Raw genomic sequence first — 57,671 nt, forward strand, 5'->3', positions numbered from 1 at the left:
AGGGAGACCAGCGAATGAGGAGCTGGTCCAAAGGGGAGCATAAAGGCTATTTTGGGGACCTTCACTCCGTCTTTTTGTGCCTGATCCCATGTCTTCATCAACGCCTCGTACGATTCCACCCAGGTGAGGCTTCCGTTGGTACAGTCGAAGAAAACCACATCTACTTTCGCATCGGCGAGCATTTCCGCATGTTTTCTCAACACCCAGGGATCGGTTGTCTTATAATAACCCAATAAAGGTTGTTCCCAGTAAAAGAATCCCGGCTTTGCTTTTCCCCATGCAGGATGGTTATAATCTTTCATCGCTTCGGGATGTTTCCTGACGATCTCGGTGATATTTTTTACTGTCGTAGTGGTGTCGTCATTACCCTGGTGCCAGGTCCAGTAGAACATTGCCACATATTTATCCCTTTTATCTCCGGCATCGGAATATTCCTTTACTTTTCTCTCCAGGGCATCAGTCGCCGACCATTGGTCACTATCTACCACCTGTGCTGTGACAAACTGGCTTGAGATGAATAAGAGAGCAATAAAAATCAGATTTTTTTGTGTTGTCTGTAGTGAGTGCATAGCTTGATTTATTTTATTTGTTCTTTTATCGGGAGCCAGGTACAAACATGTTTCCCATTATTCCAGTTATCGACGGATGCATAATCAATCATCGTGATCGATTCTCCTCCTTCCACGGGGACGGAAAACTGGAGTTTGATATTGTTATTGACAGGTTCTTTCTGTATGGCTTCGATATACCCGTTTTCAATATGGAGCTTTACCGGTTCATGATAATGGCTATCCATATTCTCGTCTCTTGCCAATACAATTGGTCCATAGACTACAGCCTGGAAGTTATCACCGGCACGGTTGCTTCCACGGGGAGCATCCAGTACCCTGCATCTCATATCCAGTGTAAGGTTCACCTTGTCGGAGGCTTTCCACTTGCGGTTGATCTCCGCATAGCTGCCGGGGACGACCTCGATCTTTTCGTTGTTGACGCTCAGGTCTGTTGTTTCACTCCATTCGGGGATTCTGAATCGGATCGTGAAGATTTCATCTTTCTCCAGGTCGATGTTGAACCTGATATTGCCGGAGACAGGATAGGTTGTTTCAATGGTGATGGTACCAGATCGTTTCCCTGGCGTTTCAAATTCAAAACGACCCTTGTTATAGAGATTAATCACCGGCCCTTCATCAGAATTCATTACCGCTACGTAGGGGATATAAGCTAACCCCATAGGACCATTCAGATTACAACAGGTTACGTGCATATGATCAAAGTGCCAACCCCATCCGTGATCATTTACTTTTGTGCCGTTCAACAGATTCACATAGCTGAAACCATCCCCTGTGGGCTTCATAGCTCCGATCAACCCGTTATAGGCATATTTCTCTATATAGTCTGCAACGGAGGGATCACCGGTGAGGCGCAGGAGCTGACTGCACAGTTTCATCCAGGTGACGCCCACACAGGTCTCCATCATGCGGCTAATATCGGGGTTGGTTTGTTCCAGTGCCGTATTTCCCCACGCTTCACCCGCCACATAAGGATGATAGGGCTGGTCTGACCCTCCATTTCCAATGATGGTGATCTCTTTGGTACTGATGTTGTTGAACATATTCAGCAACATCTTTTTGTACTTGTCGTCTCCGGTCACCCGGTAATATTCCACCAGTCCTTCAAAGAGCGACATCATCTCATAAGCTTTGGGATAATGTCCGGCCATCAGGTAAGGATCCACATTGTTTAATGCGTTTTCGAAGAGATTATAATGTTTGGTGCCACCTGCTTCAATGATATAGGTGGCGAAATCGAGAAAACGCTGTTCACCTGTCCATTTGTATAGTCTCATAAATGGTTCCAGCAGTGTACTGGACTCAATATGACACGGTTCGTGGCCAATATTGGTAGCGCTCCATCCCACATCAATTATCTCAGTCTTGGGGGCGGGGCCAATGATGGAGATGATATTATCGGCTTGTTTGACCAGTGCTTCCAGCACTTTCGAATCGGGATTCACCCACTCATAATATTCCTCCAATCCCAGCATCACATACTTGCGCTCCCACAATTCACTCTCTTCCGGCTGTTTCTCAATATCGACACAACTGATACTGCCGTTTTCCCGTTGGGTAGAGAGCAAGTCTGTGACCGTTTCATCCATGATCTGCTTTAGTTCAGGATCATTCGTGTAACGGTAAAACATGCTACCGGAACGGACTGCTTTTCCCCACATCTCTCCCAATGCAAACTGAGGCCTGCCGTTTCGGAAGAAATCGACAAACCGGTCATAAGGAAGCTCTCCTTTATTCCAGTGGTTGATGGAGTTCTGGATGTATTCCTCAAAGAAACCATCCAGTTTTACGGCTCCTGCTGGCAGCGGATAGATCTTATCTTCTATAATTACCTTGTTTTTCTGTTCGTTACACGACAGAAGAATGAGGAAAATAAAACTAAAGGTAAGTCTGATGATTATCTTTTTCATTTGAATATATGTTTTACGGTGAAACAAGATGCATAATGTCATTCCAGTGAGTAATCCCTATAATTGACTTGTAGGGCTCAAAAACTTCGTCTTCCTTGTCAGTCCCGGCAGCCTGATAGGCATACCATACCGGCTTGGGTCCTCCCGGATCGGTGGTGTCGTCGGGGAATCGCCTCAACCCGATCCGTAGCCCGTATTCCACCCTGTTATCAATCCAGTTATGCCATTGGATAGCGTCGATACCATCCAGCCTTGTCAGTTTTTTCCAGGCATAGGCAAAACCGGCTGCCTGTTCTATCAGATCCTTGGTTTCGTAGGTTCTGGAGTTGGTCCCGTTTTCGGAGAGCCACAGCGTCCTCTTGACAGATCCCTTATAGCAATTTTCCGGTTTTTTGATCCAATGATCAATCACTTCCAGGTTTTTGAATGTTACCAATGCGCTATTGGGACTAAAAGTAGCTTTTCCATCCATCCACGTCTTGGGTTCGTTCAGATCCTGCGGATAGGGGTGATAAGCCACTCCCCATTGAAAATCCCCCTCAAGGTTACTGAATTGCTGTAAAGCAGTCAGCATCTCCCTGGACGAATAGAGTTCGACCGGTTCTACCCATGAATGGGTGAATGAACCCATTACCTCGCTGTGTTCATCATACTGCCGGGTGATATTATGACAGATCCTCATGGACCTGAGGTAAGTATCCAGATAGTTCAACATAGGCTTCCTACCCATATTGGTCCAGGTGAGTCCCGCATCCACTTCATTATGCATGATCCATTTGTGTATTCTACCGTACGCGTTATCCACCCGGTTATAACGGGAGGCAAGAAAATCGAGTGCGGCTGCATAACAATTCACTCCCTCATCCGTAGTCATGTTGGGCATGGTATAAATACCTTCCGATGTGAAATCGGGATGCTGTAGTATTTTCCCGATGGCAGGATCAGCACACTCCGTTGCTTTCTGCACCAAAATGATTGCCGCTACCACGATCTTTTTTGAAATGGCCAGTTTCAATGCTTCATCTATATGTTTGAGATAATCGGTGGACATGTAATAGGTTTTTCCCCCGTATGTATGGGGAACCCTATTAGCGCCGGGAGTGGTGTAGATCATTCCGGTGACGAGGATATTGACAGTGATGCTGGTAATTCCGAGTTCATCGAGATCGCCCACATATTGATTCATGAAAAATCCGCCCAACCCTTTTTTGCTTGTTAAAATACCCCGAGGCATGGATTGTTTGGGTTCAATGATATCTGCATACCGGGCGTGTGAATCGATCGATTCTTTGTTGTTGCCTTCTTTGACGATCATCCATCTGGAAAGTAAACGGTCATATTGCAGACTGTTCTTATTGATGATCCGTGGCAGGGTGATCCGGAACGACTTGCTGTCGAGCGGGATCTTATTTTTGAAAAGGGTGGTGGTAACCAGTGTGTCGTTCGGGAAAATTTCACACAGGCTATACTTTCCTTCTCCGTTGTATTCCCCGGTGACGGTAATTTCAGATGCACTTACCCTTACCTCGGTAATAGGAGAAGAAAAACGCTTTTTCAGGTACGCATCCAACGCTTTTTCGATCGCTTCGTCTTTCTTGATCCTGGCTTCTTCTTCTTCAAAAATCTTTTTTTCCGACTGATTCATAGACCTGAAATAGATATTTCGGATCTCGATATCGATTCCACTTTTTGTGCCGAAATCAACTCTGATGAAATCACTCTGTTTCCCCCACGAGAAATCTTTTCTCGCTTTTGCCAGATTCACAGAGTAATTTTTCCATGCAGATGCCTGCGACATCGCATTGCCGAAAACAGAGCGACTCTCACTGATGGAAGGGCCGAAGAAGATCTGAAACTTGTCGATACCTTCCGAACTTTTGTACTCAAATGTCAATACAACCGAATCCTGATGCAGTGCTTTCGATATACCCTCGGTCGTGATATAGGGATCTTCCCCCGTAGTTCTGATGGAATAACTGTTTTTCTCATTTTGTGATATGGTTAGTTGATTGGCTGAGTTGAGTTTGAACTTCAGATATTCGGTGGTAGCCGGTTTGACAATAATCGGAGGTTTGATCTCCGGCTCTTCTTTCTTACATGACAGGAGGATCATTGATAACATGATGATCTTTATAAAAAAAATCTTCTTGTACATAATTAGATTATATATCTGTTCCATAATTTAAAGAGTATAAGATGATTGCGTCGATATTGATAGCGCTTTCCCAGGGTCTGTAATTACATCCCATGGGAACACCATTGTGATAATACTCAACCCAGGCACCGGTTTCATCCACCACTGACATCATATCAGCTACTATTTTACCCGCCAGTTTATCCCTGCTCTTTGTTAATGCGTACAGGAAAAAACCATATTCATATCCAATGGTGATGTTTGAGTCTTCACGGGAAGAGACTTGTCCTTTCCGTAGATAATTCTCTTTAATCAGTGAAAGGTTATGTTTCAATATCTCTGTTGAAATCAATTTTGAGTCAAAGTATTCCGGGGTTAGGGCCAATGATGGAAGAAAATAGACTTTTCTTTCAATCCGGGGCAGGGTTAATCCTTCTGCAATACATTTAGGACAGAGATAATTGCCATTTTCATCTTTGCGAGTTTCGACTACACCATGCGATCCTGCACAAAAACCATGTCTAAATGCGGGCATCTCCTCAATTGTCATCCGGGAGGGGTTATTGGCCATGATCTGATTATTGGAGATGAAATTATTATGAAAAGCGGCTTTGGTACTTTCAATAACAGCCCTGTTACTTTTTATTGCTGCGGCATTCCACAACTGGTTCTCCTCAATAAAGGAGAGCAGATTACTACCTGACTCTATAAAGAGAAGTGTTGCTTCAGCGGAACCATCGTTAAGCGTACTTCGCGGTAGGATACCTCCTGCCACATAGGTCTCATCACCATTGAAGGGTAGCATTCCTTTGACAAGATTTTTTTTCTGAACCAACCATGCCCATTCCAGCATAGGAAAAATATCTCTTACGAAAGCAGTATCCTTTGTTTTCTTCAGGTAATCAAAAGCCTGAATGATCAGATATCCGGTGATTTCCACTTCGTCATTTTCGTGTTGATGAAAGATGCCGGGAACTCCAATAGCCTGTGCGTTGCGTATATATCCGAAATCTTTCCAGATGTTCCAGTAGAAGTGTAAGATTTTCCGTGCCTCTTCAAAATATCCCATGGCAAGAAATCCCCTGGAAACACCATATTGATCCCTTACATAACCTAAATGGTAGGCATGTCCGGCTATTACAGCGCCTTGTGTTGCCTGTTGCGTTTTCAATATGATGGCAACATTATCTATCTGGTCGATAATCTCTTTTCTATTGGTAAGATCATTCGGAATCAATTTTTCAAAATCATACCTTCTTTTGGTATATTCAAGCCAATAATCTTTTGTCCTGTTGAAGAGTGACGCTACAGGATTATCCATTACCAGATGGATGTTTTCTTCACATTCATGAAACGATGCTCCTCCCATAAGGAAAATTTCACTTTTACCGGGTGTGATATGGAGAGAATAGCCTCTGTTCTCTTTTTTTACCAATGTTGCATTCCCTTTGGTCAGGATATGTTGGAATTGTTCATAAGGGTAGGGATAATTTCCATAAATGTATAACCCTCTGTCATTATAGATCAGGAGAGAGGAGGATTCTTCGGTTTGGGAAGTGTGAAAATTTTCAACAATGGTAATTTTTGTATCTTCAACGATGTTAAGATCCACAGAGAATTCTGCATGACAATTCACTGTCCTCACAAAAACAGCAGCCTGGCTATCTACAAAATCGGTAAACTCAGCTATTATTTCCCCGTCTTTATAGATGTAATGTTGCCAGATAGCGGTGCCTCTCATTCTTGAACTCACTGTGGAGTCGTTGCCGGTTATCATTAATTGGAGATAGGAAGGAGAACTGTAACCTGGCCCGAAAATACTTTCAATATTGGCTCCTTGTCCGAATGCACAATAATTCCCGTTTCCCATACAGTGCCGCTGTGTGGGGGTTCTACCGGTAATGGTAGTGGGCAGGAGTAATCCTAAGAAAAAGATAATTATCCATCCGGTATCTCCGAAACAATGATTTAAAACCCGGTCAATTTTATGTAGATGAAAATTTCTCATGTACTCTTTAGTCTAATTTGGTTTATACATTTGATACATAGTCCTCTAAGACGATTGATCCTATTTTATACCGTTTATGTCCGTCATGCCCGGTATAAGGAAGTTCGTAAACAGGTGTTCCATCCGATTTCCCTACTGAGAGAAACAGGTCATAGATCCCCGGCTTGCATGTACGGAAAAAAATGCCTTTGTTATCCCGGTGTGCAGGTGCTATCACAAAAGTAGAAGTCAGTGACTGGGAGGTGATATTTCCGGGCGATGCAACTGGCAGATTTTTCAGGTTGAAAGAAGTATCGGTCAATACGGAAACAATCCCTCCCTTTTCATCCTTCAGGGTAAAACAAGGATAGCCGCCATCATAACAGGGCGCCACCCCGGCATTAGCCCACTTACTCTGGATCGTGAAAGATTCTCCTTTCCTGACTGTGGTAGGCCAGATGATTTCCGGCGCCTGCAGACGGTAACCGATGCGCCTGTTTATTCGTGCAATAATCTCCTTGTTTGCCTCATAAAAAACATCGGGCCACCAGTGAATGGAGAGAAATGATGCATGATAGTCTTCTACGGCTTTGACCAACAGTTCCTCGTCCCATGCTCCTCTATCTACCGATCCGCCATAGTGTTCATGCTCCAATACCACCGGGAGGGTAGGCCAGAAAAGTTGCGCCATCTCACTATGATACCAGTTGTTGGGACGGGGTTGTACCAGGATACTGTCGTCATGGATGGTGACGCCCTTCGAAAAAGCATAGTCGGTGATCGGGAACCGTTCACCCCGCACATTGTGTCCTACATAGTCATCTGAAATGCAAAGAGTGCTGTTTTTAAAATGACGGCGATAAAGGTCGATCATCCTTTTCTGTGTCTCGAATCCCCATGAATGACCATGTTTGGGAGTGGTCAGTTCGGTGTGGCCTTCGCCCCACATGCCGTAGTGACCGATAAAGATATAGGCAATATTTGGATTGTTGTCATATCTCTCGGCAAGTATGCGTACGAAATTCTCCACTTTTTCCAGAAAAACAGGATCATCATATTCCGGCTCAAGATAACCATCCACTTCATAATATTTCGCGCCGGCATCATATACCCATCGGGGAGTTCCCGAGCCCATCCAGTTTTCGGTAGCCGTGATGCAGAGGGCTACTTGTCCGCCGTGGTCGACCCATCGTTGCGCGGGAGTATCGAGTATTTCCCACATAAAACTGTTCTCTTCCGGCTCAATAAATGCCCAGGGGATACGTAGGAAAATAGTATTCATTCCTGGGAAATAGCGTACCGTATCGGAGGGTTCCAGCTTCGAGCCGTAGTTCTGATAAAGATTCGAGTAGAAATAGGTGACCCATCCCATGCCCGGATTGATCAATGCCTGTCCGTGGTCATCCGGTGTGGCACGATGGGTATCGGTAGGAAGAGATTTATTATGGGGGGAGACCATAGCTTTACCCGTTGTTTGAATCTTTCCGGTTTCCAGTGTTAAGCCCAACAGGTTGGAGTGAAAGCCTGTAGCTAATCCGGCTGTGGCGATACCAAAAGTCTTGAAAAATTGTCTTCGGCCTGTACTCATATTCTACCTCCTTACTTTTTCTTAAATTCAGGAATAGTGGGACGTGGTGAATTGTCCGTTACATTGATTGACCATCCCAGATTATTGATGTAGAGATGACGGAAGTCGAATGGCTGCGGAATCCATACCCTGAATAGGTTCCCTTCCTTCCAACTGTTTCCTGCGGAAGCATAATCACACATCGGGAGTTCGTGCCGTTCTCCGGCTTCATCCAGAAGCGGAACCTGGAAAGTCATCCATATCTCTTTTACCGGAGGAGTGGAGACAAGTGACACATCGATGGAATTGTCCTCGTTTTTCATAAACGAGTAGCGGTACATTGGTGGTGCTTCAACGCCATGACGAAAAGGAACCAGCCTGGAATCGAAGGCTAATACAATAGGGCCTCTCTGGATCGCTGCATCGGGTACACCGGATGGTGCATCCACGACATAGCTCTTCATATCAAAACTGATTTCAATCCGGTCTTTATCCGACCATTCTCTTTCAATTACGGCATAGGACCCTGATAGCACCTTTTTGTCAAATATCTCACCGTTGACCTTGATAACTGTTTTTTTGCTCCACGCGGGAATACGAAGATCAATGGAGAATTTTTCTTTTTTGGGAATGATTACCGTAATCACTGTCTCACCGTCCAAAGGGTATGCCGTAGTCATATCCAACATGAACGACTGTTGTCGTGGTGTTTGCAATTCAGCTTTCATCGGGGCATACAAATTAATAGCGATACCGACGGAAGACGACATAACCGCCCACGACGGGGTCAGAAGCATACCTCTGGGTCCATTGGCAACACAACAACTCATTCCTACATCCCCGAATTGCTGATGGCTGGGGACCCGTTCGCCCATTAAACCGGTGTAATAAGACCACCATTCTCCCTTGGGTGTCTGTGACGCCATCAGAGCATTGTAAAGGCTGATCTCAAGTTGATCGGCATATTTACTGTCACCACTCAGCCGCAGCATCTGGTAGAGAAATTTCATCCAGGTGACCGTTACACAGGTCTCCAATCCCTGGTACATCGGATCATGCTGGCGCATCTTGCCGTTACACCAAATCTCAGCTATCGATCCTGATCCCACGAGCATGATTTCATCGCGAATAACGGATTCGACCAACAATCGGGATGCATTAAGATAATTCCTGTTACCGGTGATACGGTACATTTCACACAATCCCTCGAAACACGACATCATCTCATATGCTTTGGGAGCACCGCTCATTTTCCACAGGGGAGTCTGATTCAATGCTTCGCGCACAAGCCTGATCCCGGTAGGTGTCAATTTGTTGGGACTATCCCAGAGTCGGATAATATATTCTCCAAAATCGAGATATTTTTGCTTTCCTGTTCTTTGATAGAGTAGGGCTATCGGTTCCAAAACCGAACTGGAGGCGAGCCCTTTCCATCCAATCCATCCTGTTTCGGCCAGGTTTACTCCACTTTCCGGACCTGCTTCCATGATCAAATGGTCTGCGACCTGTTCGGCTACATGGAGTATTGACTCATCCTTGATCTGATCGTAATAGGCGATCAATCCCAATAGTACGTATTTTCGTCCCCAAATATCCCAATCTTTCAAATGATGTTCAACAGGGTAGGTGCCGATATATCCGTCTTGCGACTGCGTCCGGATCAATTCTTTCATAGCCTTCTCGATCACATCATGATGCTCGCATGTGGGACTGTATCCGTATCCGAGCATGGCAGAAGTGAACCATTTACCCCAGAATTCACATCGGAATCCCCAATGTTCGTCATTCCTGAGTTGAAAAGGAGCCACCAGCCTTTCAATATCATGAGCCATCACCCTGTTGTTGATGCAGAGATCCATTTTTTCACCCACATAGCCCCCTATATGTAATGATCCGTAAGGTGCAGGAGCAAGCTTGTCATTGACCTTTAGCCTGTTTGTGCCAGCACTATTCTGTCCATCGACAGAGATAACCGAAACGGTATAGGCAAAGAGAAATAATAAATATTGAACTATTTTATTCATGACGCTATTCCTTTTCTGATAGTCTAAAAATTCGATATTTCGTTATTAAGCCAATTCATATGGTTGATGAAAAAGGTGCGGTCACATTCCACTTCTTTTTCGTAAGAACCCATTGGAATACCACCTACACTTACGCGGATATTCATGATATCCCATCTTCTGAAATTTAGTTGCTGTGATTTCTCCAACATTGCCGCTGTTTCGTCGATGTATCTGAGAATGTCATCAGTGATGTTGATGGTTTGCCACATCTGTTTCACTTTTGCTTTGAACTGGGGATCTTGTAAGAGCCGGTCATAATAGAATCCATTTGAATTCCATACATAATAATTTGCCGGTCTTGGTCGGGCGCCTTCATACCATCCAATGCCGATAGACCACTCAAAGTCCCATACGGGCCCCATCTTCACTTTCGAATCACCCATGTCATCCTTGGTCAGATAGACATTCGTATCCATATTGGCCAAAATATTCTGAAAAATAAACCATCGCACAAAACTGGGAACATCTATATAGCGGGCATATCCATTCATAGGATCATTGAAGGTGGATGAATTCAATACATCTTCAAATTCATTCATATACTCTTTGATATATTCCCACTGTTGGGTAGTCAGGTCTTCCTCCGGATCGGGGTTTTTAAAAGAATAACCATATCCCATGGAGGTAACAAAATAATTGGGCTCCTGCAAATAATAGCCATCCTTTTCAAAAATATATCCTTTCTTGGGGATATCTACGCGGTTACTACCTTGTTTGATGCCTTCCACCAGTTGGTAATTGCCCATATAGTCACCGTTCAGGAACACATCTACAAAACGATCCTCTACGGTGTAGGGAAAATTCATCAGCCTGCTTAACCTGAACGCGATGGCTGATCGTAATAATGTTTTGTCGCAATAGTTGGCCAGCAGCACCCAATCTTTATCCTCTTTCATCCCCAGGATACCGGCTTTTTCGTCCAACTTGAGCTTGTAGGGTTTCTTTTCGTAGGTCCAGGTAGCATTACCACGCCCCTTGATGCGTAAACTGTGTTCAGAGACTTTCTTACCCTTCTCCTTGATGACCATGGTGGCTTTTACATAATTCTCTTTTGAATCCACAGGCTTGTGTTCTTCGGTCTCTATATACACAGCCGGCAATCCTGTATCGACCAGGTCTCCGTCGAACGAGAAATTGAAGATGGCGCTGCGTCCCCTGGCGGTAACGGTAGCCTTGGTGGTGCCTCTTTTGAGATTATCTGCCGACCAGTTAATCTTGAAGCCGGTGATCGGTTTTTTTGTCCCGTCGGTATATACTTCCGATACCTCTATCCCTGTAAAGTCAGGATCCTCTCCCAGTAAAAAAGTAGTTCTATCGGGCAATTTTGTGATTTCAATATCTACAAAAATCTTCTCAACGGGGGGATCCTCTTTCTCGCAGGAGGAGAAAACGAAAATAAAGCCTAGCAGGATTGTAAGGGAGAAAAGTATCCTGTACTGCTGCACTTCTATTTTGGTTTTATTATGTAAATTGCTCATCAGATTTCTTTGTTGAATGAATCATCATCTTTATTTTTCTTTATAGACAAAATTATATCTTCCGGCGGGGGCAACATCCCCGGAGAGATAAAAGTCCATGATATCACCTGCCTCTTGAATATTATCGGCCCATTTAAATTCAAAATTAAGCTTTTTATTCGTGAGTGCAAGGGCTGATCTTGGAATAGATATTTCCATCCGTTTCCCGGATACTTTATAGGTTGCCTCACCACATTTTTCCCATTTCCATCCACCTTTATTTTTTTCGATGACGATGGTTGTCTCAGTGGGATTAATCCTGTTTAATACAAAATCGTATCCTTCCCAACCTGTTTCTCTCTCCCGGTCTGTGTCGATAAAAAGCCACATCCAGCCTGAATCTTTGCTTGATGTGATATTTGTCGCCGTTTCAATCAGGAAATAGAGATTATCTTTGTCCCGGGTCACACGTGACACTACGAAATCATTGCGTCCGGTTGTATTGGTAAATTGTATCCCGAGCCATCCCGGATGATTACGGTGCAGTGTGTTTCCGGGAGGGGTATGGTAGATGGGTTTTACTTTCTCCCACTCATCTGTTCTTCCATCGATGGTAACTGTCAGTTCGTCCGATGGGGGTTCTAACTTTCCAACTCCTTTATAGCGCCGAATATTTGCCGCCAACTGATAATAGTATGCGTCTCCGTGGCCTCCTTTCATTGGTTCGATGTCGCGGCTCTTTTCCTGACTGAATTCATCAGGAAAAGCATTATATTGTTGATTCCACATTTCATAGCGACCGGCAATCCATTCATTCCATCCTGTTACAAATACGAACTGAGGATCCAATTTCAGTGCTCTGTCCCATTGTTCCTGAAAATTATAACCATAATTGACGGCATCAATCCCGGTTATCTGTCCGGAGTGATTGGTATAACTTCTACCAAACGAATTAGGAGCATTCATAGCGGTCAACCCTCTTTCGGCAGACCAGTTTTGTGCAACACCTACCGGTACCTGTTCGTAACCGGTACTTCTTTGTGCATAGCCGTGTTGTGGATAAATCTCCAGCCATCCCCATTGATCGTCCCGTATAGGACCACTGTTATAGGTTGCCTGACCCGGACGGAATGTAAAATAATTCTTGATCTCTTCGGAGAGATTGTCCGGATATGCCATGATAAGTGGCTTGCCTTTCCACATGAAAAAGAGATCTTTATACTTGGCGGGCTTATACAGATCCCTGTAAATTTCTTCGATTGCCTCCTTACTTCCTTGTGAAGGACCAAAGGCAAGCAAAAAAGCGATTTGAGGAGCATTTATCCCGTCTTTCTTCGCTTCGGAGAATACGTCGCACAATGCCATATAAGACTCTTTCCATGTGAAGTTTCCATTGGTACAATCGAAAATAATGACATCCACGCCAGCCAACGCGAGTAATTCCGCATGTTTACGTAATACCCAACGGTCTGTATTAAGGTAATAACCATATAATGGTTCTCCCCAAAAGTAGCTGTTGGCATCTTTTGGCCAGGCCGGGTGGTTAAAATCATCGATTGCGTCGGGATGCTCACTGAGGATATGGGTTACATTATATGCAGTGCGTTTGCCGTAATTTGATTGTTGCGTATGCCAGGTCCAATAAAAAAGACCTACATATTTTCTCTCCCTTGGATTACCCGCCTCTTCCCACGAAGGTAAGGTGCGATTGAGTGCATCGGTTGCGGTTATATTGTTATAGATTACATTTTCTGTCTCAGGATCCACTCCAGGTTTGGGCTGTGGGTCAATGGGATCATCTACGGGTTTACAAGCCGATAATAACGGTATGATACCGAGTAGCATTATAATAATTTTCATCTCTGGAATATTCGTTTTTATTGGTCTCTGATCAGTAGAAAGTGACAAAAAAGTAAGGGAGGATAAGATTTCTTTCCCTCCCCCTTACTTTTATTGAACAATTAATAGGTAGTAATTTCTCCGAAGTAGGTCCAAGGATTTGAACCCCATGTGGCTTTAATTTCAACCTTCAGATAACGACCTGGTGTGGGATTTGTCGTCTTGTAATCCAACTCTTTGGTATAATCGTTCGACATTTCCTTCACTTCAAGGACCTGTGTCCAGGTTTCGTTGTCGGCACTGACGGAGAAGATCACATGCTTGGGTTCCATGCCGTGGTCGTCCTGTCTTTGCCAGATCAGGAATCCTTTGATGGCGGGCCTGTTCTTCTGCATGTCCACGATAAACCATTGCGGCATTCCATTGAGAGCAGCATTGAAAGGATCACTGTGCCAAGTGGTATTTTTATTTCCATCGAAAATAAGGCTTACCGCCCAATCGGCATTCCACTGTGAACGGTAATCAATCACTTTCCAGGTGTTCTTTTCCCAGTCGTAATCACCGGTCGGCCTTTCACCTGCCCAGGTTGATACCTCCGACACATAGGTATAGGGTGCGTTGGCCCAGTTGGATTGGATGGTCACTTTGAAATAGCGGGCAATTACTTTCTCCGGTAATTCGAGTACCTGCAACAGGGTTGAATTCGGCAATTCGGGAACATCCAGCACCTCTGTCCATTCTTTTCCATCCATACTGGTTTCGAACAGAACATGTTTAGGCACAGCGGGACCGTCCTGCCTGTTCACCCAGGTGAAACCTTCAATTAATTTATATCCGTTCATATTGACGGCAAACCATTGCGGCATTCCACTCAAATCGGTGTGCCAATAGGAGTTCCGCTCGCCATCCCATACACTTTCCACAGGGAAGATGGGTTGCCATACAGAGGAGGCATCCAGTACTTCCCACTTTTCTTCCAATGGCAGGGTTTCTACGTTCCCCTTGATAATATAATAGACCGTTTTAAACTCTTCACTGACCGGTATCTTTCCTTCTGTCGCCGATTGAATGGTTACAGGCAGGAGGTATTCATTCACGAAATTGGCCATCTGAGTTTTTATGGTCACGTTCAACTGGTCGGAGACCCTGGTGCCATCGGTGATGGTCAGGGTAGTCTTATCCAGTGTTACCGCCCCCGCCGGAAGAGCGAGGTACGATGTATTATGCTCGGTATTATAAGCCGATACCAACGAATTATCCACAGCTACTTGTGCAATAATCTCACCCTGGTTATAATTTGTTGTACCGCCATAGGAGATGGAGAGCGGGAATGTTGCGTTTTTGTCCAGATCAACCGTTTTGGTAATTGGGTTGTCTGCGGCTCCTGACAAGGAGATATACATAAACTTTTCCAATTCAATTACCTGAGGATAGGGATCGCTGCAAGAGTTGAAAACAAACATTGCCAGGTTGAAAATACAGATTCCCATTATGGCACTTAGTGTTAACGCGATTTTATTCTTCATATGATTATAACGTTTATGTCAATTAATTAATTCCATCCCGGATTTTGCCAGTCACTACCGGTATGGCTAAACATCTTGTCAATTTCTGTTTGCGGTATAGGATAAAAATAGAGTTTCTCTTTATATGAATCCCGTTCAAAACTTATACGTTGATATTTGAAGTTGTCCTCTCCTTCTTTTGTTATCCTCATTCCCGTAACATAACGTTCAGATTGTTCCATGATCTTCCATCTGCGAACATCAAAATAGCGGTGCCCTTCGTAGGCCAGTTCAACGCGACGTTCGTTCCTGTAGCGTTTCTCAAATTCTTCTTTTGATAATCCGGCCGGTAGATCAGGCATACCCACCCTGCGTCGGATCGCGTTTACCGCATCGCGTGCACTCATCGAGAGTCCATTCCCTATATTGACCGCTGTTTCCGGATTACCGGTAGACTGATAGGCAGCTTCGGCGAAATTGAGATACATTTCTGCCAGACGGAACATACGGATCTCACCGTCAGCATTGTTATCCCGTCCCGATTTCCAGTTATTGTATTTCCTCAGGTAGTAACCTGTAAAGGTTGCCCTCCGGTTGGTGGTTGAGATACCGTCAAGACCACCTACAAAACTTTCGCATGGAGCAGCAGGTACTGATTCTACACGTACATTAATCTCCATATCTTTCACCTGTACGATATTTCCGGCATCGGAACCGACGTCAAACCTGAGCCGGTGGCCCGGTTTTCCCCATTGCCACCATCCATTGTCACGATAAGAGGTGATATCGAGTTCAAAATCAGCCCATTCGTTGGTTTTGTTGAAAACCACATTCTCCGGTGTGGATTGACCTCCTGCCGCATTGGGTTGCCCGAAGAAGAACTGGGCATTGGTGATATTGTTATTGCTCTTGTATTTCATCCTGATAATGATTGAACCGCTGGCAGCATCAATATCTTTACCCAGAGCGGAGGTGTACAGGTATGGATCCCCTCCCGTTGTTTCAATCGTGTATTCATCATTTTCGCTTTTGGTTACTTTAACGTTGTTTCCCGAGAGATCGAGGCCCAGCGGGAAGTGATCGTCTCTTGCCAAACCGCCGGTAGCACCTAAGTCGCGGGTTGCTCCATTGAAGTAGATGGTGGCGTAGAAACGAGGATCACGGCCTTCATAAGGATTTTCGGGATCATACCCTGAAGTGGTGTTGATGATCGGCTGCAAGTGTTGTGGATCGGAGTAACCACTGATGGGGGCCAATCCGGTAGCCTGCATCTCGTAACAGTCCACTAATTCCTGAGTGGGACATGCTCCGGCTGTGGTTTGTCCCGGAGTGGAAGGCATACCGTGGCTTCCCCAAATATTTACTCTGTTTCCGGGATAGATGGTCTCCTTATCACGGGCGCGCTGTTCATCATGCGGGGTGATGAAATAGAGCTCGTACAGGTTTTGCGCTGAATTCTCTGTTGGTTCTTCATTCCACAATTTATAGTCATTGGCCAGCAGACTGGATAATGCGTTCCCTGTTATCTGGGCTGCGTCGTTCCAGGTATAAGTACCGTCCGAATGAAGGGGACTGACAGCATAAAGAATTGCCTGGGAACGGATTGCCTGCACGATGGCTCTGTTCATGATATAATTCTCATTCATTCTCACAGTCCAGGAGAATCCTAGGTTTGAAATCGGAGCACTCATTGCTGCATCGCAATCATCAAGGATTTGTTTGACCACTGTAGAAACCGGTGTGCGCACATCCTTACTGAAATCGTGTGTTATTTCGTAGGATTTGGTAATTAACGGTACCGCGCCATAACGTTTGATCAGCTGCAGATAGTAAAGCGCTCTCAATGCATGTGCCTGCGCCTTCCACGATGAAAGTTCCTCTTCGAGTGAAGCCAGTTGCTCGGCATTGACTCCCTCCATCCTTTCAAGGAAGATGTTGCATTTTCTGATTGCCTGATAGATACCACTCCAGGGTTGACCGTCCACATTCCGGTAAGTGGAGGCTGAAAAAGCGTCCACATACCAGAGAGATGCTAAAGACCCCTGGAAAACCATCTCCGAACTTTGTGACTCGTCAGTAAGCATTGCCAGGTTAATGTCAGGCATGATCCTTGCTCCATAGCAGGCATTGAGGTAACCTCTCACGCCGTTTCTCGTAGCAAATAACTCATCGAGTGAGGAGCGACCGTCATATTCAAGCTCTAACGCATCATTACATGAAACATTTAATATGAGCGTTATGCAGGCGATTAATATTTGAAAATATTTCTTCATTACCTTCCAATTTTAAAAATTAATACTCAATCCGACATTGTACAAGCGGTACACCGGTATTCCTTCAATACCTCCCGAGAAATGTCCTTCCGGTCCATACACATCATGTTTCAGCTTGTCCCAGGTGAAGAGATTCTGTCCACTGAAATACAATCTCATCCCTTTGAAAAGATCAAAAGTGTAACCAATCTCGAGATTCTTTAAACGGAGATAGGACTTGTCTTCAAGGAAGAAATTGCTGGGTTCGTGATTGGAATTTTTCTTTGCCGATAAGGCCGGATATTTGATTTCTTCTCCGTTGGCATAACGCTCCGCTGTCCAGGCCGACTTGTGCCATTCAGTGTAAACGCCTTCAAAAGAATACTCTGTCCGTCCCAGTGTCTGGTCAATCTTCCAGTAATCTGAAATCCCCTGGAAAAGTACGCTCATGTCGAAATTTTTATATTTGAACCCTCCGTTGAAAGCATAGAAGAAGTGGGGCAACGCTCCGTGTCCGAGAGGAGCGCGGTCTTTATCATTGATTTTCCCGTCAGCATTCAGGTCATAATACTTCAGATATCCGGGAGAAGGAGTACCGATTTCGTATACAAGACCACTGTTGTCTATCTCCTCCTGGCTATTGAAATATCCGTTTCCATTACTTTTGTCAACGATATAACCCCATTCCTGTCCTACCGGATAGCCTTCCTGTCGGATGGGATAGGCGAAATCGCCTGCCCTTTGACTCTCATCCCAGAAAATAACCTTGTTCTTATTATGTGCGAGCCATCCTCCAAGATTAATATTCAAGTCGCGTGTAACATCTTTGTTGAAGCCGAGGGAAACCTCATATCCTTTGTTTTCAAATATACCGACATTTGTTCTTGGATAGTTTCCCAACGGTACTCCCTGATATTCGGGGGTTTTGGATGTGGCGCTTGTCACACCGTTTTCTGTCCTTTCGCGATAGAGATCGAAAGAGAGGGAGAAATTATTCAGCAGGGTGAGGTCAATTCCGTAGTTCTTTTTAGTGATGATTTCCGGATCAAGAAACGGATTGGCAACCTGTCCTTCATTCACATTATGTCCTCCCAGGAACCCAAATCCACCCCCCGTCAGCGTAACGTTGTCGAGATAGACATAGCGGCCTACACCCCGGTCGTTGCCGGTTTTACCCCATGAAGCACGAAATTTGAGGAAAGTCAGCACTGGATTGTCTTTGAGGAAAGCTTCATTGGTTGGTACCCAACCTGCGGAAATCGCGGGGAATGCAGTAAACCGATTTTGACGTGAATATTGCTCCGATCCGGAATAACCCAGATCAGCCCGTACCAGATAACGATCGTCATAACCATAGCTGATACCGATACCAGAGTTGGATCGTTTATAAGGTAATCCTCCTCCCGATTTATTCAACTCCTGATAGAAACTGTATGCCATGGCATTGATATCGTGCACACCGTTGAAACGACGTTGATAGTTCAGCAAACCCTTGTAATTCAGGTTATAGTAGAAGCTGGCAGTACCCCGTTGTATCAATGGAGTATTGACTTGGGTACTGTATTTCTGGAATTCCAATGCTTCATAGTCTTGAGTACGGATCCACTGTTCATAGGTCCTGTTGGTGAACAACCCTTTCACAGCGTTGGTCTGATAGCCGTAACTACCACTGATACTCAATCCTGGCATAATGAAGTCGAGATCCAGCTTCGGCAGGAACTGTGCATAGATATTGGTTACCGTGTATTGGTCAAAACCGAGGCGGTTGATCAGTGCCCATGATGTGATGGGCTCTGTTTCGGTGACCACTACTTCGCCTCCGGTGATCTCCCCTGTCTCGGGATCCTGTACCAGTGGAGTGGTAGGGCCATACACATATGGAGGAAGGGTGAAGAAACGATACCATATCCTGTTGGCGAAACCATCCCAACTACCTCCGTGACTGACTTCCACCGAGTGGCCACCGGGAGTTCTTTCCCTCTTGATATTTCCACTCAGGTTGAGCCCGAAAGAGAAATATTTGGAGAGCTTGACATCTACGTTCGACCGGATATTGGCCCAGATAAACTGGTTATTCGGGTTATACTGGGTCAGAGCGGGATCTACTTTCCACATCCCATCCTGGTGCAACACGTTGACATTCGTATAGAAAACGGCCCTGTCGTTGCCTCCTGTCAGATTCACGTTGACCCGGCTCATCTGGGTTATGTCTTTCGCATTCATTGCTCTCCAGTTATTATTGGGAAAACGGTCCGTATTTTCACCCGAGAGAAATCCCTCGACAGCTTCCTTACTGAAATAGGGCTTACTGTTGGGATCGTCGTTGAATCCGGCCTGGTTGCGTAACTGCACAAAATCGGCGGAGTTGATAAACGGCGGGGTGGTTGTCCTTTGCTCGAAGGTGTGGTTCACCGTGACATCAATCTTGATGGGTTGTTTGATACCCCGTTTGGTGGTAATGACAATTACCCCGTTGGCGCTCTGAATACCGTATAATGCCTGAGCGGAAGCGTCTTTCAATATATTGATGGATTCCACTTCATTGGCAGTGATATATTCAAATAGCTGGTTGGCATTGTAATCGTAAGGAAAACCGTCGATCACGATCATTGCCGTACCCCCGTTGGGTGATGAATAACCCCTTACCCATAATTCCGTGTTTGTGCGTGCAGGTTCGGAGTAGGTCTCACGCGTAAGAAGTCCCGGTAAGCGTCCTGCCAGTGACATGGAGAGATTGCCTACGGGCGATCGTTCCAACTCTTTTCCGGTTACCCTGGATATCGAACCGGTTACTTCACCTTTACGTTGCGTATAATTGCCGAGAAAGACTTTTTCATCGAGGTCGAATGTTTCGGCCCGGGTCAATATTACATCCTGCGTTTCATCATATATTTCGTTTACTTTGAGGTTATAGGAAACATAGCCCGGAAAGGAAAACGTAAGGAATGTACTTTCATCGGTGATCGCGATATTCCAATTTCCCTTATGGTCGGAAATCGTAACGTCCTTGCCATTTTCAGAGGTGACCAAAACTCCTTGCATAGTGTGACCCTGTTCGTTTTTCACTGTCCCGATCACTTGAGCATTCACCGAGAAAGCCCATAACAGCATGCAAGCAAATACCAATAGAGATCTTTTAATTGAATTATTCATAGATAGATCTATTTTTTAAATTAAAAAAATGATTACCAACCCGGATTTTGCCAGTTATCCCCTGTCAGAGCCAACATGATATTGACTTCGTTCAACGGTATTGGGAATTTTAAAAACTTATTCTGATAGCATAAGCGTTCCCTGGAGACAGGACCTCTTGCATAAGTGTAGCTGCCGTTTGCATTACGTGTGATATAGGCTGCCGTGATCCATCGGTCTGTTTTTTCGAGGTCATCGTCAGGCTTATGCCAGCGACGGACATCAAAATAACGGTGTGCTTCGAAAGCCAGTTCCACCCTCCGCTCGTTACGGATACGAAGGATCAGTTGTTCTTTTGAAAGTCCTGCCGGGAGTGGCGGCATATTCACACGGCCTCTGATGGCGTTGACCGCGTCGTATGCTTCATCCAGATGGCCTGCCTCGGCAGCTGCTTCCGCCAGGTTAAGGTATATCTCTCCCAATCGCATTACCTTGGCATAGGCGTGTGATGCTGTCACCACTTCCTGTCCGGAATTGGGATGGAGGAATTTACGGAGGAAATAGCCGGTGCGGGTAGCCTTACGGGTAGTCGGATGACGCCCGGTCTGTGGTTCTCCCGACCAGGTGGCAATGATGCGGGTACGGTATCCTTTACTTGCCGGGAAGTTCTCAGCACTCTCCGATGTTTCATCGAAAATCCAGTAACAGGTTCTTTTTGAACCGTTGTAGTAAATCGACGCATAAAAACGAGGATCCCGGTTCGCATAAGGGTCTTGCTCGTTATACAAAGTATTGGCGGGATTAAAATTGGGTTGCAAATGGGTCACCTCGTCAATATAGGGTTTTGACAGATTCAGGATCGGCTGTCCGTCTGTTGTCTCGAAACAGTCAACTGTCTCCTGTGAAGGGCAGGAGCCCGATTTATAGCCCATTACCGCACCGATCCCCTCGGTATTGATCCAGTCCTGACCGGCATTGGTCTGGTAGATGGTCTCCTTGTCGGTCGGGTTGCCCTCGAATCCCATGTTGTTGCAGAAATATTCATTGAAGAGCTTGGCTGCATCGTTGGGAAGATGAACGTCCGGATTATCTTTCCATGACGAGAAATTGACCTTATCATACAATTGATATCCATTGCTTTTCAAATTTGCCAAAGCCTGTTTACTGATCTGATAGGCTTCTTCCCAATGGTTCTCCCCTTCATTATAAAGAGGGCTTGCGGCATAGAGTGACATCCTCGATTTGATGGCTTCGCCAACCGCCTTGGTGAAACGGAATCCTTCAGCACTCGAACTAATCCTCCAGGGCAGATTAGGGCTTGACAGGGCCGCATCGCAATCTTCGATAATGAATTGTACTACATCGTAGTAGGAGCCACGTTCGGTTGTAGAGAAATCATCTGCATAATTGAAAGCGTTTCTTTCGATCGGTAACCCGGTGCCAAAGAATTTAAGCAATACCATATAGTAATAAGCACGCAACAGGTGTGCCTCTGCTTTCCATCGGGAGCGGTTTGCTTCGCTTTTCACATTCGCTTTGTCGATATTGTCAAGGAATACCGAACATTTACGAATACCGGTCCACATCCTGACCCAATAGTTACCATTACCGGCACCGTTATTTGCCCAATCGGCGTTGAAAGCAAAATGAGATCCGGCAGATACGTTGCCATTATAGAGTAATCCGGAAGTAATCCATGCTTCTGCTTCAGCATCGGTATCCCAAGCTTCATCACTCCAGTCGACCGGCCCGCGCATATAGAAATAATATCTCTTGCCTTCTGCCGGGATATAGTTATAACAGGTATTCAGGTATGCCGCCGTTTTTTCATCATCTTTGAAAACCTCCTCCAGAGATATTCTTCCGTCTGGGGCTTTGTCCAATACGTCGGAACAGGAATGGAGAAACAGCATAAGTAAAAATGCCAGACCTCCGATTTTTATCATATTATTATTCATCATTATATTATCAATTTATCGGGTTAATGAACTTAGAATTTGATATTTGTACCAAAACTGAAAATTGAGGTCTGCGGATAACCGATAGAGTCGTCGTTTTCAGGATCAAGATGGCCCGGCCTGAATTTGGGTGACCAGGTGAATACGTTTTGACCATTTACGAAGATCCTTAAATCGGAAATACCTAACACTTTCAATGAATTTGCCGGAAGTGTATAACCGATCTCAAAGTTCTTCAAACGGATCAAGTCCCTGTCGAAGACAAAGAATGAGTTGGAACGGTGATTGGTTGACTCTTGCGTATGCAGGGTGGGATAGGTAATCTCTTCCCCATTTTCCCAGCGCTCCTTGGTCCATGCTTTTTTATGATAGGGGAAATAGGTTCCACGGATAGTATATTCGTAAACACCCTGTTGAGAGAAGGTTGAATTGAACTTAGCCAGACCCTGGAAAAACAGATACGCATCAAACCCTTTCCATCGTGCGGAAAAAGAGGCCCCATAACTGTAACGGGGTATATTTCCCACTCCGATCGGTGCCTGATCCTTGTCATTGATCACACCGTCATTGTTAAGGTCTTTGTAAACGAAATCACCCGGTCCGGGTGTGCCAAAGTCGTAAGTTATCCGGTTGGGATCGGCCAGTTTTTCTTCAGTCCAGTAGCCACCATCCTGTTTCCAATCAATAATATATCCCCAGTTTTGTCCTATGGGATAACCGGTATTCCGGTATTTATAGGCATAGGTCTCGTCGCGTGGTACTTCATCCATCGCGATTCTCTTATTCCTGTTATAAGATAGCTGGCCTTTTACATTGATGAACAAGTCTCTGTTCACCTGCTTGTTATAACCTAACTCGATTTCAAAGCCCTTATTATCAATTTCCCCCATATTTACTTTGGGAATATTATCGATAGGAGTTCCCTGCCATGACGGGAGGCTCTGACGTGTGATAAGAATATTGGAACGACGTTCGCGGAATAGTTCAAACTGCCCGGTGATATCTTTTATAATGGAGAAGTCGAGTCCGATATTGTATTTGTTGGCAATTTCCCATGCCATTCCCTTATTTCCCAGTAATCCTTCGTTTACACCTTTTCCTGCCGCAAGGCTTTCGGAAAATCCATTTCCCATCTGGATATTATCCAGGTATAGAAAACGAATATTACCCATCTTGTCATTCCCTACTTTTCCATAGGACCCCCTGATTTTGAGGAAGGTTAGGAGTGGATTGTCTTGTAGAAACTGCTCGTTAGAAATAACCCATCCGGCTGAAGCGGCAGGGAAGGATCCGAATCGATTGGCAGGAGCGAACTGTTCCGTCCCGTTATACCCATAGTTGAATTCCGCAAAATAACGTGAGTCGTACTCGTAAGTGGCACGTCCGGCAACTCCCAATACATTGAAAGGTATATCTGCTCCACCCGAATCCCAATAATCTCTTTCGGCGCGAAACATGCCGCCTATAGTATGCTTGCCGAAGGAGCGGTTGTAGTGAAGTTGTGCCTGCGCGTTGATGCTATATCTTGAACCATCACCGTAAGACATGGAAAAATTATCCTGCTTTAATTCATGCACGGAAAAAGTAAGTTCATCGGTTTTAGGGTCAATGAAAGCCTGGTAGTCTGTCTGGTTCATATTTCCCCGTTGTAGTTTGTTCCCGTATGCATCGTAGGAGATCATCCCGTTGAAAGAGAGCCCTTTTGTGATGTCTGCCAGATCAAGATTGATACCGAAGGATGAGTTCAGGTTTGAACGCGTATTGAGTTCATAACCGTACCAGTTCATAATCATAATAGGTGAACGGTCGGCATAATGTCCTGTATTGAGATAGGTGGGGTCGAGCGGACGGTCTGCCGGCACGCCAAAGCCAGGGATAGTAGAAGGTCCCGGTGAAATCGGTACAATGGTTTGTGCCTGATAGATCATATCCCGTACCAGCCAGTTCCTGTCACCTCCATACATTACGGCAGAGTTAGGCATATTTACTTTCTCAATATAGGTGCCTAAATTGAGGTAGGTATTCATCCATTTCGTTACTTTGTAATCGATATTGGAACGGAAACTGTAACGATCTAACTTAAATGAGGGATCATATTTCAGGATGTCTTTCGAGAGGGTATTCATATTACCACCCTGATGAAGATATCCCACATTCATAAAGTAAGAGATATTCTCGGTACCTCCACGCATATTGGTGTTGACGGTGGTTTGTGGAGACCAGCGTTTTACCAGAAATCTATACCAATTGTTATTCGGGTACATCCATTTTCTGAGCGCCGCCTTCGATTCATATTCAGGATCGTTTGGATCAAGTCCTATCAGTGGATTTTCGAACTTCGCGATGATATCGGGTGTGAAAGGAGCTTCAAAACCGTCGTTTATCATAGCCTGGTTACGCAGATTCATGTATTCGATCGATCCCGGCATTTCCGGTTCACGTGTGAGTTTAGAGTAGCTTTGGGTGAGATTTACCGACAGTTCGGGCTTGCCTTCCTTACCCCGTTTTGTGGTAATAATCAATACTCCGTTTGCTCCGCGTACACCGAATACGGCTGTGGCGGAGGCATCTTTCAATACCGAGATAGATTCGACCTCATTGATATCGATCGTACGGATATTGTCACGGGGAACACCATCGATAAGAATTAACGGGCTTGTCCCGTTGATGGTACTTGCTCCACGCAGATACATCGTCGCATCGTCCACACCGGGTTGCCCTCCCACACGTTGCATGGATGTCAAACCGGCAATACGTCCGGAGAGCGCGTTGGCAAGACTCGGTGAGGTGGAAACGCGCAACTCATCCGTGTTGACTGAAGAGATGGCGCCGGTGACGGAGACCTTCTTCTGAACGCCGTAAGCTACTACAACTACTTCTTCCAATACTTCTGCATCTTCCTCCAGGACAATATTTATAGATCTCCTTCCCTGCACATCTATAGTCTTACTTTGCATCCCTACATAAGATACTTCTATCCTGGCATTCGATGGAATATTGGGAAGGGTATACTTCCCATCGAAATCAGTGATAGTGCCTTTCACTTCGTCACCAAGAACTTTAAGTGTCGCTCCGATGAGAGGTTCATTCTTAGCATCCGTTACTATACCTGTAACGGTAATATTTTGTGCAAATATTCCGATTGAATACATGCATAAAAAAAAGAACATGAGCCTTTTCCCAACATTTACTGGAATTGTCTTTTTCATCCTTTCATTTTTTTTAGATTATTAAACATGAGAATTGCTTTTTTAAGGTGATATCTGTTAATTATTCAGCTCTTGAATTGTTACCTGTCTTTTTTATAAATAAAAAAATCTATAATCTACTTTTCGGTATTTTTAATAATAGTCCATCTAAAGGTTCGCTCTTTAGTTGGGATATGTTTTCTTGAGAGTGCCACACGGATTTCCAGTTGTTAATCACGTATAATTCACATTATAATTAGCGCCGCAATATTTTTTTAATTTAATCACTAATATTATATTACAAAAATAATAGACAGAGAACTATAGAAATTGCAAGAAATGATAATTAAATATAGATAAATGATATTTAAGGTTTGATATGTCTATTGGCTAATGAAGCCCTTCATGGGCTTTATATTGTTTTGGAAAAAGAGTCAATGAAGTGGACCACCTATTTCCCAAAATATATCTTTGATATTTTAGCTTTCCCCTTCTCAGAAAATGAAATTCTAATACTTTTCATTGCATCCTGATAACCGGGTATAGAACTTAAGTCTATTCGATGCTTTTGTGCACGACCATCGGCAACGATTGTTTGTGTGACGGTAATGGCCGGTTTTAGCGGGAATAGGGAGCCTTTCTTTTCCCATTCTTCTTCCGCGTTGAATTCACCCTCGCTCCAGTTCAACCAGTCTGTAAAATCGGATTCACTCACAGGTTGTAAGGTAATAACCAGTTCCAATTCTTTACTATTTTTCGCGCTAAACTTCCCCTCAATTTCCAGCACCGGGTTTTTGTCTGCCTGCCAAAAGGTAGCTGGGCTCACGATCGCGGCATCTTTGTTGAATATCAGGTCTAATCCTCCTTTGATGGGAGACCCGGTGTCTTTTATGTCACCATGGTAAACCCAGTTCTGGCGTGAGTTTTTAAAATCCCAGTTGGGGTTTGGTGTAACTGTACTGTTTTCCTTAGCGTAAGCGCGGATATCGTCTAATGTGCCGAGAATCAGTGATGTTTTATAGGTCCAACGGATATTATGGTCGATGATCTGTCTACCCACCGGTGCGATATGTCCCGTCTGTACATCTTTCTCTGCTCCATGTCCCTTGAAGTGGTCGTTGGGATGAAATCCTCCATTGAAGGTCATCACTTCGGGTTGGAATACCCCAATCCCATAACCGTTGTCGTCCATCAGTGCAACCCAGTTCTCAGGGGTATAAAAGTGCACCCATGGCCATCCTTTCTTATTGTTTTTGTCTACGATCACTGTCGGGGGGGCATCAGTAAAAGGTTGGTCCCCCAGGTAAGCTACCAGTTTGTACCAGGAGCCGTTGGTATAAACGGCGGGCATCTCCTGTCCACAGGCTGGATATTGTGTCTTGTCTTTCCTGTTATTCACAATGGTGGCTTCCATCGTGATCACATTATCTTTTAGGGTATATAGTGTTTCGAACACACACTCGCCTGCCACACCTGTTTTATGAGGCCATTGCATGGGAATACTCCTGACAAGGATGGCATTATTTCCTCTTTTTTCGCAGGAGATCACTTTAGAACGGTTTCCTCCTGCATCTCCCGACTGGATGGGGTTCCATCCCAATCCCTCCCACTCGGGGGTCGGTCTTTCCCCCTTGGGACCGATATATGGCCAAGGGCCACTATAATAGGACATCTGGATTTGCCGTCCCCAATCGTAACTGTTGATCATATTCTCTCCTCCGTTGGCATTGTCGGAGAGGTATGTGACAGCGCCTCCCAGGGATGTGTCAATGCCGAGTTTTAGCCGGTCATTCTGGATGTATACCATGGATTTCTCTTTTTCTGGTGCAGACTCGATCCCCTTTATGGTTACAGGCCCTAAAAGTCCTGATGGCTGGAGTGGTGATTCGGCCGAATAATGTCTATAAGTAGTAAAGGTATAGCGTTCACTGGGTCTCTTCTCCTTGTCAACGATCCAGTCGGGCCATTGTCCGTGTTGGATACCATCGTAGGGTAACTTTTCATCACCGATCAACCGGTTGACCCACAGATTGGCCACCTTCACTTCAAGGAGATTATTTTTGCTCTTTACCCATGGTGTGATATCGAGTTTCCAGGGGTACGTCCAGAGAATGCCGGCATCTTTCCCGTTTATTTTTACCTGTGCCAGATTTTTTACATCTCCCAGGTCAATATAGTATTTTTGGAATTGGTCCGTGGTTTCGGTCGGCAGATCGAATTCGGTGGTATATGTGGCAATGCCGGAATAATACCTGACTCCATCCAGATGGTGATGGGTCCAATCGGTAAGCGAATCGAACTGGATATGGGCCGGCCCGCCGAATGCAGGATCGAATGATACATTCCACTGTCCGTTCAGGGTGGTAACTATTGACTCGGCGTTCAGAAAGGAGCCATAATTATCGGGGTTGGATTTTTTATCGAAAACAATAAAAAAACTTTGATAAGGTTCAAACTCCAACATCATGGAGGTGGTATGGTGGTCGCCGGTAATGTCATCTATCCCGTAAATATTTCCGGTGATCGGGTCCCATAACATGGCATTACCGTTGTCTACTCTGAAGTTACAATGGGCGGTGACGGGAGATCCTGTCTTGTTGGATAAGAAATAGATATCCCACTCAGGGTCCGTCCTGTGGGCATAACGGATCTCTTCCCTGTCGGATTTGAAATCTTCGGTCACGCCTGTTTCCCGAAGAGTCTTCGCGATTATATCATATTGGGGATACAGGTTATCGGTTTCCTGCGCGATTGCTTTTCCCCATGTTATTTTGCCTTTGCCGTAGTGCACAGTTGATAATTCCGCAGGTAAATTCACACTCCTCCAGATTGCCCGGGCGGTCTCTTTCACCTCCCTGTCGCAATCGGGATATCCTGCAAGGCTGGGTGATTGGAGAGGTGGTATTCCGATAATATGCGCCCCGTCGTTTATCAGTGATTTGATTTTATGTAACAGACCGGGTGTCATGGTCTCTACGGAAGGCAATACCAGTATGCTATAGGATGCCCCACCCGGAAAAACGATCCGGTTGTTTTCCACGGTTGCCCGGTACAACTGACCGGGAGCGATCCCGTCGAAATTATATCCTTTCCTGTCGGGGATGGTATCCGAGGCTGTCATGGCTGAAAAGGGCGGTTTGAAAACATGCGGTGCCCCTTCCGGTGTTAAGAACAGGATATCCGCCACATGTTTTCCCTGTTGCAGGATATATTGGCAGCGGGAGACATAATCGTGATAGCCGTTTACCATGGGCCACCAGGTCTGGCTCCGGTCCCAATGTACACCATATGGCCCCATGGTAGCGCCCGGTTTCAACGAGTCGTCGAGGAATTGATTCTGGAATGTATGGTAGACGAATCGGTTGATTCCGGTAGCAAAAGCCCAGTCTCCCTGGTTTTTCATCACTCCCGGATATTGTTTCCATCCCTCACCCGGATCGGCTGTGAAGGCTTCCGCCGCAATAATGGAACTGCCGTTTATGTGGCCGATGGAAGTTGCTTCTATGCAGCTAAAGGCAGAGTTGAACCCGAACCCCTTGCTCCAGAACTCACACATGGGTAGATCGGCTACCGCTCCCAGTTCCATGTCGGCAGTGGGGTTCATGTCATAAGGTTCGATCGAGAAACCCATGTTGCGCTCTCTGGCATATCGTTTCCCTTCCTCTGCGTGGTTTTCAATCACTAACTCCTGTGATGTGAGACGCAGATCCCAAAGGAATCGCTCACTGATCTCCCTCTCCTTGACGATGAGTCCCGAAAATACCGGATAAAAAGGAAAAGGATCATACCCTCTCCGTTTTTTGAATTCCTCCCTGAAGTGCTTGCTCCAGTTCTGTGCTCCCATTTCCCAGCTATCCATATGGAGTCTTTTCAGTCCTCCTTGCGCGTTCTTATCGGGTATTCCCGTTTTCTCCAACAGCGATCCGATAAAATGATCGAGATGCCGGTTGAGCGCACCCTTGTCGAATTTATCCGATTCGAATCCCAGGCCGGGTAGCGGAGCAGGCCGGGTGGAGGCGCCATTGTTACGGCTGACGAACCGCATCACCGTCCATTCTCCTTTGGGAGCATTCCATTGCAGTCTCCCGTTTTGATCCATTTTATCGGTCAGGTCAATGATCTCCTGGGGATCAATCCCTTTTTCCTTTAACGCGGAAGAAGCTATACCGGAAACAAAATAGGGTTTTACTCCTGCTACAGAGGTGTAGGGGGGACGGTAATAGAGCGCTTTTTCATCAATATCCCCGATGAGTCCTATCGTATCTTTTTTGGGGAAAGCAATCACGGCAATATCTTCATAATATCCCGACCACTGTTCCTGCATTTCGGCTGGTAATCCGAAATAGGGTCTCTTGGGAGCCGGAACCGGGAGTATAATATCGGTTTTCTTACCTCCTTTTACGGCGACCGATTCACCCACGATATGCTGCATCGATTCCTCGGGTTTCACCCAGGGACCACCGCTTCCGGTCCATCCGGGTCCGAGACCCATTGATATCTCGATGTCCAGTCTCTCCGCTTCTTTCACCGCGTGGGTGAATAGTTGTTGCCACTCTTCACTGAAGAAATCCACATTGCCTCTCGGCACACCTACATTTACCTCCAGGTACATCAGATTGCCGATGCCTGCCTGCTTCATCGACTCAAGGTCCTTGGTCAGCGATTCTTTCGTGAGATTACCGTCCATGAAATACCAGTATACACCCGGTTTGGCCGAATCAGGGGGAGTTTTAAATCCCTTCTTCAGCAGGTCGATATTTTGTGCATTCAAACTTGCGCAGCAAAGAAAAAGGATGGCGAGGAGTAAAGATTGGATTGTTTTCATCTTGTGTTATTTAAGCTGTAAAAGGATGGTTGAAGAAGGTTCCAATAGGAGGTCGATATGATTCGTAGCTCCCGAAACCCTGTGGTCTCCCGGGTATTGGATAACCTCAGCGGAAAAGGGAAGCCGGATGCTTCTCTTGCCTCCCTCCACCGAATGAATGCATATCCAGTTGAGGCCGGCATAGGTCACGTCGTCGCTGTCATTGTATATATGGACGCCGGCATCCTTGCATATCACCCGCAGTTCAGCGGCGCTCCAGTCTGTTTTGCCTTCGTGGAAAGTATCCGGGCTAAAAAAGTGGGTCCCTTTATTATCTGTCAAGATGACCGTAATACCTTCCTCCTTCCATTTTTCAATTATTTGCCGTTCCTCGCGGGAGAGGTTCAATAGACCGAGAAGCCATACCACCTTATATTGCCCGGAGAGTTTACCTGCATCGGGTCGGAGGAACAGGTCGTAAGGGGTGCCGATCTTCCCCAATGAATAGCGGTTGGAAAGAATCTGATTGGTCAGTTTCCCGAAGCTGTTGTCATACAAGCACAATTGTTCATCTACAACGACAGCTACCTGCGATGGCATTGGTTTTTTATCCTGACCGGAAGAATTGGTGTAGAGTTGGTTTGTTTTGCTGATTACCTCTAAAAGTTGGGGATCGCTGAACCATCCTCCCCACATGTCGAACCACCATCCTCCATATCCGTAGGCCAGCATCCGGCCGGCATTCTTCCATAAAAGTGCGACAGAGGTCTCCATATCTTTGGGTCCGAGCCATACACCGCTGTCATAGAAACCTTGTGGCGCGATAGCCGGGGCACGCTCCTTAAGCAGCGTGGTGATACTGGTTCGGGTGTCATTTTCCGCCAGCCACAATTTGCCTTGCAATTGAATGGTATGGATGGCAGTGAAGGGGGGCCAATCCTCGCCGGTTACCCGGTTGTAATCGTTGGGGCTCGACAGATAGTCGAGATGAGGGCATTGCAGCAGTTTATAGAGTGCGGTATGACCTGCACGGGCATCGGTTAAGACGTAATGATAGCCATAAAATGCACCGGTAAGTAATCGTCCCTTACTTATTTCCTTGATATGTTTACAAAACCATGCGATATTATCGGCTGTGTTTTCCGCCTGGAACTGGTAAGTGTCGGCAAAACGCTGTTCTTCTTTCTCCATTCTCCAGCGGTCTACAGGTTTATCCGAGGCCACATCTATCGGTTCTGCATTGCGAAGGGTTACCTTCTTATCATTCCATGCCGATTGCAATGGATGATCATGTTTGTATCTGCGGGATAGCCACTGCCGGAAGGCGGTAGTCCTGTGAGGATTGATGTCAAGTTGCTGGGGAGGATGGAAAAACCACTCTTCGGTTCCGCCCGCCGCCACATGCAGGCCAATCAGATGTTTCTTGTAGGGTGAATTCATTATCCACCGGTAGACATCGGTGATTACCCCGGCACTCTCTTTTCTCCACCGTTCCGAGTAAAAGGATTGACGGAATGTGGTGCCGTCGGGGAGCCGGCAGGCTTCATCGGGATGAGCTTGTTCCCACCAGAGAGGCGGGTCGAGATAAAGGCGGATAATTACTTTTGCAGAGGGGTCAGCTTCGATAATTTTCTTAAAATCTTCGCCAATACCTGAAAAATCGTATTGTTTTTCTCCAATCCAGATCGGCTTACGGAAGGGGCCGATGCCGGAGATGCTGTTGATACCCCTATCACCTAAATAAGCGGGGAAACAATAGAGATGCACACCGGTTCCAGCCACTTCCCGGTAGTATTCTTTCTCACCCAGATAGGACATATAGGCAAAAGGGGGGTAGGGCTTCCCGTTGATATGTAACGTGGGTAGTCCCTCCCTTATTTTTATTTCGGCTTTATCCTGCGCATAAGAATAGAAGCCTGCAAACAAAAAGAAAATTATGAAAGTGATAACTTTCATTGTGTTGTGAATGAGATTCTTATTTTGTTTTTACACTGAATCGATATTTTCCCGGCTGGAGTTCCATGATCACTCTTCCATCCTTTTCACCTTCGATTTTAATCTCTTTTGATTTTGTAAGCGGTTTGTTGCCTTCTTTGATCATATCTACTCCCGCTGCCTGCAGGTAAAGGGTCGCCGAGCTGTTTGCCGGTACTGTAAAACGGTATTGACAGATGTCACCTTTCCTTTCCCAGCTACTCTCGATCCGGCCATACATTGAGTCGTAATGGCCTTTGGCGAAAGTCATCTCTCCGGTTGGGTCGGGCTCGGGCTGCAATACAAAGTGCTTGAAACCCGGGTGATTTTCATCACGTTCTATTCCCAGCGAGTGGTTGTACATCCACGAACCGATTGCACCGAAGGAGTAGTGGTTGAAGGAGTTCATGGAGTTATTACCGCTAAAGCCGTGCTCGCGGGTGTAGGAGTTGAGCCGTTCCCAGATGGTGGTAGCACCCTGGTCCACCGAGTAAAGCCATGAGGGATAGTCGGTTTGCTGTAATATCCGGTACGCCGCTTCGGAGTACCCCAGTTCCGATAGTATCCTGTTGATCCACGCCGTACCGATAAAACCGGTCATCAGGGAGTAGGGGGGATAAACGGTCTCTGCATTTTTCTGATAGGGATTTTCAATGCAATGGATGAGTTGTTTCAGGACACGCTCTTTTATCTCTTCGTTGCAGATATCGAATGCCAACGGGATCAGGTACGAGGTTTGCGTGCCGATCAGTTCTCCCTTTCTTTCCGGTTGCCTGAATCCGGAATGGATGGTCTCACCCGTTTCGTGATTGAAGTAAGTATTGTTGAAGAAGGCTTTTCGTTCGCTGTGCAGCTTACTGAACCATTCGGCGTCTTCTTTCCTGTCGAGCACTGTTGCCATGCGCTGCATCAATTCCAGGTCGTAGATGAAATAAGCCTCCCACAATAAAGTATTGTCATTCTTCTCCTGTTCGGGCCCGAGCCAGTCGCCAAGGTTTCCTTCAGTCAATATGCCTGTTTCAGGATCTATATATTCCACTAAATAGCGGATATATGTTTTCATTGCCTCATAATGATCTGCCAACAGCCGTTCATCATTGTACTGCAGGTAGCTTTCCCATGGCACGGTAATGCCCGCGCTGCCCCATAGTATACCGCCAAAGCCGCCGCCGATGGGTGCGACATCGGCAAAGCGACCATCTTTACGTTGTGTGTCGCGCATCGCCAGCATGTGGCGGTGAAGGAACTGAGATATATTACCCAGGTAGGTGGCTGTCCGGGAAAAGACCGATATATCGCCGCTCCATCCCATCCGTTCGTTGCGTTGCGGACAGTCGGTGGGTATCGATATGAAATTGGCAAAGGTTGACCAGGTTATATTTTCCCACAACTTGTTCACTTTTGCGTTGGATGTTTCATACCCGGATGTCAGCTCGTGGATGGAACTTAGTACATCGCCTTTCACCGCCTCCAGCGGAAGGGGTTTATCTATCCCGGTGATTTCTATAAAGCGGTAACCGTGGAAAGTAAACCGCGGCAGAATGGTTTCATTGCCTCCCTTTGTGATATAGATATCCTGTGCCATCGCACCGCGGATATTTTCGAGCATGATCATCCCCACGTTCTCTTTGAACTCGGGCAGATCGGGGTATTTTACTTCGGCAAATCGTAGTTTGATTTCGCTGCCGGGTTCTTCTCCCTGCAGAGTGATTCTGGGTATACCTGCCATATTCTGCCCCATATCATAGAGATAGACACCGGGTCTGACCTCTTCCATTGAAATAGCGGTAAGCTCTTTGATTTTTTTGACCGTTTGCCCATACTGCCCAATCAGTTTCATGTGGGAGAAATCGTTTACCGCAGGCATCCTGCCCATTTCAATGGCTTTGTCTTCGATGATCGCTTTTTCCTGGTTGACTTCCACCGCCTTTTTCCAGTCTGAAGCGTTATAGGAGGCTTCCGTCCAGCCCTCTATCAACGATTCTTTCCGGGCATCATACACTTCACCCTGAAAGAAACTGCTGTATATGATGGGTCCATTGTCGAAATATGACCATGTATCGGAGTTACTTACAATTGTTTCTTTGGTACCATCGCCATAGCTGACCACCAGTTTAGCGAGAAGCGATTGCCTGTCGCCGAACAGGTTCCACAGGTATCCCATATAGGTGATTGCTCCGCTCCACCATCCTTCGCCCATCGCTATTCCCAGAGCATTATCGTCCGCTTTGACATAGTCGGTGATGTCATAGGTCTGATAGAGATGATGTTTGTTGTATTGTGTCAGTCCGGGATTGAAGTAATCATCCCCGACTTTTTTCCCGTTCATATATACCTCATAAATCCCTCTTGTCGTAATATAGAGACGGGCATCGGTGATGGTAGCTTTTTTAGCCTTGAAAGTTGTCCTGAGCAGTGGCATCGATTTTTTCTGAATATTGGCAGTGATCAATGTCCCGGATTCTGATCCATTTACCCGGTAATTGTCGTTGTCGATTGTCAGGTTTTTCTTGTCGGCAAAGACACTTTTCTCCCCATTTTTATCTAATTTCTCAGAGAAAAGGATATTGTTAGGTATCCGGTAGTTGCGTACCTCCAGATTGGAGAAGTCGGCCGACTGGCCGGGCTTTGCAGTGAAGCCGATTTCGCATAGCAATGGAAAGCAGATATAGTCCCAGCTATTACCGATGGGATTGATCGTTATACTTCCTATTTTGTTCGATTCCCCTTCGCCGTCGATATAGAATTCGGTATTGCTATACATGGTTTTAAGGTAAACCGTATGTTTATCGTATTTATTCCTTTTATTGATCAAAGAAGCGGGAATAGCCAGCATTCGAAAGGGGGTATTCTTGTTATCTCCGGGCGCATATCCTACGCGATAGATATACAGGAAAGCATTCGCACCTGCATCTACTTTTGAAATATCCAGTTCCACTTCAATGTAAGATTGGTCTTTTTCATTTTGCAGATTATAGATATTCTTGTTTTTATTCATCAGTCGGGGATCATTGGCGCCGAAGATAAATCCCGCTTTGGTTGTATTGCTTTCCTTGTCGAGTTGCAGGGTGTAATTGATATTGTAGGTTGGCAGGTAATCCGGGTAAAGTACCAGGTCTTCATCTCCGCCTCCAATCCACCTGGCACCATCCCATGCTTCTATAGAGGGATTCATCAATCCCGTCTCAAACCATGAATGTGCCGACAGGGGCTTATTATCCTGATCCCACACCTGTACTGTCCAGTGGTATCTTGTGGAGGGTTGCAAGGTTTTTCCGGCATATTCAATATTGAGAGATATATCACTTTCAATTTTCCCGCTATTCCATACTTCTTGACCTGCCTTGTCGGTAACAGTGATTTGATAAGCAGATTGTGATTGTCTTTGTTTATCCGAGACCATCTGCCAGCTGAAACGGGGTCTTTCCACATCGATGCCCAGAGGAGTCTCTTCATATTCGACCTTCAAAGAAGAGAGTTCCTTGCCTGAACAAGCTGTGAGTAATAATATCGACGAGAGTAGTAGAATAATTTGGGGTTTCATAAAAATGGTGCTCTTGGGATTATTTCATGTACTGAGAATATATTTTATTTCTTTGGCAGTTTAATGACTTCACTACCGGCAAGCAGGAACGCTCCCGTTCCATATACTTCCCAGTTGTTTTCTGAGAAATTCTTCTGCGGATCACCACCGATCGGTTGCACCCATCCTACACGGCCCTCCTCGTTTACGCAGCCATTCAAACTTATCCAGGCTTTCTTTACCGCAGGTAGGTATTTCTTTTTGTCGAGTATTTTATTGTTGATACCCCAGGCGAGTGCATAACAGAAGAATCCCGAACCGCTGACTTCTCCGCCGGGATAAGACTCCGGATCGAGTAAGCTGGCTCTCCAAAGACCGTCTTCCTGCTGAAGTCCGATAATCCGTTCAGCCATATCCTTATAGAGTTTCTCATAAAATGGGCGCTGCGGATAATCGGACGGTAAATCCTGTAGCATACGTACCAGGCCACCCATTACCCAGCCGTTCCCCCGCGACCAGAAAATCCGCTGTCCGTTTGCTTCCTTGCGCCCGGATCCGTCAGGCTGAAGGAGATAATTCAAATCCCGTGCAAAAAGATGTTCCTCCTGATTGTAGAGAAGGTCATAACACTCTTTGAAGTAGAGATCATTATAAGTGAGATACTCTTTGTCACCGGTAGCTTTCCAGAGCTTCGTCATGACGGGCGGAGCCATGAACAGGGCGTCGCACCACCACCATTTGATAATCTCTGCCTTATGAGTTTTCGGATAAGGATTGGCAATGAAACGGGCAATGGTGTCGATAGTGGGTTGAATCATCTCCCGTTTTTTTTCTAGCTGGTAAAGATCGATATAGGTTTGGCAAATCGCTACATCATCAGCATGATAAAATCGTTTGTGAGGTTCCCATGCTGTTTTCTCTCCCAATTCCATCAAGGTATTGTAGATATTTTCCGATTTTGTAGTTTCCCATGTCGCAAATATACCGGCATAAAAAGCCCCGTTCGTCCAATCCTTTATATGGTGTTTTGGATTTTTTAACTGCCACTCCGCTGCCTTTAGCATGATTGACTTAATGTAGTTGTCGCTGAAAAATAGTGCTCTTGAATTGTCGCGTGACAATCTGTTTGTAGTACAGCTACAAATCAAACATACTACACAAATGGATAATAAAAAACGATTCATTCTCATCTTATTAGAATGTTTATAAAAGTTTACACATGGTTTAAGCAAAATTTAGAAAGGTAAATGTAAATCAATTTACATTATTATTAACTGTGTAATATGATAAAAAGCAAAAGAATAATGATACGCCCTCCCAACTCATCTTATTGATGTATAACAATAAAATGCAGCAAGGAATGATTGGCCGGTTTTTGCAGACCGATTATTTTTTTTTGGCCTGGGGCTGTAAGCTGATTGTAAAAGTCGCCAGATTTCCTTTATGGTCGGTTGGCCAGATACCTTTGGGCTCTATAAAGATATCATCGGCATCGTGCGGTCCTGTTTTTCCATAATAGACAGTGCCGGAAGGGCCTACAATCCTGGCATCGGTGAGTTTTAAGAGGGGATTCGGGTAATAATATATAAAATCGATCCGGTCTCTTTCATCAGCTTCGGGTGCCCATGCCAGTTGCCAATCCGTCACATGCTTGTTGGCGGAGGGGAAGGTAAATCCCGGGTATCTTACCGGATCGGGATAGATTTCCCGATAACTGTCTTTATACCCCGACTTTATCATCCTGGAGGAACAATACCAATCGATTACCACGCCATTATGGTCCCAGAGATTTTTGGTGTTTTCCTGCCAATCGAGGTGTGATGGCTCATTAAGGTCACCTCCCATAATCACGATATTCCCTTTGATAATTTCTTTCTGGGCATCAGCGACAAATTTATCGATGGCCTCATCTCTGGAGGAAACCATATTCGCCTCATAGATATAGTTCGCATCAGTGATGGGTCCTCCTTCCAGTTTTTTCCATGTGGTACCGCTGTAACCCCGTGGCAGGTAACATTCATAATGGCTGGCATCCAGATGCGCAGAATAGACGACAAAGGTTTGCCCCTCGATCTCGCACGATGCTTTTGTCATCGAATGGCGTTGCTCGACATCTTTTAACTTGTATTTCGATAATATCCCATTGTCGCCCTTGCTGTCGCCAAAATAGTAGGGCTTCCCCTTTCTGTCGAGCCGGGTAATCAGCTTGGGAATAAATGGTATGTTATTATTGTTCCTGATTTCACATAGCAACACGATATCGGGGTCGATCTGATCGATGATATCGACAATACCGCTCAGTCCGTCGGGGACGACGGTGCCTTCCATCCATATATTGAGTTGAAGCACTTTGAGTTGGATCTCTATTTTTTTCTCAATTGGATCCTCTTCAGGGAGTATGGATTTATTGCAGGATGGATGGAAAAAGAGTGTCGATAGAAGAAGAGCCCCTGTGATATATGTCAATATCTTTTGCATGTCAATGATGGGGAATATGTATAATTGCAACTAAAGCGGAGAACCTCTTCACTTTAGTTGCAATTATATCCATTGTGATTTGACTGCTTTATTTTTGAACCCAGTAATTCAGTGTGTTATTCGGTGTTTTCAAAACCACCTTCAGAAATTCGGAATTCTTGGGGAGTTTGACAGGAATGGAGGCTTTTCCCTCTTTCACATTCACATCCGCAATCTTCTGGAAAGTGTCTTTTCCTCCTTCTTTGATATTGTTGGTAAAGCTGACCAGTACTTCTGCCTGTACATCTTTTTCCTTATTGATCGCGTTCCAGTTCATTTCCAACGATTTGTTGCCGTTCAGAGAAGCTTTCAGATCAAAAGCATCCACCTCCTTCAACACTGATACACCGTCCAATTCGTATTGCGTATCAGCCGGAATCTCCACACCCAGGAAACCACAGATAGTAGGAAGAAGATCGACTCCCGCAGTACGGTAATTGAGGGCATATTGGTTGATATCCTTTTTATTCATTACCATCCATGTGTTGCGTTCATTGTCGCTCTGGCCGCCATGATGCCTTGCAGTAACCGGTGTCCTGCCGTGATCGGTTACCACCACAAAGAGCCACTCTTCACCAAGCTCTTCTTCACGTTGTTTTACTGAGTCATATATCAGTCCGACCAATGCGTCCTGGAAGGTGATGGAATTGTATAACTCAGGACTATCTCCATAGTGGTGACCGACATCATCGGTGTACTGCAGGTAGACCCATGATAAGTTGGGCCCGTCTTTATAGACACTTTTGGCGGCAGCCATGGCTACCTCAGCATCAATTCTCTTGATATAAAGACTTTTATTGTCGTGAGGATAGTTCTGGGTATCTATCTCAAGTCCATCAAAATGATAGTTGAACTTAATTCCTCCGGTCTCCGGCAAATCTTCTCCCAGGAGTTTGGTGCGGTTGTCGAGCCAGGTGGAGAAGATACCTATTTTACCATCCGGATAAGCATCCTTATAGAGTTTGAATAGGGTGGGGTAGTTGTAGTTTGGAGCCTTGAGGCTATTGTCCCAGACATTGTTCTTGTTTGCCCATGTGCCGGTGACCAGAATGGCATATCCATTCGCCGAAATAGTGGGAGTTTCGCGATAATCGCCTCTTATCCCTCCCACATGGGAGTTCAGGAAAACACCCTCTTTCACGATCCTGTCCAGATTGGGCGTACTTGCTTTATGGATGATATCCGTGGGGATACCATCCATAATAATGTAAATTGCCTTTTTTACCGGTGTCTGGGCGAAGGAGATTAATCCTATCGCCCATAGCAACCATACAAATCCTAATTTCTTGTTCATTTTATTGTTTTGTTATTGAATCTACAGTGTATCTCTTAGCCTGCAAATATAGTATCTTTATATATTTATCTATATCAAACCACGCTTTATCTTTTTAAAGACCTGCTATACATCCTTTCGTGGTTCCACCAACCAGGCCAATCCGGATAATGATATTCAATATGCAATTCGTTAGTGGTTATATTAAATTCATTCAGATGGTTGTTGGATGGATAACTTCCCTGTTTAATAGTTATCTGCTTGGTGGCAGGATCCAGTGAGATATACTGGAAAGAATTGTCGTTCGCAGCTGGCCGGGTTTCACTAGTCGCATAGGCGCGGAAAAGATATCCCGTCTCCCAGGTGGTAGTACCAGTCCTTCTGATATACCTGCGTCTGTCCTGTGGACTTGCAGGGTATGCGCTAGCCGGTTCGCCGTTCTTTGATAAACGGTCGACGGTATACCATCCTGCCAAATCATCCACATAGAAAATAACCACAGTGTAAGCCATTATCTCGCTGATTTCGGCTGATGAGGTAGAAGCTATCTTCAGCGGCAATGCATATATTTTCTGGTCACCAACTGCCGGTATATCTAACTGAATATTGTAATTCTGATAATTAGTGGTACCGTTATAGGTCAGATTTTCCGGCAAAGTGTATGTCCCAGCGGGTAATATCGCATAGGATGTGCCGTTTTTCTGGTTATAAGCAGCCAGCAGACTTTCATCTATAGCTACTTCCACAGTGATCTTCTGGCCCTCATCGAACTCGGCACTACCTACTTTTAATGTGGTGGAGTAGGTGTCACTTTCTCTCAGATAATAGGGAACCCATTGTGTATCAATGTCTTTTTCAAACCTGAAAGCCACTAACTTACCAGCGGTCCCTTTGATAGATACAATATCCCCTGCATCGTTATCCTTGTCGATTGACTGTACGTTGAAAGTATATTCACCGTCCGAGTTTAGCAATTCCGGTATAGTATATTCGGTTACACCGCCATCCAGGATCACTCTAATATCTTCTCCTTTTTTAAGATAAGTGATGATGACATGCGAGAAATTATCTTCTTCCGGTTCTGTCCAGGTAAGGGTTATCCTGTTCGGGCCGGGTGTGGCCTTCAGATCTTTCACCGGGGCTACAGAAGTGAAATATTTTCGTGCTTGTCTTACCATCAGATTGATTTTATCCTTGCCATCGGTGATTTCAACGACGGCTGTGCGGCTTTTTACAAACAGATTTTCCTGCACCTTAATCGAAATGGTATTGCCACTTGAAGAGGCGCTACACCATTCGCTGTTCTCGGATATAACGGTAGCCTTCAGACTTCCATTCAGATTGACTGTCCGGACTGTATATTCTCCGGCTTTACTGTCAAAACTGACATTTGTTTCGGACAGGCCAAAATAGCTCCCCTCGGTGTACTTTATCTCATCCTCACAAGCAAAGAGCAACAGGGAGATCAGTAGTATATATGTTATTTTCTTCATATAATTATTATATTATTCCAAATCCGGATATGACTACTCTAATCGTGTAAGTGTTTCGAAGACAGTTGTCCATCTGGTGTCACTTGGACGACGATATCTATAATTGAGGGTAAATTCCTTTTTCTCGGGATCGTAATGGCAATCATCCAACTGTTCTACCTGAATGAATTTATACGGTTTTACACGTACGCTGTTATCATCATTGATCACCAGTACGATCGCCGTATTATTGATGGTCTCAAGCGTGGCAGAAGTGGTCAGGTTTTCCGGGAACAGGCGTACCTGATTATGTGTTAATGGGGATATGATTTTGTTGGTGGTAATATTTGAAACATAACTTCCGTCGGGTAACTTTGTCCCTCTCATCTTATAGGTCCTTGAGGTGGCGGAAGAATACTTGTTGACCAATTGAATCCGATACAACACAAAATTTTTCTCTTCATTGACCTCTACATTACCGGCTGACTTAATTCTGACTGGCACCATATAAATGGTGTCGGGTGATAGTCCGTTGGCATCGATCTCAACAGGAACAAAGGTGGTGGCAGAAGGTTCGCCGGCCTTGATATGTGCATCGAAAGAGGGGAATACAAAGCGGTCAGGCGATAATAATTGAGCATACTTGTTTAAATCATTACCGTAGTTCCGGTAATTGTAACGCTCTAACGCTTCATAATCCATCTCTAACGTTACAAACAGGTCTTCAGTGAAAGGCATGGAGCCTCCACTGCCGACTGTAACATAGCCGGTGGTCACCGAATCGTTCATCGCATGAGGGTAGTCGAAGATATTGTTATCTCCGCTTTTCAGGTAAATAACCTTCTTGTAATGCTCTTCTTCCATAAGATTCATCTCACAGGAAATGAACGGTAACATTACTAAGACTACCAATAAATAGCCAAATATAGGTTTCATCATTTTCATTTTAAATTGATTTGTCAATTTTCCCAACCCGGATTCTGATCCAGTGTCGGTACTCTTTTTATCTCCTGTCTATCAATAGGGAGTAACACCATCTTGTCTTTGAAGACCCTGTTTCTCACCGTTCTGTAATTACAGATTACACGGTTGTAATATCCATCCCTTTCACGCCTTTCTGTATCCATCCCCATGATGGGTTTTGATTCCTCTTCTTTGACGATACCCCAACGGCGTACATCATGATAGCGCAACCCTTCGTGCAGGAATTCGATCATACGTTCGGTTTTCAATGCTTCAAAGAAATTCTCGGGTGTGCTGACCTCTTCATCGGTCAGGCCGGGAAGACCGGCTCTATGACGCACCTGATTGAAGGCTTTCTTGATTTCATTCAAATCCCTGGATACGGTATAGGAAGTATATTCGTCTAACTCAACCGTATGTGTTTCCGTCAGGTTATTCAAACTTTCGGCGTACATCAGCAGGATATCGGCATAACGTACAATCGGAAATGATTTCGAAAGGACGGCTGCGTTAGCTCCGCTCCATGCATCATCAGGATGGATATATTTTTTCAATACATACCCGGTAATAGGATAGTTGCGAATGTCACCCTGCGTGGCAGCACTTCTTCCGGAGTTTTGATCCAATCCGTAAAATGCCTGCTGCATGAATTTACCGTTCTCGGTAGTGGAATTCATGGGCCACAAACAACCACTATAACCTATGCTGGCATAAAAGCGAACTTCCCTGTTGATATACATATTGCTTACATTGGGTCGGATAGTATATCCTGAAAATGACCGGTCGGTAGTGGTAAAACCTTCCTCGGTATAGGGATAGTCATCACTCGAGTCGTTAATGTTTCGTCCATCTGCCATTTTATAGGCATCAATAATTTTTTGGGGAACACAGTAACAATTCCACCCGCCGAACTGTGCCGGAAATGAAAGATTGGTAGCGCTTCTCACTCTACCGGAATTCTTGCCAAAAACATACTCTTTGTTTTTAAAGCCTAACGATTCACCGTTAAACATGTCGGCATAAGAACGGTAAGGATCTATGCCTGCAGCACCGTCTGGCCAGGGTTTATAGTAATCGGGATCATGGGTGATGCCCTGTGGTAACTCGGGTGTATCGAAACTGGCTTCTACGGTATGCAGGGTGTAATTCATATCCATTACTCTCCTGCATGCGGCAGCAGCAAGCGCCCATTTTTTCTCGTCATAGGTTTGGGATATATAATGTACCTTGTCGGATTGACGGACAAAGTCTGAGAAATAGGTTCTGGCAGCCTGTCCACCGTTGTAGAGCGGGCTGGCTGCATATACCCTCAGCCTTGCAATTAGTCCATAGGCGGCACCTTTTGTCGGGCGCCCGAATACATTGATCGGCACGGTTGGGGGAATGTAGGTAGCGGCGGTCTCCAGTTCGTTACAGATATACTCTATACTCTCATCGAATGTGGAGCGGTATTTCTGGTAAGCTTCCGGTCCTAAGCTGGTTTCATACACCTCATCTCCGGCAATCAGTAACGGACCGTAGTTCAACAGCAGGAAATAATATGCATATCCCCGCATAAAATGGGCATATCCTACTATTTCGCGCCTGTCTTGCGCGGTTAATTCCGGGCATTCATTAATACGAGCAAAAATGGTATTGGCTTTCCTGATCACCTGGTACATGGCTGGCCATATATTCATATAGCTCAGGTTGTCGGCAGTGATTTCGTCAATCGGGAAACGTTGTGGAACATATGCCCCTTCCCACATAGTGAATCCTTCATCAGATCCAAGTATGGCGGGATAGTAGCTGTGGTCGAATATGTTATCTTCGTCGGGCAATAATGCAGCTGCTCCCCACAGGAATCTCTCCACGTAGTCTTTGCTCTGGAATACCGAATCGATATTTATCTGATCCTCAAAATAATCACTTACATCCAAATAATTACAGGAAGTAAATAACATTACGGATAATAGGATTGCGAAAATTGAAATTCTTATCTTTTTCATGCTTGTTCCCTTTTCTTAAAAATTAATATATAACTGAAATGCCACTGTGAGAGGTATCGGATATTCATATCCATTTTTGTCAGCCTGTTCGGGATCCCATATCTTTACCTTGTCCCATATCGCCAAGTTCCTACCTACCAGTTGTAAATCCACGGAGTTGATACCAATGAGATTTTTTAAAGCTTTTACTTTCAGATTATAATTCATCGTTACTTCTTCCAGTCTCAGGTAACTGCTATTACCCAGCCAGAAAGAAGACAGTTTATCGTTATTTTGGTTCGTCCCATAATACAATCGTGGGAAGCGGGCATTCGGATTTTCTGTGGAAGGATCCCCTGAATACCACGCAGGTGTCCATCTGTTTTTCTGCTCTTTTACCATGGAGAGCACATTTCCTGTTTCTCCGCCATAGAAGGGAATGTAACCAAATCCATTACTATTCATAAAGAAGTCGGTTTTCCCGGTTCCTTTAAACAATACCCCGAAAGTGAGATCTTTGTACCTGAACTCACCGCCGAAGCCGTACATCAAGCGGGGAAAAGGGGAATAGGATAGCGGTACTCTATCGTCATCGGTAATCCGTCCATCACCGGTTATATCCTTGTATTTTATATCACCTGGACGCACGTTCCCAAACTGGGTAGGGCTATTGAGCACCTCTTGTTCATCTTTGAAGAGCCCGATTGCTTTGAATCCTCTCAACACATTATAGGGCCTTCCTGTATAGGAAAGATATTCATATCTTTGATAGGGTTGTTCCCAGTTATTGACCATGGATGTGGAATAGGTGTAATTGGCCCGCAGCGTGAAATTCATATTATCATTCAACTTATGGTAGTAACTGATATTCCCATCGGAACCATAACTTGACATGGAACCCACGTTACCATAAGGCATCTGCATCGACCCTACCCATGTGGGGAGTTGGGTACGCCGCTGGAAAATACCATCACGCCGATCATTGAAAATGTCCACCACGAATTCGAGGTTATTGTTAAATAGTTTTCCTTCAATACCCACGTCGGCTTTTTTTGCCACTTCCCATTTCAGGTTATCGGCACCCACCACGGTCTCGATCAGTCCTCTTCCTCCCCAGCCACCAGTTGCACTGGGATTGATAAGAGTGAGGTATGGAAAACGGTCGTTGGAGATACGGTCATTCCCTACATGGCCATATGAGCCTCTGAACTTCAGATAGCTCAGTACGGGTATTTTTTCCTGTACCCACTCATATTGGGTGGGGACCCAACCGAGTGCCACGGAGGGGAAGAAACCGAACTGTTCTCCCTTTTTGAAGTTCTCCGATCCGGTATAACCGAAATTGACATCGAGCATATAGGTATCGCGGAATCCGTACGTCAGCCTTGAAGAGATCCCTTGGTATCTTTTGGGGATAGCCGTCATGCTGGAGCTGTTTCTGGTGTCTTTATCACTACTCATATAGTAGTAAAGTAATCCTCCCACACGGTGCTGTTCATCTATTGCCCTGTCATAATTTAGATTCGCTTCCAAATGGTATTTCCTCGATTGCCATTCATTTTTCACATATCGGGCAGGATAGGCATTGACACGCCGGATCATGATCAGTTCACCATTGGTATTGCGTCCCCGGGCTCTGTAGAGGTCCGGCATTTTATCCCGCCTTTCGTCGAAATTGGATCGGTTGTCGAATGCTCCCTGTATCTTTGCCGTCAATCCTGGTGTAATAGACTTGAGGTCTTGCGTGATCGCCAAGGTAACCATATTCTTATAACTTTCCTGGGTACTCATTCCCGTATGATTCAGCAATACATAAGGCGAAATAGCATCATTCGTACCATATGCCGGGAGCATACCATTCGAATAGGATGTCGGTACAGTCAGTGGGGTTAATCTGGCCTGTGATGACCACAACCATGACGTATTTGCCATACCGGGTTGATTCGTGATTGATATATAGCCATCCAGACCCATATAGATTTGTGTGGTCTTGGTGAGATTAATGTCGAGGTTCGACCTGTAATTGTAGGTATTGTATCCCACATCTTTGCGATATTTGCTCGTTTTATCCTGTTTATAGGCTGCTGTTTCTGTTGACATCCCCAAACTCATAAAGTATCTGGCCACCGTTCCTCCTCCCTGGGCGCTTACATAATGGGTGTTTTGCCAGGAAGTAGTATTGAGTATCTCCTCCCTCCAGTTTACATTGGGGAAAAGATCGGGATCAAGACCGTGTTTGATGATGTCTAACTGCACATCGGAATAAAGAGGCTGATTGCCGGAAACCTCAGCAGCTTCATTGGCCAACAAGGCGTAATCGTATGCTCCCAAGTATTCAGGCATTCTTTGCAGAATAGATAATTTCACATTTGATCTTACCGTAATCTTCAATCGGTCATTCTCACCGCGTTTTGTAGTGATTAGCACAACACCGTTTGCACCGCGTACACCATATACCGCTGTAGCCGAGGCATCCTTCAGGATCGAGAAAGACTCAATATCGGCCGGATCCACCTGGCTGAGTGTTCCTTCCAATCCATCGATCAGTACTAATGCGCCACTGCTGGCTCCGAAAGTACCGATACCGCGTATCCAGAATTCGGAAATATTTTTTCCCGGTTCACCGCTGGTCTGTAACGAAATCACGCCCGGAACCCGTCCTCCAAGCATATTGTTTAATGAAGTAGCAGGCGTTTGTATATCTTTTACATTTACGGAGGTTACCGCACCTACTACACTTATCCTGCGTTGTGTCGTACCCATGGCCGTGATCACCACCTCTTCCAGTTCACTGGTGGTTGGTGTCATCTTTATAGTCAAACCGGGCTTTGATTCCCGGACCGGATATTCTACCCTGTCATATCCCATATAAGAGAAAATCAGAATATCACCTGCAGCTGCCTTTACTGAAAATTTCCCTTCAACGTCGGTTAACCATCCTGTTCCAGGGCGGTCTTTCAGGAAAATAGTGACTCCAATCATAGTTTCTCCATGCTCATCTTCCACTACACCACTTAATATGAAAGTATTGTTCTGTGCATGAATCATAGTGCCGGAACAGATTACCAGTAATCCACTCAGGATCCATTTCAAAAGCGAATGTTTTGTCATATTCTTATGTTTCATAGTTTTTATTGAATCGTTAACTTACGGATCGCCCTGTTATAGTAATCTGCGATATATAAAGTCCCTTCCTCGTCGATCTTCATACCCCAGAAACGATCGAAGAGTGCTATTTCGGGATCTCCATCCAGGTACCCTTTTGTTCGTGGTATTCCTGCAATGGTAGAAACAATCCCATCGGTGGAGATACGCCGTACACAATAGTTGTCAGTGTCACCTACGTAGAGATTACCATCCTTGTCGAAGCATATCTGGCAAGGATTGTTGAATTCCGCCAAAGCCTTGGGACCATCGGCATGCCCTTTTACACCCGATCCCGCGAATTCATCAATTTGGTGGGTGATCATATTGAGGGTATATATCTTGTCAGTACCTACAATCGGCCCATCAGCGGGATTCATGGAAGAGGGATTGACAAAATAGAGGATATGTTTGTCGAAAGGATGAAAAGCAAGATATACCTGTAATTTTGTCTGAATACGGTCTTTGAGGATATCTTTCATCACTAAAGAAGCAACCCTGGTTTTGGGATTGATTTTGACTAATTCCCCACGGGTGGTGATGGTATAGATCATACTGTCGACTTCACTCACAGTGAATGAATATTTACCCGATAAGTCAATATTATCTCCCGGTTGAATGGTAGGATTGATCCTTCTTGGTGTCCATTGCTGTTCAGGGTCAAACTCATAATAATAAGGCATACCGTTCATCGGGAAGTAAATTACTTCTCCCTTGGCATCAGTACATCCCGACATCATCTCACCTGCGGTACTCACATTCATCAATGTGACTACCGAATTCCGCTCTTCATTGACAATTCTTGCACGGGCTTGCCATTCACCTACAAAAATATTTTTCTCTTTATCCACTGCGAGATAGAATGGATTATCGAAGCGGGCCTCTACCAATGTGCCATCCACAGTCTTCTTCTCTTCGGGAGTACCTGCTACCGTATAGACATGTACTTTCGTTTCGTAATAGAACGGTTTCTCATATTGCAAGGAATCTTCTCCTATTACTACAGAAATAGTACAGGTGTCGCCCGGAAGCCTGGGTGCTAATACATAAGCAAGGTTCCCAATGGTACGGATTACCTTACCCTGTTTTTTGTTAAAATAGACTTTCAGTTTTGATGCGTCGGTACCAAAATTTTTACCTTTGATAATTACCTGTGAAGCCATACCTCCTGTCTCGGGAATGAATTCAGTGAGTTCTACAGGTTTACTCGGATCATAAGGTTCACCGGTATTTCCTTCATCAACCTCCTTGTCTTTGCATGATATACAAAACACAAGAAGCATCAACATGATCGCTCTGATATGTCGATACCAAACTTTCTTATTGATTTCAATTTGCATAAGTAAGAATGTAAAATGTTAAATTTTTTGTTACTGAAAAATAAATTGTTTTTTTTTGATATTTTAAACATGCGATATTAATTGGCTCATAATGAACTAAGACCATTTCATTTTCAGAGCTATTCGTTATTTTTAATGTACAGAATACTATATTTTGGTCTAAGTCGATTACTATATATTTAAAAATTTTTCATTCTATTATATAGTACAAATATATGGCAATCATATAATCGCTTAATGTGAAAAATGATATCAATACTAAGAAAAATGATATTATTTTTAGAGTGATTACAACACTTATTAATATCTGCTAAAATCAGAAGATTGTTATTTATTCAATTTTTGTTACTCCTGCAAAGCTGAAATATTGTTCTGTAATCTTTAATGCATCCATTGTTTCTCGGGTTTCCATACTTCTCAGGTGACCTGTATTGAATCCATTTCCTGTATCGTTGTTGTAAACCCAGGTGGGGGTAGGCCATAGGCAGGCACGGAATTTTACTCTCCGGTAGAAATCCATTGAAACTCCGTTTTGTCCGTGATGCGACACTTGTATATAATCGCAATCCAACTCATCTTTGAATGGTCCGTTCAACAACTTATCTCCGGCCTCTCTGCCTGTATCGGCAAGAAATAGTACTGATTTTACAGGATCAGAGACTCGTATTACCACGCTTGAATTGTTATAAGGGTTAGTTCCCTCGAGCTCTTCATTTTTAATTCCCAGGATTTTAAACGTGGTCTTGCCGAATGTGAGAACCATACCGGAAGTTACCTCGGTAGATTTTATTTCCGATTTCTTTACTGTTTCATAATATTTCACGGCATCCTTTTTAGAGCCAGGTTCCGAATTCAATAGATTGTCAGAAAAGGAGGACTGGCAGATTTCCCGTATCGTGATCCCTTTCGGGTCTTCCAGTATTTTCGTCAATGCTCCGATATGATCGGCATGGGGGTGTGTTACAAACCAGCAATCCACCACATTGCCCAACGCAGCCAGAAAACCTCTGAGGTAATTTTCCTCTTCCTTTACCCCTCCGTCCATCACGATGATCTTGTTGTTATCTGTACGGATCACATAGGAATTACCGATGGTGTTGATCTGTGACGGTAATTGCCAGAGTGTGAAGGTGTCGTCTTGTTTGGAGAAGGAAGGTTGTTGGTTGAAATAACCCATTTTTCGCCAGCGGCGCTCGGTATCTTTCACCCTGTAACAGAAATCCTGGTAGTCCTTGCTGGCCGCTTTGGTCCATCCGTTTTCGGCATAAGCTGCAAGGCGGGGGAAAATCTGGAAGTATAAGCGCGTCAGATTGGGTGTGAATTCGCCCCACATCTGGCATCCGGTGCCGAGTATTTTGGATTCTTTCGATTTTTCCAACCCTTCAGGTATCGGATTGAAGGAGTAAGCTTTTTCGAGCGGTATTACTTCATAAGGATAGTCGAGGTAGGTGAAATGGCGGTTTGAGTTTACCACATCATATCCTTTTTCAATGGCTTTGTTGACAAGGCTGATATCTCCATCCCAGAAGTGGACAATGGTGCCTTCCGATAATTTCTCCGACTGGCTCTCCTGGATATGTGCCTCATTGCGTATGTTGTCACCTGTTATTTCGTTCCATCCCATCATCTTCACCCCTTTCGATGCGAGGTATTTCGAAAAGCGGTTGATCGACCAGACCTGCAGGTCGGAGAAGGTCGGGATATTGTTCTCCTTCATGAACGCTACGATCTGCGGATTATGCTCCCAATGAGAGTGGTCGGCTTCGTCACCGCCGATATGCAGGAGTTTGGAGGGAAATAGTTCAATCACTTCATCCAGCACATCATGCAGGAATGCTTCCACCTTGGGGTCGGTCACATTGTAGAGGTCACCCCAGATACCTTTTCCCTCTTTACTGCTGCTTGCGCCAAGCCATGGATAAGAAGCTATGGCAGCGGAAGCGTGTCCCGGGACTTCTATTTCGGGCATAATTTTTATTCCTCTGTCGGCTGCATATTTTACCACTTCACGGATTTCGTCCTGGGTGTAAAACATCTTCTTGTCGGGGAAAGTCTCTTCCCATTTCTCAAGCGTGAAATCCCTGTGGGAGAAGTCCCGTTTGGAGCCTATCCGGGTGAGTTCGGGATATTTCTTTATTTCGATCCTCCATCCCGGATCGTCGACCAGATGCCAATGGAAAGTATTCATTTTCAGTCGGGCCATCTCGTCGAGGAATCTCTTTACCGCTTCCATTCCATGGAAGTGGCGGCTTTCGTCGAGCATGAAGGCGCGCCAGGGAAATGCCGGTTCATCGGTGACCGTGCAGACGGGTAATGAAACACTGTTGTCTCCAGATTTCACTATCTGGGCAAGAGATTGGAATGCATATAAAGCTCCGTTTTTGGAGGCTGCAGATAGGGTTATTTTCCCTTTGGGGGAAATTTCGAGTTGGTATGCTTCGGGGTTTTTGGAGAGTTTGTTGTTGGCATTGACGACAATCATCGCCTTCTTTTTCTCGTTTACGTTTACTATTTCAATATCAAATTCCCGGAAAATTGAAGTGAGGTATTCCCTGTCGATACCCAATTGCGAAGGAACATAAACTGTCCATTTTTTTTGCAGGGTGACCTGTTCGCCTGAAATGGTTTCCTTAAGTGGTTTGGGAACAATCGGCAAAGAGTTGTTCGATTGTACTGCCGAAATAAGTGATAGAGAGAATAAAAATGTCAGTATCAGGTGCTTCATCTTGAATATATTTGTTTTAATTGCCGATTTACTGAAAAAAGATACAGCCGCGAACGGCCGTAATCTACAACGGACAAAAATAAAACTTGTCCCGCTCTATTGTACTGTGCAATATGATAAAAAGTAAAAGAATAATGACACTATGGTTCATTCTATTTTTTAGTTATAGAGCCAATTGCTTTTATTATGTCAAAATCTACTTGATGATCTCCAAATCCATAATGTATAAATCCCCTTTGCCCAGTATATACTTCTGCCGCATAATTTGAAACCTTTATCGGATCATAAGGGCCGAAAACATTCTTACCGTTTTTACTTAATTCTCTTAAAATTTGTCCATGGTCCACTACTATAATTCCTCCTGTTATTCCGATATCGGATGTTGATGAAGGGTGGTATGCGAAATATGTACATCCGTTTGAGTTTGTGGGACGTGAATTATTATTCCAACATGTTTTAAATCCGTTTTGATGGGCAAGAACAATTGTTTCAGATTCAAAAGTTTGCCCTTCTTGTGTTTGAGTCTCGGCAACAGGCTGAATTACAACACCCTCTGGGCCTTCATCAAATATAATTTCACGCCCTCTTCTTATTTGCGATTTGTAATATGCCAATCCCTTTCTGTCATCGCCATATTTTCCGGATCCTTTATTATCGTTGACGATAGAAACCATTAGAACGATATTACGTTTCCGACATTCCTTCACCAGTTTTTGGTACGGTTTCTTCAGATCATCCGGATTCTCATAGTAATGGCTTCGGCCTTCTTGTTGAGAATTCCAACAGAAAAATTCAATTGTAACCCAATTAACATTGTTCTTTACCTGAGCATCCAGCCACTTTTCAAAATCTTGTGAAAACCAATGGTTTACCGGGCCATATCCAAGAATATTCTTAACGTTATATTCGTATTCCTTAAAAGATGGAGAGTTCATTCTGTCAAGAACAGAACATGCGCAAATAGTATGGCATAAAAGAGCCAAAATCAGGATTTTTATTTTTCCGCTTTTTTCTCTGTTTCTCATTTGCGACGAGAGGGATAAAGTGACAATTGATAGAATTTCTTTTTTCATACCATTAACCATTTAAAATCAGTACATCCCCTCTTTTATTCGCTCCGAGATTAGCTTTGAGACGAAATATTGAAGTTTATATCCCTTAAATAAAGAGAGTTATCATTTAAATACCAGCCAACTTTATATCTGCTTGTCTCCTCGGGAGGGATTATCGCACCCGTCACCCAACAAGCGTAACCATAGGGTTCTACCGGATATACCGATAGACCTACCCCTCGTCGTCAATATTTTGTCCAGCGTTTCTTCGTTTCCGGAGGAAAGGGGGATAGTACTTGAATCCGAAGTAGAGCTCCCTACTTTTACGTCATTGCCGGATTCATGCCCTCTTAAATAACTTTGTCATTCTTCTTCATCGGTTGTCGATACGCTTTGTTTCTGATTTCGTCCAAGTCGAAGGTCTTTTCGTAAGATCCCCGTCTGGGGGTTGACGATCTTACTTGATATTTGACAAAAAACGTTGCTTTGATCAATTGACAATCTGTGCCGCCTCGAAATGTATTCGTATAAACCTGTCCGGGGTCAAGCAGAACATGATAAGGAAGATCATCCAGTTTAGATTGATAAAAACGATAATCGACAGTATCCTTACGGGAGCAACGAACATCAATAAATGTGTTATGTTCTAAATCAAAAAACCAGATATCCGTTTTGAAGTCCGTCTTGTTTTTTATTTCACAAACGAATGTATCCGGTTTGTTGAAGGAAAATTCCACCGACACGTCTTCTTGGGAGGGAAGTGTTATCGGAAAGACGTACAGTTCTTGATACGCCTTTCTTCGAAGTTCCTCCAGGTCGAAGGTCTTTTCGTAAGACCCCCCTCTGCGTGTTGGCGATCTTACTTGATATTTGACGGAAACCGTTGCTTTGATAAATCGCCAATTTGTGCCGTCTTGAAATATTCTCGTATAAACCTGTCCGGGGTCAAGTCGAACATGATATGGAGGATCCAGCTTAATTTGATAATAAACATTACGAACAGTATCCTTACTAGATCCGATTATGTCGAAACGAATGTCTGTAAGCGGTTCATCTTCTAAATGATTAAATCTAATATCCATTTCGAAGTCCGTCATGTTTTTTATTTCACAAACGAACGAGTCCGGTTTGTTGAAAAAAAACTCTACGGATACGTCTTCATGGGCGGAAACTGAAAATGAAAAAAAACAGGCTCCGATAAACAAAATGGAGGCGATATAAAATACTTTATTTGTTTCCATTGTTTTTTGTTTAATTCCTTTGGATTTAATTGCTTATGAGAATCAGTAGTTGTAACTGTTCGCGAGTTTATATGTTTAAAATGTTTAAAAACAGCAATATTTGAAGACGCTGATTCTACTGCTATATTCCTATTTTTCGTACTTTTCTCACATCTAACCACATTAGAATTTGAATTTTACAGGTATCTATCTCGGCACTCTTCTCGCCTTCCCAAATACGGGTAACACAACAATCACTCCACAACTGGTTGATATGTTAGATTTTTCTATGCTGCCATGTAAAGTAGCAACCACTAAAAGAACTTGCTCGGTATCTTCTTTGTTCTCAAATTCAAAATATCCATCAGCGGTAGTCTCTATCCTTTTATCTCCGAGGCGAACTGAAACCCGCATATCCCCGACATCAGGTGAAGCACCTCCTAAAGCTTCACCTTTGCTTATTTCACCAGAAAACATATATCCTTGGGTTATATATTCCGACACGCTCCTGTTCGTCAGACTGATTCACATTGATTATTTAATTCGTTTGTTGTCGATCTCTATTACGGTCTTTTTATCTTTATCTCTTCGTATGACACGCGGTACTCTCTTTACCTTATTCGCAACTTTTTTTGTTTTGACTAATTTTCCATTTTTAAAAATCATTTGAATATAATCCTTTTTCACCCATTCTAATTGATCTTCTTGCCAGGTTTCTTTATTATAGGCAGTATTGTAGGTTTTCTTTACAAATAATGTATCCGAAAACCATGTGGCAGGCATTAACCCGTATCTTTCATCTTCTTTTGCTCTAATATTATCTCCTTCTGAAATATTATTGTATCGAGTATCGAATTTTTCACCCGTAAATTGTTCTATTATGGCATATTGATCTTTCCTCCCTTGATCAATTTCTACGTTATCAAAAAGAACTCTGGTCAGGTATAACTGTTCATCCTTAATAAGCCAGATGCATTGGAACTCTTTGTCATAGGGACCTTGGGAAAACCATTCTTGAAAATAACGAGGCATCTGTACCGGAAAATCATGATTTTTGTAGACTCCCTTATAACCCTTGAGCATGAATAAGGGTGATCGGCCCATTATATGCTGATCGTTATCGTTCTCGATGAATAGTATATCATTCGATTTTAATATTTTCTCACTGAAATGATCAATGGGGATTGTGTCATTTAATATAACCTGGGAATATAATTGTAACGAGAGGAGTGAAACGATGATTGATAGAATTTCTTTTTTCATACCATACACAATTTTTAGTTCGCTGTTTTGTAGAGATAGTATAACCTTTACGGTTTAGGAGTTCTCTTTTGCATATCACCGGAATATCCACTCTTTCCAGGTTTTACAATATATCCTTTCTCCACTAAATTCGGGGTACTTTTGGTCTTTACCAATTTTCCACTCTTAAAAATCATTTGAGTATAATTCCTTCTTCTCCAGTCCAACACATTTTTTTCCTGATCTCCCGGTTCATTGTAATTATGAGACTTCTTTACATATAATGTGTCTGAGAACCAAGTGACAGGCATTAATCCATATCTTTCATTTACTTTTGCTATAATAGTATCTCCTTCTGAAATATCATTGTATCGGGTATCGAATTTTTCACCCGTAAACTGTTCCATTATGGCATATTGATCTTTCCTCCCTTGATCAATTTCGACATTATCAAAAAGAATTCTGGTCAGGTATAATTGTTTATCTCTGATAAGCCATACGCATTGGAACTCTTTGTCATAAGGTCCTGTGGAAGTGCGATCTTCAAAATAGCGAGGCATGTATTCCGGGAAATTATGCTTTTTGTAGATTTTTTTATAACCTTTGAAAGAGGATAAGGGTGACCGGCTCACTAAATATGGGTCGCTATCTCCGTCAATGAATAATATGTCATTGGATTTCAATATTTTGTAACGAAAATAATCTTCCCAGATTGGAATTGTATCTCTTTTCGATTGCTGGGAAAACAATTGCATTGTAAGCAACAAAGTGATAATTGATAGAATTTCTTTTTTCACACCATACACAATATTAGTTCGTTATTTTGTAAAGATGTACTGAATATGCCGAAAATTGATCTGTAAACTTTTTACCATCCTCTATATCTATTGTCCGGTCTTCACCGATCACTTCCACTCTTTTCCCTTTTTGAATGGTGAACGCGGCTGTGGTATTACCCGGCCTCATCGACATGGCGAAGATATAAAATGTATTATCTGTTTTTTTTGTGATATAATCTATTGGAACCCTGGAGTTACTACTCCCTACCGAAACATAATCCTGAATTGTCGGGCTGTTAAGAACCGGAGCCAATGCTGTAATCTGTTCATTAATTTTTCCGACTTCCAATATCATTTCTTTGTCATGTAAAAGAGCGGCAGCCTCAGTTCCCTCTGCAAAAGAATGGCAAAAATAACCAATCCCGGATACGCCGTGGATTAAGCCCATCCATACTTGCGATTTTACCTCTTCGGGTGTTGGTCTCCTCTCTCCTTGATTAATTTGGGTTGTTTCTATCCAGCACCATGTCGGTTTTGAATAACCGGACCACTCCCGTAAACTGTCCACACCTTTGGCTATGTACCATAAGCTGTCCCTTACCTCTTTTTCACTGCTGTTGACGGGATATATGTCGAATGACGCAATATCACACCCTTTCAGGTATCCGTCATTCGCCATTTTGTACATATCCGTTCTGCCGGTACACTCACCCCTTCCTACCCAATGGGTGGCTGCTATACCCCTCCCGAGATTCAGGTACACCGGGCGTGAAGGATCCGCCAATTTCAATTCCTTGTAATAGTCTATTATCTTAGAGGGGTCAATACAGGGATCATAGCTGTTTGTGACCGGATTCCACTGCGCATTATCCGGCTCATCTCCATGCATCCAGCCGTAAATGAGGGGTTCCTGAAGATTCTCTTTGGCAAACTCGTTCAAGTCGGCAATCACTTTCATATCGGCGGCTTTCAGCAGATCCAGTTTCGTCTGGGTCAGGCCATCCCAAATGCCGACATACATATTAATGCCATGGTTCTTGTACGCCATGGCATCCTGGGGCTCCTGTAACCATACCGCAATAGGGAAAAAGGAACTCTCCTTATTGTACTCCTGAGAACTTTGGTCGTTGTTCAGTGGTTTCCTGTTGGCACATGACAATAATCCTCCCTGACATACAGCTGTCAGAGAAATGATAAACACAAAAAGAAACGATAGTTTTGGTTTCATAATGGTTTGTCATTATGCATGCGATTGATAGTCTGTGAATCTAGTTAGGGAGAATAGGCCTTTCAACTCTTCTCCATATTTCAGTTTCAGGATTGCCCTCAGTTGTCCCAAGATAAAATGTTTTATATAGGATGTTGTTCTCAATTTTAAATTTTTGTTGGAGGCTTTTGCCCATAAAAGAACTGTTTATATTGTATGTTATATTCTCAATATAAACACTATCCGATTCAAGGGTTATATTTCCTTCGTTGACAATAAAACCTCCTTGGGGTGTGTATAAAAAGAACATAAAACTACCATCAGGATCAATCCTCATGAAATTACCCGGACAAAGCGTTATCTCTTTTCCCGTATTATCAATAAAGGTGTTTTGGAATATCCACAGACCGACCAGTGGCGAGTCTTTTAAATCTTCCCCCGGATTTTGCGCATTCATAGTTAATCCACTGCCTATGATCAGGCAAATTGCTAAATTGAAAATAGTTGTTTTCATTGGTTCTCTTTTTTATGTTATTAGTAGGATAGGTCTAATAAAATAATCTCTTTTAATGAGAAACAGATGTGCAATCCTCTAAGAAATAACCGTGATGGGTATATCTAATATAAAGGCATATTTCTTTAAAATACCTGTCACATGGCCGATGCCGATTGCACAATGATGAGAGGGGCCGGTCATGCTCCATCTCTTGATGAACTCTTTGGCAGAAACGGAGAATTTATATCGGCTGTTCAGGTTGCCAATATTCAGGATAGGGCCAGGCACCGATTCTCCTTCCGCTGCGAGGAGCGACAGGCCATCGTTTCCTTCTACTACCGATAACAGGGTTGCAGGACCCTGTTTGACCGACATCTGGATGGAGAGCCCTTTGCCGGGTTTACCGTGG

At 44.3% G+C, this 57,671-nt stretch carries 33 protein-coding genes (2 of these 33 running past the window's edge); all 33 read right to left on the reverse strand.

The window, feature by feature from the left end; translation table 11 throughout:
* On the reverse strand, positions 1 to 569 hold the beginning of the coding sequence (locus VB073_RS09785; RefSeq protein WP_323403981.1) for a hypothetical protein. The gene continues 1,243 nt to the left of window position 1, outside the view; only the first 569 of its 1,812 coding nucleotides appear in the window; its start codon is at positions 567 to 569; its stop codon lies beyond the left edge, outside the window.
* 8 nt (positions 570 to 577) lie between these two features.
* The gene (locus VB073_RS09790) at positions 578 to 2,479 is read right to left on the reverse strand and encodes a glycoside hydrolase family 127 protein (protein WP_323403982.1); all 1,902 of its coding nucleotides are present in this window, start codon (positions 2,477 to 2,479) and stop codon (positions 578 to 580) included.
* A 13-nt stretch (positions 2,480 to 2,492) separates the two neighbouring features.
* Positions 2,493 to 4,634: a DUF5722 domain-containing protein gene (locus VB073_RS09795; protein WP_323403983.1), complete on the reverse strand. Its 2,142-nt coding sequence runs from the start codon at positions 4,632 to 4,634 to the stop codon at positions 2,493 to 2,495.
* Between the two features lie 7 nt (positions 4,635 to 4,641).
* Positions 4,642 to 6,621, reverse strand: a complete 1,980-nt coding sequence (locus VB073_RS09800) for a hypothetical protein (protein ID WP_323403984.1) — start codon at positions 6,619 to 6,621, stop codon at positions 4,642 to 4,644.
* A 22-nt stretch (positions 6,622 to 6,643) separates the two neighbouring features.
* Positions 6,644 to 8,188, reverse strand: coding sequence for a beta-galactosidase (locus tag VB073_RS09805; RefSeq protein ID WP_323403985.1), 1,545 nt, complete (start codon positions 8,186 to 8,188; stop codon positions 6,644 to 6,646).
* 11 nt (positions 8,189 to 8,199) lie between these two features.
* Entirely contained in the window at positions 8,200 to 10,191 is a 1,992-nt protein-coding gene (locus VB073_RS09810) for a glycoside hydrolase family 127 protein (protein ID WP_323403986.1), read from the reverse strand.
* Between the two features lie 23 nt (positions 10,192 to 10,214).
* On the reverse strand, positions 10,215 to 11,711 hold the full coding sequence (locus VB073_RS09815; RefSeq protein ID WP_323403987.1) for a CotH kinase family protein: 1,497 nt from the start codon (positions 11,709 to 11,711) through the stop codon (positions 10,215 to 10,217).
* A gap of 30 nt (positions 11,712 to 11,741) precedes the next feature.
* Positions 11,742 to 13,550 (reverse strand): hypothetical protein, encoded by a 1,809-nt coding sequence (locus VB073_RS09820; RefSeq protein ID WP_323403988.1) that lies wholly within the window; start codon positions 13,548 to 13,550, stop codon positions 11,742 to 11,744.
* A 101-nt stretch (positions 13,551 to 13,651) separates the two neighbouring features.
* Positions 13,652 to 15,055 carry a discoidin domain-containing protein gene (locus tag VB073_RS09825; RefSeq protein WP_323403989.1) on the reverse strand — a complete coding sequence of 468 codons (1,404 nt, stop codon included), beginning with the start codon at positions 15,053 to 15,055 and terminating at the stop codon, positions 13,652 to 13,654.
* A 26-nt stretch (positions 15,056 to 15,081) separates the two neighbouring features.
* Complete coding sequence (locus VB073_RS09830; protein ID WP_323403990.1) at positions 15,082 to 17,307, reverse strand: RagB/SusD family nutrient uptake outer membrane protein; 2,226 nt, start codon at positions 17,305 to 17,307, stop codon at positions 15,082 to 15,084.
* Positions 17,308 to 17,319: 12 nt separating this feature from the next.
* Positions 17,320 to 20,439, reverse strand: a complete 3,120-nt coding sequence (locus VB073_RS09835) for a SusC/RagA family TonB-linked outer membrane protein (RefSeq protein WP_323403991.1) — start codon at positions 20,437 to 20,439, stop codon at positions 17,320 to 17,322.
* Positions 20,440 to 20,471: 32 nt separating this feature from the next.
* Positions 20,472 to 22,364, reverse strand: coding sequence for a RagB/SusD family nutrient uptake outer membrane protein (locus tag VB073_RS09840; protein ID WP_323403992.1), 1,893 nt, complete (start codon positions 22,362 to 22,364; stop codon positions 20,472 to 20,474).
* A 44-nt stretch (positions 22,365 to 22,408) separates the two neighbouring features.
* A complete protein-coding gene (locus VB073_RS09845; RefSeq protein ID WP_323403993.1) occupies positions 22,409 to 25,585 on the reverse strand; it encodes a TonB-dependent receptor in 3,177 nt (1,058 codons plus the stop codon).
* Between the two features lie 430 nt (positions 25,586 to 26,015).
* Positions 26,016 to 30,389 (reverse strand): glycosyl hydrolase, encoded by a 4,374-nt coding sequence (locus VB073_RS09850; RefSeq protein WP_323403994.1) that lies wholly within the window; start codon positions 30,387 to 30,389, stop codon positions 26,016 to 26,018.
* 6 nt (positions 30,390 to 30,395) lie between these two features.
* Positions 30,396 to 32,324, reverse strand: coding sequence for a beta-galactosidase (locus tag VB073_RS09855; RefSeq protein WP_323403995.1), 1,929 nt, complete (start codon positions 32,322 to 32,324; stop codon positions 30,396 to 30,398).
* A gap of 19 nt (positions 32,325 to 32,343) precedes the next feature.
* Positions 32,344 to 35,886, reverse strand: coding sequence for a family 78 glycoside hydrolase catalytic domain (locus VB073_RS09860; RefSeq protein WP_323403996.1), 3,543 nt, complete (start codon positions 35,884 to 35,886; stop codon positions 32,344 to 32,346).
* A 44-nt stretch (positions 35,887 to 35,930) separates the two neighbouring features.
* Positions 35,931 to 37,055 (reverse strand): glycoside hydrolase family 88 protein, encoded by a 1,125-nt coding sequence (locus tag VB073_RS09865; RefSeq protein WP_323403997.1) that lies wholly within the window; start codon positions 37,053 to 37,055, stop codon positions 35,931 to 35,933.
* 196 nt (positions 37,056 to 37,251) lie between these two features.
* Complete coding sequence (locus tag VB073_RS09870; RefSeq protein WP_323403998.1) at positions 37,252 to 38,343, reverse strand: endonuclease/exonuclease/phosphatase family protein; 1,092 nt, start codon at positions 38,341 to 38,343, stop codon at positions 37,252 to 37,254.
* A gap of 88 nt (positions 38,344 to 38,431) precedes the next feature.
* Positions 38,432 to 39,676, reverse strand: a complete 1,245-nt coding sequence (locus tag VB073_RS09875; RefSeq protein WP_323403999.1) for an alkaline phosphatase family protein — start codon at positions 39,674 to 39,676, stop codon at positions 38,432 to 38,434.
* A gap of 86 nt (positions 39,677 to 39,762) precedes the next feature.
* Positions 39,763 to 41,148, reverse strand: coding sequence for a BT_3987 domain-containing protein (locus VB073_RS09880; RefSeq protein ID WP_323404000.1), 1,386 nt, complete (start codon positions 41,146 to 41,148; stop codon positions 39,763 to 39,765).
* Between the two features lie 33 nt (positions 41,149 to 41,181).
* Positions 41,182 to 42,066, reverse strand: coding sequence for a BT_3044 domain-containing protein (locus tag VB073_RS09885; RefSeq protein ID WP_323404001.1), 885 nt, complete (start codon positions 42,064 to 42,066; stop codon positions 41,182 to 41,184).
* A 20-nt stretch (positions 42,067 to 42,086) separates the two neighbouring features.
* Positions 42,087 to 44,078: a RagB/SusD family nutrient uptake outer membrane protein gene (locus VB073_RS09890; RefSeq protein ID WP_323404002.1), complete on the reverse strand. Its 1,992-nt coding sequence runs from the start codon at positions 44,076 to 44,078 to the stop codon at positions 42,087 to 42,089.
* Positions 44,079 to 44,093: 15 nt separating this feature from the next.
* Positions 44,094 to 47,183 carry a TonB-dependent receptor gene (locus VB073_RS09895; RefSeq protein WP_323404003.1) on the reverse strand — a complete coding sequence of 1,030 codons (3,090 nt, stop codon included), beginning with the start codon at positions 47,181 to 47,183 and terminating at the stop codon, positions 44,094 to 44,096.
* Between the two features lie 5 nt (positions 47,184 to 47,188).
* Complete coding sequence (locus VB073_RS09900) at positions 47,189 to 48,541, reverse strand: IPT/TIG domain-containing protein (protein WP_323404004.1); 1,353 nt, start codon at positions 48,539 to 48,541, stop codon at positions 47,189 to 47,191.
* A 331-nt stretch (positions 48,542 to 48,872) separates the two neighbouring features.
* A complete protein-coding gene (locus VB073_RS09905) occupies positions 48,873 to 51,266 on the reverse strand; it encodes a family 20 glycosylhydrolase (RefSeq protein WP_323404005.1) in 2,394 nt (797 codons plus the stop codon).
* 152 nt (positions 51,267 to 51,418) lie between these two features.
* Positions 51,419 to 52,339, reverse strand: coding sequence for a hypothetical protein (locus VB073_RS09910; RefSeq protein WP_323404006.1), 921 nt, complete (start codon positions 52,337 to 52,339; stop codon positions 51,419 to 51,421).
* Positions 52,340 to 52,668: 329 nt separating this feature from the next.
* On the reverse strand, positions 52,669 to 53,559 hold the full coding sequence (locus VB073_RS09915; protein WP_323404007.1) for a hypothetical protein: 891 nt from the start codon (positions 53,557 to 53,559) through the stop codon (positions 52,669 to 52,671).
* 186 nt (positions 53,560 to 53,745) lie between these two features.
* Positions 53,746 to 54,042, reverse strand: a complete 297-nt coding sequence (locus tag VB073_RS09920) for a hypothetical protein (RefSeq protein ID WP_323404008.1) — start codon at positions 54,040 to 54,042, stop codon at positions 53,746 to 53,748.
* Between the two features lie 30 nt (positions 54,043 to 54,072).
* Positions 54,073 to 54,801, reverse strand: coding sequence for a hypothetical protein (locus tag VB073_RS09925; protein WP_323404009.1), 729 nt, complete (start codon positions 54,799 to 54,801; stop codon positions 54,073 to 54,075).
* Positions 54,802 to 54,848: 47 nt separating this feature from the next.
* On the reverse strand, positions 54,849 to 55,577 hold the full coding sequence (locus VB073_RS09930; RefSeq protein ID WP_323404010.1) for a hypothetical protein: 729 nt from the start codon (positions 55,575 to 55,577) through the stop codon (positions 54,849 to 54,851).
* Positions 55,578 to 55,590: 13 nt separating this feature from the next.
* Positions 55,591 to 56,787 carry a hypothetical protein gene (locus VB073_RS09935; RefSeq protein ID WP_323404011.1) on the reverse strand — a complete coding sequence of 399 codons (1,197 nt, stop codon included), beginning with the start codon at positions 56,785 to 56,787 and terminating at the stop codon, positions 55,591 to 55,593.
* A 40-nt stretch (positions 56,788 to 56,827) separates the two neighbouring features.
* Positions 56,828 to 57,280 (reverse strand): DUF4488 domain-containing protein, encoded by a 453-nt coding sequence (locus VB073_RS09940; protein ID WP_323404012.1) that lies wholly within the window; start codon positions 57,278 to 57,280, stop codon positions 56,828 to 56,830.
* A gap of 78 nt (positions 57,281 to 57,358) precedes the next feature.
* On the reverse strand, positions 57,359 to 57,671 hold the end of the coding sequence (locus VB073_RS09945) for an L-fucose/L-arabinose isomerase family protein (RefSeq protein WP_323404013.1). It continues 1,109 nt past the right edge of the window; only the last 313 of its 1,422 coding nucleotides appear in the window; the start codon falls outside the window, past its right edge; the stop codon is at positions 57,359 to 57,361.

This window comes from Proteiniphilum sp. (genome assembly GCF_034927365.1).
Lineage (GTDB): Bacteria > Bacteroidota > Bacteroidia > Bacteroidales > Dysgonomonadaceae > Proteiniphilum.

Excerpts from the sequence above, each read along its gene's own strand:
- VB073_RS09885 (WP_323404001.1), bottom strand. The coding sequence starts at position 42,066 with ATGATGAAACCTATATTTGGCTATTTATTGGTAGTCTTAGTAATGTTA.
- VB073_RS09825 (WP_323403989.1), bottom strand. The coding sequence starts at position 15,055 with ATGAAGAATAAAATCGCGTTAACACTAAGTGCCATAATGGGAATCTGT.
- VB073_RS09820 (WP_323403988.1), bottom strand. The coding sequence starts at position 13,550 with ATGAAAATTATTATAATGCTACTCGGTATCATACCGTTATTATCGGCT.
- VB073_RS09810 (WP_323403986.1), bottom strand. The coding sequence starts at position 10,191 with ATGAATAAAATAGTTCAATATTTATTATTTCTCTTTGCCTATACCGTT.
- VB073_RS09870 (WP_323403998.1), bottom strand. The coding sequence starts at position 38,343 with ATGCAAAAGATATTGACATATATCACAGGGGCTCTTCTTCTATCGACA.
- VB073_RS09895 (WP_323404003.1), bottom strand. The coding sequence starts at position 47,183 with ATGAAACATAAGAATATGACAAAACATTCGCTTTTGAAATGGATCCTG.
- VB073_RS09860 (WP_323403996.1), bottom strand. The coding sequence starts at position 35,886 with ATGAAACCCCAAATTATTCTACTACTCTCGTCGATATTATTACTCACA.
- VB073_RS09875 (WP_323403999.1), bottom strand. The coding sequence starts at position 39,676 with ATGAACAAGAAATTAGGATTTGTATGGTTGCTATGGGCGATAGGATTA.
- VB073_RS09900 (WP_323404004.1), bottom strand. The coding sequence starts at position 48,541 with ATGCAAATTGAAATCAATAAGAAAGTTTGGTATCGACATATCAGAGCG.
- VB073_RS09850 (WP_323403994.1), bottom strand. The coding sequence starts at position 30,389 with ATGAAAACAATCCAATCTTTACTCCTCGCCATCCTTTTTCTTTGCTGC.
- VB073_RS09805 (WP_323403985.1), bottom strand. The coding sequence starts at position 8,188 with ATGAGTACAGGCCGAAGACAATTTTTCAAGACTTTTGGTATCGCCACA.
- VB073_RS09835 (WP_323403991.1), bottom strand. The coding sequence starts at position 20,439 with ATGAATAATTCAATTAAAAGATCTCTATTGGTATTTGCTTGCATGCTG.
- VB073_RS09815 (WP_323403987.1), bottom strand. The coding sequence starts at position 11,711 with ATGAGCAATTTACATAATAAAACCAAAATAGAAGTGCAGCAGTACAGG.
- VB073_RS09865 (WP_323403997.1), bottom strand. The coding sequence starts at position 37,055 with ATGAGAATGAATCGTTTTTTATTATCCATTTGTGTAGTATGTTTGATT.
- VB073_RS09925 (WP_323404009.1), bottom strand. The coding sequence starts at position 54,801 with ATGAAAAAAGAAATTCTATCAATCATCGTTTCACTCCTCTCGTTACAA.
- VB073_RS09910 (WP_323404006.1), bottom strand. The coding sequence starts at position 52,339 with ATGAAAAAAGAAATTCTATCAATTGTCACTTTATCCCTCTCGTCGCAA.
- VB073_RS09855 (WP_323403995.1), bottom strand. The coding sequence starts at position 32,324 with ATGAAAGTTATCACTTTCATAATTTTCTTTTTGTTTGCAGGCTTCTAT.
- VB073_RS09795 (WP_323403983.1), bottom strand. The coding sequence starts at position 4,634 with ATGTACAAGAAGATTTTTTTTATAAAGATCATCATGTTATCAATGATC.
- VB073_RS09830 (WP_323403990.1), bottom strand. The coding sequence starts at position 17,307 with ATGAAGAAATATTTTCAAATATTAATCGCCTGCATAACGCTCATATTA.
- VB073_RS09800 (WP_323403984.1), bottom strand. The coding sequence starts at position 6,621 with ATGAGAAATTTTCATCTACATAAAATTGACCGGGTTTTAAATCATTGT.
- VB073_RS09840 (WP_323403992.1), bottom strand. The coding sequence starts at position 22,364 with ATGATAAAAATCGGAGGTCTGGCATTTTTACTTATGCTGTTTCTCCAT.
- VB073_RS09940 (WP_323404012.1), bottom strand. The coding sequence starts at position 57,280 with ATGAAAACAACTATTTTCAATTTAGCAATTTGCCTGATCATAGGCAGT.
- VB073_RS09915 (WP_323404007.1), bottom strand. The coding sequence starts at position 53,559 with ATGGAAACAAATAAAGTATTTTATATCGCCTCCATTTTGTTTATCGGA.
- VB073_RS09935 (WP_323404011.1), bottom strand. The coding sequence starts at position 56,787 with ATGAAACCAAAACTATCGTTTCTTTTTGTGTTTATCATTTCTCTGACA.
- VB073_RS09845 (WP_323403993.1), bottom strand. The coding sequence starts at position 25,585 with ATGAAAAAGACAATTCCAGTAAATGTTGGGAAAAGGCTCATGTTCTTT.
- VB073_RS09905 (WP_323404005.1), bottom strand. The coding sequence starts at position 51,266 with ATGAAGCACCTGATACTGACATTTTTATTCTCTCTATCACTTATTTCG.
- VB073_RS09890 (WP_323404002.1), bottom strand. The coding sequence starts at position 44,078 with ATGAAAAAGATAAGAATTTCAATTTTCGCAATCCTATTATCCGTAATG.
- VB073_RS09790 (WP_323403982.1), bottom strand. The coding sequence starts at position 2,479 with ATGAAAAAGATAATCATCAGACTTACCTTTAGTTTTATTTTCCTCATT.
- VB073_RS09880 (WP_323404000.1), bottom strand. The coding sequence starts at position 41,148 with ATGAAGAAAATAACATATATACTACTGATCTCCCTGTTGCTCTTTGCT.